The 43,377-nt window shown below is 75.7% G+C and carries 40 protein-coding genes; 21 read left to right on the top strand and 19 right to left on the bottom strand.

Features of this window, described 5'->3' with window-relative positions:
• The first annotated feature begins 105 nt into the window (after positions 1-105).
• Together ACRYM0_RS09110 and ACRYM0_RS09105 are read left to right on the top strand one after the other, a co-directional pair.
• The gene (locus ACRYM0_RS09110; protein WP_432504262.1) at positions 106-495 is read left to right on the top strand and encodes a PadR family transcriptional regulator; all 390 of its coding nucleotides are present in this window, start codon (positions 106-108) and stop codon (positions 493-495) included.
• On the top strand, positions 492-1,532 hold the full coding sequence (locus ACRYM0_RS09105) for a hypothetical protein (protein WP_432504259.1): 1,041 nt from the start codon (positions 492-494) through the stop codon (positions 1,530-1,532). The genes ACRYM0_RS09110 and ACRYM0_RS09105 overlap by 4 nt, the downstream gene beginning before the upstream one ends.
• Positions 1,533-1,555: 23 nt before the next feature.
• On the opposite strand, the gene ACRYM0_RS09100 is transcribed toward ACRYM0_RS09105, so the two are convergent.
• The 4 genes from ACRYM0_RS09100 to ACRYM0_RS09085 form a co-directional block, all read right to left on the bottom strand.
• Positions 1,556-1,945, bottom strand: a complete 390-nt coding sequence (locus tag ACRYM0_RS09100; RefSeq protein ID WP_432504257.1) for an ArsR/SmtB family transcription factor — start codon at positions 1,943-1,945, stop codon at positions 1,556-1,558.
• Complete coding sequence (locus ACRYM0_RS09095) at positions 1,942-2,610, bottom strand: SRPBCC family protein (protein WP_432504255.1); 669 nt, start codon at positions 2,608-2,610, stop codon at positions 1,942-1,944. Before ACRYM0_RS09095 ends, ACRYM0_RS09100 begins: the two co-directional genes overlap by 4 nt.
• A 64-nt stretch (positions 2,611-2,674) precedes the next feature.
• Entirely contained in the window at positions 2,675-3,688 is a 1,014-nt protein-coding gene (locus ACRYM0_RS09090) for a zinc-binding dehydrogenase (protein ID WP_432504253.1), read from the bottom strand.
• Positions 3,689-3,701: 13 nt separating this feature from the next.
• A complete protein-coding gene (locus ACRYM0_RS09085; RefSeq protein WP_432504251.1) occupies positions 3,702-4,469 on the bottom strand; it encodes a glucose 1-dehydrogenase in 768 nt (255 codons plus the stop codon).
• A 70-nt stretch (positions 4,470-4,539) separates the two neighbouring features.
• Between ACRYM0_RS09085 and ACRYM0_RS09080 the strand changes: the two genes are divergently transcribed.
• Positions 4,540-5,481 carry a DUF368 domain-containing protein gene (locus ACRYM0_RS09080; protein WP_432504248.1) on the top strand — a complete coding sequence of 314 codons (942 nt, stop codon included), beginning with the start codon at positions 4,540-4,542 and terminating at the stop codon, positions 5,479-5,481.
• Between the two features lie 42 nt (positions 5,482-5,523).
• Here ACRYM0_RS09080 and ACRYM0_RS09075 read toward each other — a convergent pair whose 3' ends face one another.
• The 4 genes from ACRYM0_RS09075 to ACRYM0_RS09060 all read right to left on the bottom strand — a co-directional run bounded on the left by ACRYM0_RS09075 (position 5,524) and on the right by ACRYM0_RS09060 (position 10,783).
• Positions 5,524-6,705, bottom strand: a complete 1,182-nt coding sequence (locus tag ACRYM0_RS09075) for an MBL fold metallo-hydrolase (protein WP_432504246.1) — start codon at positions 6,703-6,705, stop codon at positions 5,524-5,526.
• A 50-nt stretch (positions 6,706-6,755) separates the two neighbouring features.
• Positions 6,756-8,042, bottom strand: a complete 1,287-nt coding sequence (locus ACRYM0_RS09070) for an MFS transporter (protein WP_432504244.1) — start codon at positions 8,040-8,042, stop codon at positions 6,756-6,758.
• Between the two features lie 199 nt (positions 8,043-8,241).
• Complete coding sequence (gene glpK / locus ACRYM0_RS09065) at positions 8,242-9,810, bottom strand: glycerol kinase GlpK (RefSeq protein WP_432504242.1); 1,569 nt, start codon at positions 9,808-9,810, stop codon at positions 8,242-8,244.
• Between the two features lie 31 nt (positions 9,811-9,841).
• The gene (locus ACRYM0_RS09060; RefSeq protein ID WP_432504240.1) at positions 9,842-10,783 is read right to left on the bottom strand and encodes a DUF808 domain-containing protein; all 942 of its coding nucleotides are present in this window, start codon (positions 10,781-10,783) and stop codon (positions 9,842-9,844) included.
• 177 nt (positions 10,784-10,960) lie between these two features.
• On the opposite strand from ACRYM0_RS09060, the gene ACRYM0_RS09055 reads away from it, so the two are divergent.
• Positions 10,961-12,553, top strand: a complete 1,593-nt coding sequence (locus tag ACRYM0_RS09055; protein WP_432504237.1) for a HAMP domain-containing methyl-accepting chemotaxis protein — start codon at positions 10,961-10,963, stop codon at positions 12,551-12,553.
• Positions 12,554-12,615: 62 nt separating this feature from the next.
• Here ACRYM0_RS09055 and ACRYM0_RS09050 read toward each other — a convergent pair whose 3' ends face one another.
• The gene (locus ACRYM0_RS09050) at positions 12,616-13,371 is read right to left on the bottom strand and encodes an IclR family transcriptional regulator (protein ID WP_432504234.1); all 756 of its coding nucleotides are present in this window, start codon (positions 13,369-13,371) and stop codon (positions 12,616-12,618) included.
• 34 nt (positions 13,372-13,405) lie between these two features.
• On the bottom strand, positions 13,406-13,981 hold the full coding sequence (locus ACRYM0_RS09045) for a beta-class carbonic anhydrase (RefSeq protein ID WP_432504232.1): 576 nt from the start codon (positions 13,979-13,981) through the stop codon (positions 13,406-13,408).
• 54 nt (positions 13,982-14,035) lie between these two features.
• Here ACRYM0_RS09045 and ACRYM0_RS09040 point away from each other — a divergent pair, with 54 nt between their 5' ends.
• The 5 genes from ACRYM0_RS09040 to ACRYM0_RS09020 all read left to right on the top strand — a co-directional run bounded on the left by ACRYM0_RS09040 (position 14,036) and on the right by ACRYM0_RS09020 (position 19,293).
• Positions 14,036-14,650, top strand: coding sequence for a histidine phosphatase family protein (locus ACRYM0_RS09040; RefSeq protein ID WP_432504230.1), 615 nt, complete (start codon positions 14,036-14,038; stop codon positions 14,648-14,650).
• 95 nt (positions 14,651-14,745) lie between these two features.
• Positions 14,746-16,182 carry a putative bifunctional diguanylate cyclase/phosphodiesterase gene (locus ACRYM0_RS09035; protein WP_432504228.1) on the top strand — a complete coding sequence of 479 codons (1,437 nt, stop codon included), beginning with the start codon at positions 14,746-14,748 and terminating at the stop codon, positions 16,180-16,182.
• A gap of 67 nt (positions 16,183-16,249) precedes the next feature.
• Positions 16,250-17,209: a YihY/virulence factor BrkB family protein gene (locus ACRYM0_RS09030; protein WP_432504226.1), complete on the top strand. Its 960-nt coding sequence runs from the start codon at positions 16,250-16,252 to the stop codon at positions 17,207-17,209.
• 88 nt (positions 17,210-17,297) lie between these two features.
• Positions 17,298-18,572 carry an FAD-dependent oxidoreductase gene (locus tag ACRYM0_RS09025; protein ID WP_432504224.1) on the top strand — a complete coding sequence of 425 codons (1,275 nt, stop codon included), beginning with the start codon at positions 17,298-17,300 and terminating at the stop codon, positions 18,570-18,572.
• Positions 18,573-18,618: 46 nt separating this feature from the next.
• Complete coding sequence (locus ACRYM0_RS09020) at positions 18,619-19,293, top strand: PadR family transcriptional regulator (protein WP_432504222.1); 675 nt, start codon at positions 18,619-18,621, stop codon at positions 19,291-19,293.
• On the opposite strand, the gene ACRYM0_RS09015 is transcribed toward ACRYM0_RS09020, so the two are convergent.
• Positions 19,275-19,868 carry a hypothetical protein gene (locus ACRYM0_RS09015; protein ID WP_432504220.1) on the bottom strand — a complete coding sequence of 198 codons (594 nt, stop codon included), beginning with the start codon at positions 19,866-19,868 and terminating at the stop codon, positions 19,275-19,277. The genes ACRYM0_RS09020 and ACRYM0_RS09015 overlap by 19 nt on opposite strands.
• 209 nt (positions 19,869-20,077) lie before the next feature.
• On the opposite strand from ACRYM0_RS09015, the gene ACRYM0_RS09010 reads away from it, so the two are divergent.
• Positions 20,078-20,821, top strand: coding sequence for a MerR family transcriptional regulator (locus ACRYM0_RS09010; RefSeq protein WP_432504218.1), 744 nt, complete (start codon positions 20,078-20,080; stop codon positions 20,819-20,821).
• 113 nt (positions 20,822-20,934) lie between these two features.
• Here the strand turns inward: ACRYM0_RS09010 and ACRYM0_RS09005 are convergent, their stop codons facing one another.
• Positions 20,935-22,317 (bottom strand): M14 family zinc carboxypeptidase, encoded by a 1,383-nt coding sequence (locus tag ACRYM0_RS09005; protein ID WP_432504216.1) that lies wholly within the window; start codon positions 22,315-22,317, stop codon positions 20,935-20,937.
• A gap of 181 nt (positions 22,318-22,498) precedes the next feature.
• Here ACRYM0_RS09005 and ACRYM0_RS09000 point away from each other — a divergent pair, with 181 nt between their 5' ends.
• Positions 22,499-23,392: a DNA/RNA non-specific endonuclease gene (locus ACRYM0_RS09000; protein WP_432504214.1), complete on the top strand. Its 894-nt coding sequence runs from the start codon at positions 22,499-22,501 to the stop codon at positions 23,390-23,392.
• 28 nt (positions 23,393-23,420) lie between these two features.
• Here ACRYM0_RS09000 and ACRYM0_RS08995 read toward each other — a convergent pair whose 3' ends face one another.
• From ACRYM0_RS08995 to ACRYM0_RS08975, 5 genes are all read right to left on the bottom strand, one after another.
• Positions 23,421-24,224: an SGNH/GDSL hydrolase family protein gene (locus ACRYM0_RS08995; protein WP_432504212.1), complete on the bottom strand. Its 804-nt coding sequence runs from the start codon at positions 24,222-24,224 to the stop codon at positions 23,421-23,423.
• A gap of 92 nt (positions 24,225-24,316) precedes the next feature.
• Positions 24,317-25,834: an arabinosylfuranosidase ArfA gene (gene arfA, locus ACRYM0_RS08990; RefSeq protein ID WP_432504209.1), complete on the bottom strand. Its 1,518-nt coding sequence runs from the start codon at positions 25,832-25,834 to the stop codon at positions 24,317-24,319.
• A 32-nt stretch (positions 25,835-25,866) separates the two neighbouring features.
• Positions 25,867-26,763, bottom strand: a complete 897-nt coding sequence (locus tag ACRYM0_RS08985) for a carbohydrate ABC transporter permease (protein WP_432504207.1) — start codon at positions 26,761-26,763, stop codon at positions 25,867-25,869.
• On the bottom strand, positions 26,760-27,710 hold the full coding sequence (locus ACRYM0_RS08980; protein ID WP_432504205.1) for a carbohydrate ABC transporter permease: 951 nt from the start codon (positions 27,708-27,710) through the stop codon (positions 26,760-26,762). Before ACRYM0_RS08980 ends, ACRYM0_RS08985 begins: the two co-directional genes overlap by 4 nt.
• Positions 27,711-27,737: 27 nt before the next feature.
• A complete protein-coding gene (locus ACRYM0_RS08975; RefSeq protein WP_432504203.1) occupies positions 27,738-28,991 on the bottom strand; it encodes an extracellular solute-binding protein in 1,254 nt (417 codons plus the stop codon).
• Between the two features lie 184 nt (positions 28,992-29,175).
• Between ACRYM0_RS08975 and ACRYM0_RS08970 the strand changes: the two genes are divergently transcribed.
• Entirely contained in the window at positions 29,176-30,192 is a 1,017-nt protein-coding gene (locus tag ACRYM0_RS08970) for a LacI family DNA-binding transcriptional regulator (RefSeq protein WP_432504200.1), read from the top strand.
• A 31-nt stretch (positions 30,193-30,223) separates the two neighbouring features.
• On the top strand, positions 30,224-31,186 hold the full coding sequence (locus ACRYM0_RS08965; RefSeq protein WP_432504198.1) for a quinone oxidoreductase family protein: 963 nt from the start codon (positions 30,224-30,226) through the stop codon (positions 31,184-31,186).
• A 24-nt stretch (positions 31,187-31,210) separates the two neighbouring features.
• Here the strand turns inward: ACRYM0_RS08965 and ACRYM0_RS08960 are convergent, their stop codons facing one another.
• Complete coding sequence (locus ACRYM0_RS08960; protein ID WP_432504196.1) at positions 31,211-31,921, bottom strand: VOC family protein; 711 nt, start codon at positions 31,919-31,921, stop codon at positions 31,211-31,213.
• Between the two features lie 55 nt (positions 31,922-31,976).
• On the bottom strand, positions 31,977-32,201 hold the full coding sequence (locus ACRYM0_RS08955) for a DUF3072 domain-containing protein (RefSeq protein ID WP_432504194.1): 225 nt from the start codon (positions 32,199-32,201) through the stop codon (positions 31,977-31,979).
• A 199-nt stretch (positions 32,202-32,400) separates the two neighbouring features.
• On the opposite strand from ACRYM0_RS08955, the gene ACRYM0_RS08950 reads away from it, so the two are divergent.
• From ACRYM0_RS08950 to ACRYM0_RS08915, 8 genes are all read left to right on the top strand, one after another.
• A complete protein-coding gene (locus tag ACRYM0_RS08950) occupies positions 32,401-33,603 on the top strand; it encodes an acyltransferase family protein (RefSeq protein WP_432504192.1) in 1,203 nt (400 codons plus the stop codon).
• 53 nt (positions 33,604-33,656) lie between these two features.
• Positions 33,657-35,480, top strand: coding sequence for a methionine--tRNA ligase (gene metG / locus ACRYM0_RS08945; RefSeq protein WP_432504190.1), 1,824 nt, complete (start codon positions 33,657-33,659; stop codon positions 35,478-35,480).
• A complete protein-coding gene (locus ACRYM0_RS08940) occupies positions 35,477-36,310 on the top strand; it encodes a TatD family hydrolase (RefSeq protein WP_432504188.1) in 834 nt (277 codons plus the stop codon). Before metG ends, ACRYM0_RS08940 begins: the two co-directional genes overlap by 4 nt.
• A 309-nt stretch (positions 36,311-36,619) precedes the next feature.
• Positions 36,620-37,777: a ubiquitin-like domain-containing protein gene (locus ACRYM0_RS08935; RefSeq protein ID WP_432504185.1), complete on the top strand. Its 1,158-nt coding sequence runs from the start codon at positions 36,620-36,622 to the stop codon at positions 37,775-37,777.
• A gap of 82 nt (positions 37,778-37,859) precedes the next feature.
• Positions 37,860-38,711 carry a 16S rRNA (adenine(1518)-N(6)/adenine(1519)-N(6))-dimethyltransferase RsmA gene (gene rsmA, locus ACRYM0_RS08930; protein WP_432504183.1) on the top strand — a complete coding sequence of 284 codons (852 nt, stop codon included), beginning with the start codon at positions 37,860-37,862 and terminating at the stop codon, positions 38,709-38,711.
• Positions 38,712-38,722: 11 nt separating this feature from the next.
• Positions 38,723-39,676, top strand: coding sequence for a 4-(cytidine 5'-diphospho)-2-C-methyl-D-erythritol kinase (locus tag ACRYM0_RS08925; protein WP_432504182.1), 954 nt, complete (start codon positions 38,723-38,725; stop codon positions 39,674-39,676).
• Between the two features lie 67 nt (positions 39,677-39,743).
• Positions 39,744-41,561, top strand: a complete 1,818-nt coding sequence (locus ACRYM0_RS08920) for an ABC-F family ATP-binding cassette domain-containing protein (protein WP_432504180.1) — start codon at positions 39,744-39,746, stop codon at positions 41,559-41,561.
• A gap of 185 nt (positions 41,562-41,746) precedes the next feature.
• Entirely contained in the window at positions 41,747-43,330 is a 1,584-nt protein-coding gene (locus ACRYM0_RS08915; protein WP_432504178.1) for a sugar transferase, read from the top strand.
• Positions 43,331-43,377 lie beyond the last annotated feature (47 nt).

Below are 43,377 nucleotides of genomic sequence, written 5' to 3'. Positions count from 1 at the left end.
TGATCTTGCACGGTTGAGCGCTCACTCGTGCAAGATCACCGCCACAGGGGGTTGTCGTGATGGGAACTAGTCGACATCTCGACTAGTCCGTGCCACGATCAGCGGGTGGACGTGGACGGCGGGAACCCCGACTGGCAGCGCGGCGTGCTCACCACGTGCGCGCTGGCGGTCCTGGCGCGCGGCAGCGCCCACGGGTACGCCGTGGCCCAGCAGCTGCAGGCCGCCGGCATCGGCCCCGTCAAGGGCGGGGCGCTGTACCCGGTGCTGAACCGCCTGGAGCAGGACGGGGCGCTGACCTCCGCCTGGCAGGAGGGGTCCGGCGGTCCCGGCCGCAAGGTCTTCACCCTCACCGACGCCGGACGCGCCCGCCTGGAGGCGCTGCGCCGCGGCTGGCAGCCCTTCGCGGCGGCCGTCGCGGACCTGCTGGACCCGCACGACACCTCTCCGCCGGCCACCGCGGCCGCAGGACGACGAGCAGGAGGGCGCACCCCGTGAACGCATCGGTGCAGCAGCGCTGGCCCCGCCCCGAGGACGAGCGGTGGGGCGACCGCCTGCGCGGCCGCCTCCTGCTGGAGCACGGCGTGCCCGCCCCCGTCGCCGAGGAGGCCGCCGAGGAGGCCCGGCTGGCCTGCTGGGAGTCCGGCCGCGGTGCCGAGGAGCTGTTCGGCCCCGCCGACGAGCACGCCGCCGAGGTCGCCCGCGAGCGCGTGCCCGTGGAGCGGCGTGCCGCCGTCGACCTGGACGGCGGCTCCCCGCGCGACCGCTGGACCCTGTGCCTGCTGGGAGCGGGCTGGGGCGGTTGCCTGGGCGGCGTCCTGCTGCTCGTGACGCAGGGGTGGACGACCCCGCTCACCCCCGCCGCGCTGGCCGTGCTCGCCGCGACCGCCGCCGGGTGGACCGGCGCCGCGTGGGGTGTGCTCGAGCGCCGCGACGGCCGGCTGGGTCGCGGGTGGGCGTGGGTCGCGGCGGGTGCCGCCGGCGTGGTCGCCGGAGCCGCCGCGGCCGACGCGCTGCGGGGCCGACCGGCGCTGGGGGAGCTGCCGGTGCCGCTCGTGCTGCTCGCCTCCGCCGCGCTGGTCGTGGCCGGGCTGAAGCTCCCGCAGCGCCCCGCGGCCCTGGACGCGCGCGCCGCCACCGGCGACCCGGAGGAGTGGTTCGAGCGCCTGGCCGGCGTCCTGCGCGGGCGCTTCCACCTGACCCGCGGCGACGTGCGCGAGCGCGTGGAGGAGGCCCGCGGCTACTGGCGCGACAGCGGCAGCGCCCACCCCCGGGACGAGTTCGGTGCGCCCGAGGTGCACGCCCTGCGGCTCGTGGAGGGCTCCGACGAGCCCCGGCGGCGCCGCTCGCGCCTGAAGGCGTGGCTCTACGGCGCGCTGACCCTCTACTGGGGCGCCACGGTCGTCGACACCGTCCTCGGCGAGGGGTTCGGTGGGGAGCTGCTGTGGCGGGCGGCCGCCGTCGCGCTGACCGCCTCCCTCCTGGTGGGCGCCTGGCGGGGTTCTCGCGCGGGCGCTCCGGCCGCCGGGTCGTAGCCGTCGCCGAGCGCCGGCCCCGGTCAGGCCGAGCGCTCGTCCGGCTCGTCGCCCGCGACGGTGGACCGGCGCGCGCGGCGGCCCCGCGCCACCTCGGTCGCCAGCGCGTCCAGCGGTTGCGCGAACGGCGCCAGGGGGTCGGCGGCCCGCGCGAGCCGGTCCAGCCACTCCCGGGCCGCGCACACGCCGGACGCGTCGAGGCCGTACAGGCGCCGGGTGCCCTCGGAGCGCACGGCGACCAGACCGGCGGTGCGCAGCACCCCCAGGTGCTGCGACACCGCCGGCTGGGAGATCGACCCGTGCTCCCGCAGCGCCGCGACGACCTCGCCGACGCTGCGCTCACCCCCGGTGAGCAGTTCCAGGACCCGCCGGCGGGTGGGGTCGCCGAGCGCGGTGAAGACGTCCCCGCTCACGCGCCGGTGTCCTCCTCGGCGGCGCCGTCGGGGGCGGTCGTGTAGAAGGCCGTCGTGCGCTCGGCGGCAGCGCGCGCCGCGCCGGGCTCGTCGCCGTCGGCCACGGCGGCCGCGGCCCACCCCGCGGCGGCCCGCTCGACGAACGCGACCCCCTCGGGGGAGGTGCTGAAGGCCGCGGCGGCGGCCGGGTCCACCGCCGTCCCGCTCGCCAGGTGCAGCCCCAGCCCCATCAGGGCGAGGTCCCAGCCGACGCCCACGGCGCCGGGGCCGAACTCCTCCCAGAAGCCGGGGTCCACGGGAGCCTCGTGCGTCAGCTCCAGGCGGGTGCCGGCGCCGTCGGGGACGAGCCGCACCTGCAGCCAGGACACCGCCGGGCCCATCTCCCAGGTCAGGGCGAAGGACCGCGGCCGTTCGCAGCGTTCGACGACGCCCCCGGCGTTGCCCTCCAGCTGGTAGCGGCCGCCCACGTGCAGGTCGCCGCTGACCGGCAGGAACCAGCGGGGGATGCGCTCGGCGTCGGTCAGGGCGCTCCACAGGTCCTCGGCGCCGGTGGGGTAGGTGCGGTGGGCGACGGCGACCTTCGTCGGTGCGCCGTCCCGGGTGGAGCTGCGCACCGCGCGGGTCACCAGGCCCGCCACGGCCAGGGGATCGGGGATCACGGCCACTCCCTCTATAAGTTTCAGCTTATGAAAGGAGGTTAGGCCCGGTGTTCCCGCACCGCAAGGGCCTTCAGCTCCCCAGCGACACCAGGACCTTCCCGGACACCTCCGAGTCCGCCGCCACCGCGAACGCCTCCGCGGCGCGCGCCAGCGGGAACTCGTGGGTGACGACCCTCCCCAGCGCCGGGTTCGCCGCGAGCACCCGCACCGCCTCGTCGATCTCCCCGGCGAAGCGGAACGTGCCGCGCAGCTGCAGCTCCTTGGACACCAGCGGTGCCAGGTTCACCGGGCGCGGCTCGTTCGGCACCATGCCGACCTGCACGACGACGGCCGCCCGGCGCGCCGCCACCAGCGCCGCGCTCACCGCCACGGGTACGCCGGAGCACTCCAGCACCACGTCGAACCCCTCGGGCCGCACCTCCTGCTCGCCGATGCGCACCGTGCCGTGCACGCCCAGGGCGCGGGCGCGCTCCAGCGGGCCGGGCAGCACGTCCGTGGCGACGACCTCGCCGGCGCCGCGCTCCAGCGCCGCGGCCGCCACCAGCAGCCCGATCGGCCCGGAACCGGACACCAGCACCCGCCGGCCCGTGACGTCCCCGGCGACCGTCACCGCGTGCAGCGCCACCGCCAGCGGCTCGGCCAGCGCCGCCGCCCGCAGCGACAGCCCCTGCGGCAGGACGCGGACCATCGATCGGTCCACCACCAGGAACTCGCTCATCCCGCCCTGGGTGTGCGGCCACGTCGAGGCGCTGCCCAGGTAGGACCCGCCCGGGCGCAGGTGCGGCAGGTTCTCCAGGCCGTCGTCCGCGGGCGGCCCGAACGTGGCGGGGTGCACCGTGACCGGGGTGCCCGGGGCCAGTTCCCCGGACGGGTCGGCGTCGACGGTGCCGGAGACCTCGTGCCCCGGCACGAGGGGCTCGCGCACCACGTACTCGCCGTTCGCGCCGTGCGCGAAGTAGTGCAGGTCCGAGCCGCAGATGCCCGCGTACGCCATCCGCAGCCGCACCCGCCCCGGCGACGGCTCGGGAGCGGGCAGCTCCTCCTCGCGCAGGTCCCCCGCCCCGTGGATCCGGATCGTCCTCACCGCGGCCGCCCCCTCACAGCACCGACGTCATGCCGCCGTCGACGACGACGTTCTGCCCGGACACGTAGCTGGAGGCGTCCGAGCACAGGTACAGCAGCGTCCCCAGCAGCTCCTCCACGCGGCCCCAGCGGCCCGCGGGGGTGCGCTGCTCCACCCACGCGTTGAACTGCTCGTCCGCGACCAGCGCGGCGTTCATCTCGGTGGCGAAGTAGCCGGGGGAGATGGCGTTCACCTGGATCCCGTGCTGCGCCAGGTCCGCGGCCATGCCCTTGGTGAGCGAGGCGACCGCGCCCTTGGTGGCGGTGTAGGGGGCGATGGTGCGCCGGGCCAGCACCGACTGCACCGAGGCGATGTTCACGACCTTGCCGGAACCGCGCGCCACCATGTGCGGCACCACCGCGCGCGAGACGTGGAACACGCTGGACAGGTTCGCGGCCACCAGGTCGTCCCAGTCGGCCGTGGCGAACTCCTGGAACGGTGCGCGCCGCTGGATGCCGGCGTTGTTCACCAGGACGTCCGGGGCGCCGTGCTCGTCCACCAGCGCCGCCACCGCCTCCGCCACGGCCTGCGCGTCGGTGACGTCGAAGCTGACCACCGCCGGCGCCGTGCCGGTGTCCGCCGCGATCTCCCCGCGCGCCCGCTCCAGCTGCGCGGCGTCGCGCCCGTGCAGCACGACGCGTGCCCCGGCCGCGGCCAGGCCGCCCGCCATGGCGCGGCCCAGACCGCGCGAGGACCCCGTGACCAGCGCCAGCCGGCCGGTGACGTCGAACAGTGTGCTCACCCGGTGAACACTGGCACACCGGCCGCCGCGGCCGCCCGGGACCCGGCCTCCCGTCGCCTACCGTGTCCGGGTGACCGCCACCTCCCGGCCCCCGTCCCCGCCGTCCTCCCCGTCCTCCCCGTCGTCGTCCAGCGCGCGCCGGCTGCCCGCCGACGTCGTGCGCGGCGCCCTCATCGGCAGCGCCGAGGTCGTCCCCGGCGTCAGCGGCGGCACCCTCGCCCTGGTCACCGGCGTGTACGAGACGCTCATCGGCGGCGCCGGGCACGTCGTCACCGCCGCCCGGTACGCCGTGACCGGCCCGCGCTCGCAGGTGCGCGCGGAGCTGGCCCGGGTGCGCTGGTCGGTGGTGGTCCCCGTCATGGTGGGCATGGCCGCGGCGGTCGTCGTCGGCTCGTCGGTGCTCGAGCCGCTGGTCACCGAGCACCCGGTGGGCTCGCGCGCGGTGTTCTTCGGCCTGGTGCTGGCCTCGCTCGCCGTGCCGGCCCGCATGGTGGGGCGCTGGTCGGCGCCCCTGGTGCTCGTGGCGGCGGTCGCGGCCGTCGCCGCCTTCCTGCTCACCGGCCTGCCGGCGGCGTCGGAGCGCGAGCCGTCCCTGCTGGTGGTGGCCGTCGCGGCGGCCGTCGCGATCTGCGCGCTCGTGCTGCCGGGCGTCTCCGGCTCCTTCCTGCTGCTGACGGTGGGGCTGTACGAGCCGACGCTGCGCGCGGTGGCGGACCGCGACCTCGCCTACGTCGGCGCCTTCGCCCTGGGCGCGGTGGTCGGCCTGGCCTCCTTCGTGCGCGTGCTGCAGCACCTGCTGGACCACCACCGCGCCCTCACCCTGGCCGTGATGACCGGGCTCATGGCCGGGTCGCTGCGGGCGCTGTGGCCGTGGCAGGGCGAGGGCCGCGAGCTGGCCGGCCCCTCCGGCGACGTGCTGCCCGTGGTGCTGCTCGCCCTGGCCGGCGCCGCGCTGGTCGTGGTGCTGCTGCTGGTCGAGGAGCGCCTGCAGCGCCGCGCCGCGGTGCGCTGACGGCGCGCCGCGGCGGAGCGGGACGTCCGCCGCGGCCCGGCGTCAGCCGCCGACCGGGATCTCCATCAGGTCGGCGCCGACGACGAGCCGGCCGGAGCACCCCCGCCGTGCCCGGCGCCAGGTCGCGTCGGACGTGCCCGCGGACAGGTGGGTGAGCACCAGGTTCCGGGCGCCGGCGCGCTCGGCGACGTCGCGGCCGACCTGCTCGATCGTGGTGTGCGAGGCGAACAGGTGCTCCCGCAGCGGGGTGGCGACCTCGGCCGGCAGGGGGGCGACGATGCGCTCGACCGCTTCCGGGTCGATGCACTCGTGGACGAGGTGGTCGGCGTCCTTCGCGAGGTCGACGAGGTTCTCGCTGACGGTCGTGTCGCCCGAGATCACGATCGACCCGTCGGGGGTGTCGAACCGGTACGCGAACGCCGGGGCGGTGGGCCGGTGGTCGACGAGCGTCGCCGTCACCCGCACCTGCCCGTCGTCCCAGACGGGGATGGGCCGGGTCAACCGGGGCGGGATGCCGTCCGCACCGAACTCGGCGGTGCCGGTGAGGTCGATGTCGTTCACGGAGAACAGCGTGGACAGGTCCGGCTGCCCCTGGTCCCTGGTGCGGTCGTTCAGGTCGCTGGCGAACGCCCGGCGCAGCAGGTCCGTCATGGCCGCGGTCCCCGCACCCGGGGCGTCCGGGCCGACGAGCTCCGGCTCCGGCCGCTCCGGCGGGAACACCCGCGGCGGCACCGCGCGGTCGCCCGGCCCGAAGACCTCGACCGGGGGCAGCGTCCGGCCCGCGGCGTTGGTGTACCCCGTCAGGTACAGCGCCGGCCACTCGGCGACGTGGTCGCTGTGCAGGTGGGTGAAGAACACGCCGGCGAGGTCGGCCAGCGGCCCCCGGGCGGCGTCGGAACCGCCGATCCCGGACTGCACCAGCCGGTGGCTCGCACCCCAGCCGAGGTCGACGAGGTAGTACCGCCCGTCGTGGACCACGGCGGTGCAGATCCCGGTGCGGTCGGGGGAGCCCCACTGGGGGCCGCCGCTGGTGCCGAGCAGCACGATCTTCGTGCGCGCCGTGCACCGGCGGGAGGAGGTGGCGGGGGCGGCCGCCGCGGGGACGGCCGCCGCGGTGGCGGCGGTGCCCGCGGCCGCACCCGCGCCCAGCGCCTGCAGGAAGCGGCGGCGGCTGGCCGCGGGGAGCGCGGGGTCGTTCGCGATCCGGGTCGAGGTGTCGCACACGGTGTCGGTCTCCTGTCGGTGGGTCGGTGGGTGTTCGGGGAGGCCGGTCCTCAGTGGACGTGGCGCACGCGCAGCACCGCGGCGGCGGCGCACAGCGCCACGACGGCGAGGACGGCGAAGTACGGCGGGTACGCGCCGCCGGTCACCGACAGCACCCCGACGGCCAGCACCGGGGCGGCGACGTTCGGCAGCAGGGTGGCGACCTGGTAGACGCTCATCGCCTTGCCGGCCCGGGCGGCGTCGGGCACGACCGCCGCGGCGATCGCGATGTCCACGGTCAGGTACACCGCCTGCCCCACCGTCAGCACCAGCCAGGCGACCAGGAAACCCCCCGAGCTCGGCGCGACGGCCGCCACGACCAGCGCGGCCGCCACGACGCAGGCCCCGACGGCGGCGAAGGAGCGCCGCCGGCCGACGCGGTCCGAGAGGTAGCCGGTCAGCACGAAGCACGCGATCCCCACGGGGGCCGAGGCGGCGTTGACCTGCGCCAGGCGCCCGGCGGCCGCGGCGACGTCCATGCCGACGGTGTCGGTGAGGTGGAACACGGCGTAGGTCTGGATCCCCACGTAGGCCAGCCCGAGCAGCAGCCGGCTGACCCAGTTCCACGCGAAGTCGTGGTCCCCGGTGCGCAGCCAGTAGCTGCCGGCGAACTCCCGCACGCCGAAGCGGGAGCGCTCGGCCCCGCTCGGGCCGTCCACCCGGCGGACCACGGCGGTCAGGACCAGCACCCCCAGCAGCGCGACGACGCCCGGCAGCGCCAGCATCGCCACGGGGGCGGCGACCAGCCTGCTGCCCAGCACGACGCCGACGAGCACGGCGATCGAGACGACGAACCCGATCAGGCCGGACAGCCTGGCGCGCAGGTGCTCCGGCACGAACTCCGGGATCAGGGGGAGGAAACCGGCGAAGGCCGCGCCGTAGCCGAGCGAGGCGGTGGACCAGCCGACCACCACCCACGCCACCGAGGGCGCGGCGCCCGCGACGGCGAGCCCCAGCAGGCCGACGAGCGCGCCGCCGAGCAGCCAGGGCCGGCGACGGCCGAACCTGCCGCGGGTGCGGTCGCTCAGCGCACCGAACAGCGGCAGGGTCGCGATGGTCGCCACGGCCCCGGCCAGGACCACCGTGGACAGCGCGACGGTCTTGCCGTCGGCGTCCAGGGCGGCCGTGCGCACGGCCAGGGTGGCGATGGGGGGCGTCAGGCTCGCCAGGTACAGCCCGAACGCGGCCAGGACCAGCGCGCCGACGAGGACGCCGGCCCGCGGCGCCGCGCGCACCGCGCCCCGCGCCGCGGGCGCCTCCAGCCGGGGATCCGGTCCGGTGTCCAGCCGTGGTGTCATCGTCGACTCCAGGTTCTCCGAGGGGGCGACCGCGACCGGGGCACGTCGGTGTGCCCCGGGGCCGGGTCCCGGGCCGGGCCGGCGTCGGCCCGTCGCCGAGGAGCGTGCCCGGTGGGTGCGGCCCGCGTCAGCAGCCGTCCCGTTGAACGGGACGCCGATCGCGGCCCCCGCCGGCGCGCGCGGTCAGGGCGCCTCCCTGTCAGGGCGTCTCGTGCCGCACCCACCCGAACGTGCGCCGCACCGCCTCCTGCCAGTCCTCCCAGCCCCGCTCGCGCTGCTCCGGCGCCATCGCCGGCGGCCACTGCGCCGCGCGGTGCCAGCGGCGGCGCAGCGCCCCGGTGTCCGGCCAGAAGCCCACCGCCAGGCCCGCCGCGTACGCAGCACCCAGCGAGACCGTCTCGGACACCATGGGCCGCACCACCGGCACGTCCAGGACGTCCGCGATCGTCTGCATCAGCAGGTTGTTCGAGGTCATGCCGCCGTCCACCCGCAGCGAGGACAGCCGCAGCCCGGAGTCGGCCTCCACGGCCTCCACGACCTCCCGGGTCTGCCAGGCGGTGGCCTCCAGCACCGCGCGCGCCACGTGCCCCTTGGTGACGAACGAGGTCAGGCCGATGAGCAGCCCGCGGGCCTCCGCCCGCCAGTGCGGGGCGAACAGCCCGCTGAACGCGGGCACGAAGTAGCAGCCGCCGTTGTCGTCGACGGTGCGGGCCAGCGACTCCACCTCCGGCGCGGTGGAGATCAGGCCCAGGTTGTCGCGCAGCCACTGCACCAGCGCCCCGGTCACGGCGATGGAGCCCTCCAGCGCGTACACCGGGGGCTCGTCGCCGATGCGGTGCGCCACCGTCGTCAGCAGCCCGTGCGAGGAGCGCGGCACCTCGGTGCCGGTGTTCATCAGCAGGAACCCGCCGGTGCCGTAGGTGCACTTGGCCTCGCCGGGGGAGAAGCACGTCTGCCCGAACAGCGCCGCCTGCTGGTCGCCCAGCGCGGCGGCGATGCGGGCGCCCGGCACGACGGTGCGGGCGGTGCCGTACACCTGCGAACTGGGCACGATCCGCGGCAGCGCCGCCCGGGGGACGCCGAACTCCGCCAGCAGCTCGGGCGACCAGTCCAGCGTGCGCAGGTCCATGAGCATGGTGCGGCTGGCGTTGGTGACGTCGGTGACGTGCTCGCCGCCGTCGGGGCCGCCGGTGAGCTTCCACACCAGCCAGGACTCCACCGTGCCGAAGAGCACATCGCCGGTGCGCGCCCGGCGGCGCAGCGACTCGTCGTGGCGCAGCAGCCACGTCATGCGCGGGCCGGCGAAGTAGGTGGCCAGCGGGAGCCCGCACACCTCGGCGAAGCGGTCCACGCCGCCGTCGGCGGCCATCTCCTCCACGATCCCGGCGGTGCGGGTGTCCTGCCACACCACGGCCGGGCGGACGGGGTCGCCGGTGCGCCTGTCCCAGGCCACGACGGTCTCGCGCTGGTTGGCGATGCCCACGGCGACGACGTCGGCGGGCGTGGCGTCCACCTGCGCCATCGCCCGCGGCACCAGCCGGGTCACGTCCCGCCAGATCTGCGCGGCGTCGTGCTCCACCCACCCCGGGCGCGGGTAGTGCGGGCGGTGCTCGCGCTGGGCGACGGCCACCAGGCGGCCGGCGTGGTCGAACAGGATGCACCGCGTCGACGTGGTGCCCTGGTCGATCGCGACGACGTACCCGCGGTGCTCGGGACGCTGGTCCGCACCGTCCAGCGCCGTGGCCGCCCGCGTCGTCACGCGCGCCATCCTGCCCGACGCGCGCCGCCCGGGACCGGTCCTAGTGCGCGCCGTCCTTGCGCCGGTGCAGGGTGAGGCCGACCACGACCGCGACGACCGCGCCGACGACGAGCCCGAGGACCGCGCTGGCCAGCGTGTTGACCAGCCAGCCCACGACGCCGCCGACGGCCCCGGCGGCCTCGTGGGCCGCCTCCTCCACGTGGTGCACCGCCTCGTAGGGGGCGCTCAGCCCCAGCTCCTCGGCGCCCACCAGCAGGATGTGGCCACCGACCCACAGCATCGCGGCCGTGCCCACCACGGTCAGCACGGTGAGCAGGCGCGGCATCCCCTTGACCAGCCCGCGGCCCAGGGCGGCCACGGCGCCGCGGGGCACCTGGGCCAGGCGCAGCCCGATGTCGTCCATCTTCACGATCAGCCCGACGACCCCGTACACCAGGGCCGTGATGGCGATCGCGACGAGCACGAGGACCACCGCCCGGGTCACGAACGGCTCGTCGGCCACCTCGTTGAGCGAGATGACCATGATCTCCGCCGACAGGATGAAGTCGGTGCGCACGGCTCCCGAGACGACGGCGTCCTCGTCCGGCAGGGCGCCGTCCTCGGCGCCGTCGTGGGCGTTCCCGTGACCGCGCAGCTTGTGCCAGATCTTCTCCGCGCCCTCGAAGCAGAGGTACGCGCCGCCGACCATGAGGATCGGGGTGAGCAGGAACGGCAGGAACTGGCTCAGCAGCAGCACCGCCGGCAGGATGATCAGCAGCTTGTTGCGCACCGAGCCGACGGCGATGCGCCGGATGATCGGCAGCTCGCGCGCGGCGGCCAGGCCGCGCACGTACTGCGGCGTGACGGCCGTGTCGTCGACGACCACCCCGGCGGCCTTCGCGCTGGCGCGTGCGGCGGCGACGCCGACGTCGTCGATGGAGGCGGCGGCCGCGCGGGCCAGCACCGCCACGTCGTCCAGCAGGGCCACGAGCCCACCGCTCACGGGAGGTCCTTCCGTCCTGTCGTCGCCGGGGCTCCCCGGACCCCAGCAGTGAACTACACCCGGGTGCGATCCGCAGGGTCTGCCCGGGTTCCGCCCCGCGGGCCGTGGCGGGACGTCGCCCCACCTGCGCAGGTGCCCCGGGCGAAGGTCCGGGCCGCAGCTGCCGATGTCCAGGACATGGCCCTGGTGAAGTTCTTCTGCGACATGCGCGTCGTCCCCCGCATCCTCAGCGGCTTCGCCGTCGTCTGCGCGCTGCTGGTCTGCCTCGGCGCCATCGGCGCCGTCGAGCTCCGCATCGCCCAGTCGCGCCTGCACGACATGTACAGCTCCACGGTGGCCTCGGCCAGCGCTCTGGGCGAGGTCGGTACCGCCTTCAAGCAGTCCAACAAGGACCTGCCCGACCTCGCCCTGGCCGCCGACGCCGGCGCCCGGGCCGAGGTGCAGGCCCAGACCGCCGCCGACGACGCCGCCCTCGACGACGCCTGGGAGGCCTACCTGGCCACCTCCCCGTCCGCCACCACCGCGGAGCGGGCCGCGTTCGAGACCGACCTCGCCGCCTGGCGCACGGCCCGGGAGACCCTCACCGCACTGGCCCTGGCCGGCGACACCGCGGGCTTCGTGGCAGCCCGCTCCACCACGACCACCCCCCACAGCGAGGAGGTCTCCGCCGACCTCGCCGCCCTCGTCGACGGGGAGCACACCGCAGCAGCCGCCAGCGCCGCGGCCGGTGAGGCCACCTACCGCCGCTCGCTGGCGCTGATCGTCGGCATCACCGGGCTGGCCCTCCTCCTGGCCGCCGCCATCAGCGTGCTCCTGGGCAAGAGCATCTCCCTGCCCCTGTCCCTCGTCGTCCCGGTGATCGAGGGCCTGGCCGAGGGCCGCCTGGACCAGCGTGCCCGGGTGCTCTCCACCTGCGAGCTGGGGCAGATGGCGGAGGCCACCAACACCTCGATCGAGCGCCTGGCCCACCTCGTGCGCGACGTCAGCGACAACGCCGCCACGCTCTCCTCCTCCTCGGAGGAGCTGACCACCGTCGCCACCCAGCTGTCCTCCGGCGCCCAGCAGTCCTCCGGGCAGTCGCAGCAGGTGGCGGACGCCGCCGAGGAGATCTCGACCAGCATCAGCACCGTCGCCGCCGCCGGTGAGCAGATGACCGCCGCGATCCGGGAGATCGCCTCCTCCACCGCCGACGCCTCCGCCGTGGCCGCCGCGGCCGTCACGAGCGCCGAGACGGCCCGGAGCACCCTGGAGCGGCTCTCCGCCTCCAGCCGGGAGATCGGCCAGGTCGTCGACCTCATCACCACCATCGCCGGGCAGACGAACCTGCTGGCGCTGAACGCCACCATCGAGGCCGCCCGCGCCGGGGAGATGGGCAAGGGCTTCGCCGTCGTCGCCGGCGAGGTCAAGGAGCTCGCCCAGCAGACCGCTCGCGCCACCGAGGACATCACCACGCGGGTGGCCGCGACCCAGTCGGACGCGCACGCCGCCGCTACCGCCATCGCCGACATCACCGACGTCATCGCCCGCATCGACGACCTGCAGGCCACCATCGCCGCCGCCGTCGAGCAGCAGTCGGCGACCACGGCGGAGATGGTGCGCAACGTCACCGAGGTCTCCTCGGGGAGCCAGCAGATCGCCGCCAACGTCAGCGGCATCGCCGCCGCGGCCGAGCAGACGACGGCAGGGGCCGGCCACACCGCGACCACCGCCGGCGAGGTCTCCCACGTGGCCGCCGGCCTCAACCGCCTCGTGTCCACGTTCACCGTGTGACCCCTCGGCACCCGCCTGGCCGGCCCCGGTCGCACCCCGCTCCGCCGGCTGACGGGCGGGGGTCACTGCTCGACCCGGGCACCCAGCTCCCGGGAGATGGACCGCGCGGCCTGCCGCACGGCCGGCACCACGCCCGCCCGCGGCCGCCCGCGGGTGTCGACCAGGCGCCCGGCGGCACCGTCCACGCCGATGGCCCCCACCACCAGCCCACCGCGGTCGCGCACCGGGGCGGCGACCCCCGCCACCCCGGTGGTCAGCTCCTCCACCTCCAGGGCCCAGCCCTGCTCGCGCACCGCGGTCAGCGCCCGCCGCAGCGCCGCCGCGTCGGTGAGGGTGCGCGCGGTCATCGCCGGCAGCCGCCCGCGCAGGCGCACCGGCGCCGAGGCCAGCAGCACCTTGCCCAGGGCGCAGGCGTGCGCGGGCAGGCTGGCCCCGGTGGTCAGCTCCTGGGCGCTGTCGTCGGGGCGGAAGACGTGGTGCACCACCAGGGCGCGCCCCTCCTGCAGCACCGCCAGCCGCACCGACTCGCCCGTGCGCGCCGCCAGGGAGTCCGCCCAGTTCACCGCGTGCGCGCGCAGGTCGTCGGCGCCGGTGCGGGGGCGGCCCAGGTCCGCCAGGGCCGGCGAGGCGCGGTAGTCGCCGTCCTCGTCCTGCACGACGAACCCCACGTCCACGAGGGTGCGCAGGATGCCGTGCGCGGTGGTCTTCGCCAGGCCCAGGGCGTTGCCGACCTCCACCACGCCCAGCCCCCGCCCGGCGCCCGACAGCAGCCGCAGCACCGCCGCGGCCCGCTCGACGGACTGGATCGGCCCGGGCACGCCCGGCTCCGCCCCGCTCGCCGGCCGCCCGCGCTCAGCTGGTGCGGGCCGCCGGGACCGCCGGCTCCTCGGCGGGGCTGTCGGCGTCCACGACCACCCGGATGCGCCCCGAGCGCACGTCGTACACGCCGCCGGCCACGGGCATCCGCGGCGGCAGGAACGGCCAGGAGCGGATGCGCTGCACGTCGTGCACGAGGGTGGCCTCCTGGTCGGCGATCGTGCGGAAGTCGATGCTGCGCGTGTCCACGCCCTGCGCCAGGACCTTCGCGTGCACGTCGGCGTCGGTGTTCTTCGTCATGCCGCAGTCGGTGTGGGCCAGCACGAGCACGCGCTCCACGCCCAGCAGGTACGTCGCCAGCACCAGGGTGCGCAGCACGTCGTCGGTGACGCGGGCGCCCGCGTTGCGCAGGATCTTCGCGTCGCCGGGCACCAGGCCCAGCATCTCCAGCGGGGAGATGCGCGAGTCCATGCACGTCAGCACGGCCAGGCCGGAGCCGGCCACGCCGGGGCGCCCGGGGTCCACGAAGGTCTGCGCGTACACGGCGTTGGCGCTGAGCACGTCGCCGAAGGGGTCACCGGGCCGGGGATCGGGAGTCTGCGTCACGGGCACATTCTCACCACCGCGAGCGGCGCCGCAGCACCGGGCGGCGTACCGTCCCTGGACGTGTCCATCCTCGTCGTCCGTCACGGCCAGACCGCCTGGAGCCTGTCCGGCCAGCACACCGGCGCCACCGACGTGCCGCTGACCGCGGAGGGGGAGGCCCAGGCCCGGGCCCTCGCGCCGGTCCTGGCCGCGCGGCGCACCTGCCTGGTCCTGAGCAGCCCCCGAGCCCGCGCCCGCCGCACCGCCGAGCTCGCCGGCCTGGCCGACGCCGCGCCCCTGCGGCTCGACGACGACCTCGTCGAGTGGGACTACGGCGGCTACGAGGGCCGCACCACCGCGCAGATCTCCGAGGACCTGGGCCGCCCGTGGTCGGTGTGGCACGACGGCGTGGTGCCCGGCGAGACCCCGGGCGAGACGGTCCACCAGGTGGCCGTGCGCGCCCGCGCCGTGCTGGACCGCGCCGCCGCCGCGGTGCGCGAGGCGGGCGGTGACGGGGAGGCGGACGTCGTGCTCGTCGCGCACGGCCACCTCCTGCGGGTCCTGGCGGCCTGCTGGCTGGGCCTGTCGCCGACCGCCGGTGCGCTGCTCGCCCTGGACGCCGGCACGTGGGGCGAGCTCGGCCACGAGCACGGCCGGCCGGTGCTGAAGCGCTGGAACGTGCCCGTCGGGGGCTGACCCGCGCCGGGCGGGGCCCGGCGGGGGAGCGCCGTGCCGCGGCCCCACCCGATCGGCCCGCTCAGGCCGGGTGCCCCGGCTGCCGATGGGACCCCGTGGACACCGCCTGGATCGCGTGGACGACCGTCGTCCTGGTGACCGCGGCCGCCGCGATCGCCCTGGCCGTCGTGGTGCGCCGCCGCGACCGCAGCAGCGCGCGGGCGGCGCGCACCGACGCCCTGACGGGTCTGGGCAACCGCGACGCCCTCGCCGAGCGCGTCGGGCGGCTGCTGGCCGAGGGCGGCGAACCGGGCCTGCTGCTGCTGGACCTGGACGGCTTCCGCGAGATCAACGACACCCTGGGGCACAGCGCCGGCGACGCCCTGCTGCGCCAGGTCGCCGGCGTCCTGGACCGCACCGTCGGGGAGACCGCGCAGGTCACCCGCCTCGGCGGCGACGAGTTCGCCGTCCTGGTGCCCGGCCCCGTGCGCGGGGAGGAGCTGGAGGTGCTCGCCAAACGGGTCCTGGCGGGCCTGTCCATGGGCCGGTTCACCTCCGGGCCGGTCCCGCTGGACGTGCAGGGCAGCATCGGCATCGCGCTGGCCGGTCCCGACGGCTCCTCCGGCGAGGAGCTGCTGCAGCACGCGGACGTCGCCATGTACGCGGCCAAGCGCGCCCGCGCGGGCGTGCTGCGCTACGACCCCGCCCACGACCCGCACTCCACGAACGCGCTGGAGGTGCTCGGCCAGCTGCGCCAGGCGATGGAGGAGGACCAGCTCGTCGTCCACTACCAGCCGAAGGTCTCCGGCGGCGGTGGCGGGCAGCTGCTGGGCTTCGAGGCGCTGGTGCGCTGGCAGCACCCCACCCGCGGGCTGCTGCCCCCGGCGGCGTTCCTGCCGCTGGTGGAGCGCACCCGCCTCATCCACCCCCTGACCCGCTGGGTGCTGCTGACCGCGGTGCGGCAGGCGGCGACGTGGCGCGCGCAGGGCCTGGACACGACGATCTCGGTGAACATCAGCGCCGCGACCCTCGACGAGGGCCTGCTGGGCATGGTGGAGGAGGCCCTGGCGCTGACCCGCTGGCCCGCGCCGCAGCTGGTCCTGGAGATCACCGAGACGGCGATCGTGGTCGACCCCGACGGCGCCCGCCGCGCCGTGCAGCGCCTGCGCGAGCGGGGCGTGCGGGTGTCCGTGGACGACTTCGGCGCCGGCGCGACGAGCCTGGTGCACCTGCGGGGTCTGGCGGTGCACGAGCTGAAGGTGGACCGCCAGTTCGTCACCGAGCTGATGGCGCACCCGGAGGACGAGGTCATCGTCTCCTCGGTCATCGCGCTGGCGCACCGGCTGGGGCTCGTCGTCGTCGCCGAGGGCGTGGAGGACCCGGGAACGGCCGAGCGCCTGCGCGCCATGGGCTGCGACGAGCTGCAGGGCTACCTGTTCGCCCGGCCGCTGCCGGCGGCCGAGGCGCTGCGCTGGGCGCGCGAGGAGTTCGGTGCGCGCACCGGCGGCGACGCGGCCGCGACCGCGGAGCACCCCGCCGGCGAACCCGTCTGACCCGCCCGGGGGGCCCGCGCGCCCACCTTCCCGCCATCCTGGGGGGCGGTCGCGGGAACGGGGGTGCGTGGTGATCGACGGCGACGAGGTCTGGCGGCGCCTGGAGGACGGCGCGGCGGCGCGCAGGGCCCGCGTGCGGGGGCGCAACCCCGCCCTGGTCCTCGTGCGCGCCGCCCACCGCGCCCTGGAGGTGCGGGTGCCGGGGCTGGCGGCCGAGATCGCCTACTACCTGCTGGTGTCCCTGGTGCCGCTGGTGACGATCCTCGGGGCGAACCTGGGCCTGCTGCGCCACCTGCTGGGGCCGGGGACGGTCGAGCAGATGGAGGAACGCGTCGTCGACGCGGTGGAGGCCACCCTGAGCCCGGAGCTGGCGGGGGACGTCGCGGTCCCCTTCGTCCAGCAGCTCCTGCGCGAGGAGCAGGTGGGCGTCGCCCTCACCAGCGTCGCGGTGGCGCTGTGGCTGGGCAGCAGGGTGTTCCGCGCCGCGGTGCGCACGCTCGGCGACGCCTACCGGGTGCGGGAGCGCCGGGGGTTCCTGCAGCTGTGGGGCCTGTCCCTCGTCTTCACGGCCGTGGCGGTCGTCGTCACGACCGCGTTCCTCGCGCTCGCCGTCGTGGGCCCCCTGCTGGGCGGCGGGCAGCAGCTGGCCGACGCCCTCGGTGCCGGTGCGGCGTTCCGCACCGCCTGGTCGCTGGCGCGCTGGCCGGTGCTGGCCGTCGTCGTCACCGCCTTCCTGGCCTGGCTGTACCAGGTGGGGCAGAACGCGGACACCCGCTGGCGGGACGCGCTGCCGGGCGCGGTCCTGGCCACGCTCGGCCTGGTGGTGCTGGCGCTGGGGTTCCGGGCGTACGTGGAGGTGGCCGGGCCGGGCACGCCCGACGTGGACGGCGGGGACGCGGCGGTGCGGGCCGTCGGGCAGTTCCTCGGCACCGCCCTGGCGGCTGCGCTGCTGGGCTGGCTGGCCAGCGTCGTCGTCCTGCTCGGCGGGGTGTTCAACGCCGAGTGGCACGCCGCGCGCCGCTCCTGAACGCGCCGCGCGGGGTTCCGCCGGCCGGTCCCGCGCGCCACGATGGGCCGCGCGGATGCGGCGCCGGACCGCCCGCGAGGAGGTTCCCGTGGCGGGGTCGGGCGAGGGGACGGGCCGGGCGGAGCAGGTGCGGTGCGTCGTCGCCGGCGGTGGCCCGGCCGGCGTGGTGCTCGGTCTGCTCCTGGCGCGCGCCGGGGTGCCGGTGCTGGTCCTGGAGAAGCACGGCGACTTCCTGCGCGACTTCCGCGGCGACACCGTGCACCCCTCGACGCTGCGGCTGCTCGACGAGATCGGGCTGGCGGAGGAGTTCCTGCGCCTGCCGCACGCGCGGGTGCGGCGCGCGACGGCCACCACCGACGACGGCACGTTCGCCGTGGCGGACTTCTCCCGCCTGCCCGGCAGGTTCCCGTTCCTGGCGCTGGTGCCGCAGTGGGATTTCCTGGACCTGCTCGCCTCCCGCGCGCGCCGGTACCCGGGTTTCGAGCTGCGCACGGGCGCGCAGGTCGTGGGGTTGCTGCGCGAGGGGGAGCGGGTGGCCGGCGTTCGGTACCGCTCGAGCGCCGACGGGGCCGAGCACGAGGTGCGGGCGGCGCTGACGGTGGCGGCGGACGGGCGCGGGTCGGTGCTGCGCGAGGCCGCCGGGCTGCCGCTGCGGTCGTTCGGGGTGGGGGTGGACGTGCTGTGGTTCCGGTTGCCGAACCCGCCGGGGGGAGCCGGGCCCTCGACCGGCGTGCGGCTGTCCGCCGGCAGGTTCCTCGTGGTGCTGGACCGCGGTGACTACCTGCAGTGCGCGTACGTCGTGCCCTCCGGCGGGCTGGGCGCGCTGCGGGAGCGGGGGATCGGGGAGTTCCGCGCCGAGCTGGCGCGGCTGGTGCCGCAGCTGGCTCCGGTGGTCGGGGGACTGGCCGGTTTCGGGGACGTCCACGTGCTGCGCGTGCGCATCGACCGGCTGCGGCGCTGGTACCGCGACGGGCTGCTGGTGATCGGCGACGCCGCGCACGCGATGTCACCGGTCGGCGGGGTGGGGGTCAACCTCGCCGTGCAGGACGCGGTGGCCGCGGCCCGCCTGCTGGTGGCGCCGCTGCGGCGCGGGGCGCCCGCGCCCCGGGACCTGGCGCGGGTGCAGCGGCGGCGGTGGGTGCCGGTCGCGGTCACCCAGCTGGCCCAGCGGGTCGCGCACCGGCGGGTGCTGGAGGCGTCGCTGGCGAGGGAGCGCCCGGTGCGCGCACCGCTGGCGCTGCGGCTGCTGCAGCGGGTGCCGGCGCTGCAGGTGCTGCCGGCCGCGGCGATCGGGCTGGGGGTGCTGGCCGAGCACCCGCCCGCGGAAGAGGTGGCACTCGATACGTCAACGATGTATCGTTGACGTATCGAGTGCGGCACCGTGCCGCACCACGACGGAGGTGTCACCCGTGAAGCCCTTCTCCTTCCCCTTCCCCGACGGTCCGCGCCGCGGCGAGCACCGGGGCCACCACCCCGGCCGCGGTCGCGGGCCCTTCGCCCCCGGCCCCGACGGCCGCGCCGCGTTCGGCGGCTTCGGCCCCGGCGGGCCGGGCGGCCCCGGCTGGCCCTTCGGCGGCCCCGGCCCCCGCGGGCGCAGCGGGCCCCGCCGCCCCAAGGGCGACGTGCGCGCCGCCGTCCTCGTGCTGCTGGCCGAGGGGCCCAGCAACGGCTACCGCATCATCGGCGAGGTCGAGCGCCGCAGCGACGGCGCCTGGAAGCCCAGCCCCGGCTCGGTGTACCCGACCCTGCAGCAGCTCCAGGACGAGGGCCTGATCACCGCCGACCCCGCCGACCCCAAGCAGTTCACCCTCACCGAGGCCGGCCGCGCGCTCGTGCAGGACGAGCTGGCCGACGCGCCGCCGCCGTGGGAGAGCGTCGCGGAGCGCCCGTCGCGCGGGGAGTTCCACGACCTCGGCCGGCAGGTGCAGCAGGTCGCCGGGCTCCTGCAGCAGGTGGCGTTCACCGGGCGCCCCGGTGACCTCCGGCGCGCCGGCGACGCGCTGGAGCGCTGCCGCCAGGAGCTGCTGTCGCTGCTCGCCCAGGACCCCCGCCAGGGGCGCGAGGCTCAGGAGGACGCCGGCTGACCCGCCGTCAGCAGCCCCACCGACGGGGTCAGCGCGTGCACCAGCGGGCGGTCGCCCGCGCCGTGCAGGGCCGCCGGCCCGCAGCGGCGCAGCAGGTCCGCGCGCAGCGCCAGGTTCAGCCGCACCGGGTGCGGACCGCTCGCCCCCCGCACCGGCCCGGTGCTCGCCTCCGCGCCCGCGGCGTGGTGGTGCACGTGCTCGGTGATCCACCGGCTGCCCACGGCCACCGCCGGCGCCGTCGTCAGCAGCACCGTCGCGGCCGGGCGCTCCAGCCGCGAGGCCACCGCCCCGGCGGCGGCGGCGAGCAGGCGCTCCGGGTCGCCGCCGTGCGCGGCGGGGACGCGCTCCGGTTCCAGGCCCACCCCGTCGACCAGCGCCACCAGCGGCCGCCAGGACTCCACCAGCTCCAGCAGCGCCCGCGGGGCCCCGGTCGTCCACGCCGGCGCCAGGACGGTGGGCACGCCCGCCGCCGACGCCTCGTCGGCGGCGGCCACCAGCTGCTCCAGGCAGGCGTCCAGCAGGGGCAGGTCGCAGGCCGGCACGGGCAGCACCACGACCGCGCGTTCGATGCGCACGAGCCTCCCGTCCCCGGCGGTGGGGCCCGGCCGGCACCCGTGCCCTTCTCCGCGACCCCTCCCGGCGTGTCTACGGCGTGCCGGCGAGGGCGGTCAAGCCGGGGCGTGGCGCGAGCCCGGGGCGGGCGCCCGGCCACGCGCCCGTCCCGCTCTTGCCGTTGCCGCTGCGTCAACCCCTAGCGTCGGACCGGGAGTTCGGGGAGGCCGCCGTGGAGTGGACGATCCACCAGGTCGCGAGGGCGACGGGCACGACCAGCAGGACGCTGCGGCACTACGCCCACATCGGCCTGCTCGCGCCCAGCCGCGTCGGGGCCGGCGGGTACCGCTACTACGACGACGCGGCGCTGCGCCGCTACCAGCGGATCCTGCTGCTGCGGGACCTGGGGCTGGGGCTGGCCGCGATCGCCGGGGTGCTCGAGGAGCGCACCGACGAGGTGGCCGCGCTGCGCGCCCACGCCGACTCCCTGGAGGAGGAGTCCGCCCGCCTGGCCCGCCTGGCCCGGGCGGTGCGCGAGACGGTGCGCAGGACCGAGCAGGGGGAGGAGCTGGACGTGACGACGAGCTTCGAGGGCTTCGACGCGAGCCGCTACGAGGACGAGGTGGTGCAGCGCTGGGGCCGCGACGCGCACGAGCGCGCGCAGCGGACCTGGCGGGAGCTGGGGGAGGAGGGCCGGGCCGCGCACGGCGCCGAGGCCGACGCGATCGGGCGCGGCCTGGCCGCGGCCGCCGCGCGCGGCGCGGACCCGGGCGAGCGGGAGGTGCAGGACCTCCTGCGCCGGCACCACGCGTGGGTGTCGGAGTTCTGGACCCCCGGCGCCGAGGCGTACCGGGGGTTGACGGCGATGTACGTCGACGACGAGCGCTTCCGCGCCACGTACGAGGCGTACGGGCCCGGCACCGCGGTGCTGCTGCGCGACGCGGCGGAGGTGTTCGCGCAGCGCGAGCTCGGTTGACGGGACCCGCCGCGCAGGGCTCGACCGGGGGGGCCAGCAGGTGGGACCCGCTCGGGGGTTCCGGTCAGGGGCTCCCCGGCCGCACCGGCGGTGCGGCCGGGGAAACCCGGCCGTCACTCGCAGGCGACCGCCTCGCCGACCGTGAGGCCGTGCTGCGCCCGCTCGTCCAACAGCAGGTGCACCAGGTCGCGCGACTCCTGCGCGGCCGGCACGAACACCGTCCCGTCGGGCTGGGCTTCCGTGCGGATCCCCTGCAGCGCCAGCGTCTGCGCCGCGTCCGCGGCCTGCTGCGCGCTCAGGCGGTACCCGCACGGCGGGGCCAGGTCCACCTCGTCGGGGTCGGGCAGCACGTTGTCGGCACCGGCGAACGACAGGGTCGCCCGCTCCAGCGCGCTGCGGGCCGCCGAGGCCGCGGTGGCGTCGGCGATCTCCGCCCGGTGTTCGGCGACCATGCCGAGCGTCGCCCGGGCCGCGGTGACCTGCGTGTCCACGCGCCGCAGGTTCAGCAGCGCGGGGTTCGCCTCCTCCAGCGGGTTCGCCGGCGCGTTGCTGGCCTCCACCAGGATCCCCAGGCTGTGCCGCAGCCCCGCGGTGTTGCGCAGGATGCGTTCCTGGCCGTCACCGGCGCGCTGCGCCACGACGTTCCCGGCCGCGTCGTAGCGGTAGCCGTAGATCCCGGTGGAGTTCCCGCCGGCCGCCACCGCCGGCAGCACGTGCTCCTCGGTGAGCTGCTGCGACAGGTCGTGCACCCGCGCGTCGACGTTCCGGTTGCGCGGCCACAGCGCGATCAGGTCGCGGTCGTAGGTTCCCGGCGTGGGGCCGTACTCGTGCAGGTCGTGCAGGACGTCGGGGCGCAGGTCGCGCTGCAGCTGCGCGAGGACCTGCGCCTCCGCGGTCTCCAGCCGCAGGTGGTCGCGGTTGACGTCCAGGCCCTGGGAGTTCTCCCGCGTACCCGCCGCCACCCCGTCGGGGTTGACGGTCGGCACGAACAGCACCGTCGTGCTCCGCAGGAACTCCGCCGTGGCCGGGTCCGTGGTGGCTGCCAGGTCGCGAGCCAGGGACAGGCAGGCCTCGCGGCCGCTGGGCTCGTCGCCGTGCTGGGTGCAGCTGAACAGCACCGAGCTGCCGAAGGCGATCGCCTCGGCGGACGCCGGTGCGGGGTCGCCCACGGCGACCAGCTGCAGCGGCCGGTCCTGAGCGGTGCGGCCGACCTCGGTGACGCTCAGGCGCTCGCTGGCGGCGTCCAGCGCCTGCAGGAACTGCTGCTCCTGCTCCAGCGTCGTCCAGGTCGCGCCGCCGGAGAGCTCGAAACCGGTGCGCAGGCCGCCGGCCACCGGTGGGCCCGGGAGCTGGCCGGTGCCGGCGTCCGGTGCGGCCACGGCGCCGGCGCCGGAGGCCAGCCCGGCGAAGCCGGTGAGGGCGAGGGTCCCGGCGAGCGCGAGGCCGAGGACGCGCGGGCGGCGCTGAGCGCGCGGGGGGCGGGTCGAGGTGAGCAAGGCGACTCCAGAGGTCGTTCCCTGTGGGAATGCTGTGGCTGGGACATGCGACCACCTGGTGGTGCACCGGCACAAGAGCTGGAGGCGGGGAACTGTCGATCCACCGGCGCGACATCCGCCCGTCACCCACCCGCCCCCCGGCGTCGCCCCCCGTGTCGATGGCCGGGTGCAGGGTGGGTCCATGACCTGGACGCCCGTCGCGGAGGCCGTCGCCGAGGAACTGTCCGGCAGGGCCGGGTACGACCCCGGTTTCCTGGCGCCCGGGCCCCTGGTGCCGGTGCCGCTGCCCGTGGACGGCACCGAGGTGGTCGTGCTGCCCTACACGCACTTCTCGGTGGTGCTGCGCCCGGACCGGCGCCTGGCGGCGGCCACCGTCGTCGCCGTCGACGGGGCGGCGCTGCGCGACGTGGACCGCGACGGCGAGGACTGGTTCCTCGACCCCCGCGTCGGCCCCGACGCGCAGGCCGGCGCGCAGCTCTACGCCCGCAACGACTTCGACCGCGGGCACCTCGTGCGCCGCCGCGACCCCGTGTGGGGTTCGCCGGCCGAGGCGCGGCGGGCGAACTCCGACACCTTCAGCTACGCCAACGCCGCCCCGCAGGCGTCCGGTTTCAACCAGTCGCTGGAGCTGTGGCTGGGCCTGGAGGACCACGTCCTGGCCCACGCCCGCGAGCACGACGCCCGTCTCGTCGTCGTCACCGGTCCGGTGTTCGCCGACGACGACCCCGAGTACCGCGGCGTGCGGGTGCCGCGGCGCTTCTTCAAGGTCGCCGGCCACCTGCTGGACGACGGCCCGGGCGGCCCGGCCCTGGCCTCGGCGGGTTTCGTCCTGGACCAGACGCCCCTCGTGGAGGAGGTGCTGCGCTCGGAGGCGCGCGCGCAGGACGCCCCGGAGCTGGGCGCCTTCCGCACCTTCCAGGTGCCCGTGGCCGACGTCGCCGAGCTGACCGCCCTGGACCTGGGGCCGCTCGTGGCCGCCGACCGCATGCCCGCCCTCGTGCCCGCCGCCGCGGCCGAGGGCGACGGCGTGCCGATGTGGCGGCCCGTCACCGCGCCGGGGGAGCTGCTGCTCTGAGCCCGCCGCCGCGGCGCACGTGCGGGCCTCAGCGGGGCACGGGCACCGGTTCGGGGAGCTTGCCGGTGCGCTCGGCCCCCGAGGAGGTGCCCCGCAGTCGGCGCCGCACCCACGGCAGCAGGTGCACCCTGCCCCAGCGCAGGTCCGCGGCCAGCGCCTCGCGCCGCGGCACCGGCACGGCGACCGGCAGCGGGGTGCGGTAGTCGCGCTCCGCGGCGCTCAGGCCGGCCGGCACCGGCCGGCCCAGCGCGTCCAGGGCCGCCAGCGCCGCGCGCCGGTGGCCCTCGGCGGTCATGTGGATGCGGTCCTCGCCCCAGCACCGGCGGTCCGCCACCGCCCGCAGGCCCCACAGGTCCAGCACCGCGCAGCCGTGCCGCTGCGCGATCGACCACACGTGCGCGTTGAGGACCCCCACGGCGCCGCGGGTGCGCCGCAGCAGCGGAGCGGCCGCCGGGTCGGTGCCGGTGGCGAGCAGGACGGCGGCGCCGCCGGCGCGCAACCGCCGCACCGCGTCCTCCAGCACATCCGCCAGCGCGTCCGGGTCCGCCCGCGGGCGCAGCAGGTCGTTGCCGCCGCCCACGACGCTGACCAGGTCCGGGACCAGCTCCAGCGCCCGCGGCACCTGCTCGGCCACGATGCGCGGCAGCAGCCGCCCGCGCACCGCGAGGTTCGCGTACTCCACGACCGTCCCGTCGGCCTCGCCCGCCGCGGCCAGGTGCTCGGCCAGGCGGTCCGCCCAGCCCCGGTACCCGCCACCGGGGCGCACGTCGACCATGCCCTCGGTGAAGGAGTCCCCGAGAGCCACGTACCGGTAGGTGCCCACGGGCACCATGCTGCCCCGCCGGGCGCTGGACGCACCACGGCCTCCCCGCGGGTGCGCGGGGAGGCCGTGGTGGGTGGGCTGCGGGTGCGCAGCCGGGTGGTTCAGGCCTTCGCGACCTGCACGACCGCCCACGACAGCGGCGGCAGCACCACGGTGGCCAGGCCGTCGACGACCGAGACGTCCTGCAGGGGGCGCAGGCCGACCTGGTCGTGCGAACCGGTCGCGTTGGTGGTGTGCCGGTCCTGGCCCTCCGTGGCGGCCAGCACCTTGGCGTTGACGACCTTCGAGACGTCGAAGCCGCGCAGGGAGACCTCCACGGACGCGCTCTCGGACTGGTCGCGGTTGGCCAGGAACAGCGACACGGTGGAGGTGTCGTCGTTCCAGGTCGCGCTGGCGTCCACGACGTCGACGTCGCCGAACTTGTCGGTCTCGTACTTGTCGGACGTCGTCGCGACCCGCAGCACGTCGCCGGTGGCCAGGTGGCGCATCTGCTCGAACGGGTGGGCGATGGTCTGCTTCCACGCCTCCCCGCCCGCCTCGCTGCGCAGCAGGCCGATGACGTTGACCAGCTGCGCCTGCGCGCCGATGGTGACCCGGTCGGCGTGGCGCAGCAGCGAATTCAGCAGCGTGCCGACGACGACGGCGTCGGTGATGGAGTACTCGTCCTCGATGACGCGCGGGGCGACGTCCCAGGGCTGCACGCCGGGGGCGTGGTGGGGGCGCGACTGGTACCAGACGTTCCACTCGTCGAAGGAGATGTTGATGCGCTTGTTGTGCTTGCCCTTGGCGCGCACCGCGTCGGCGGTGGCGACGACCTGGTCGATGAACAGGTCCATGTCGACCGCGGAGGCGAGGAAGCTGGCGGCGTCGCCGTCCTTCTCCTCGTAGTAGGCGTGGCAGGAGATGTAGTCGACCGCGTGGTACGAGAGGTCCAGGACGGTGGACTCCCACTCGCCGAACGTCGGCATCGAGCGGCTGGAGGAGCCGACGGCCACCAGTTCGATGTCCGGGTCGATGGAGCGCATCGCCATGCCGGTCTCGGCGGCCAGGCGGCCGTACTCGTGCGCCGTCTTGTGGCCGGTCTGCCAGGGCCCGTCCAGCTCGTTGCCCAGGCACCACAGCTTGATGTCCAGCGGGTCCTTGGTGCCGTGCGCGACGCGCAGGTCGGAGTACTTCGTGCCGGAGTTCAGGTTCGTGTACTCCAGCAGGTTGCAGGCGTCCTGCAGCCCGCGGGTGCCGAGGTTGACGGCCATCATCGTCTCGGTGCCGACCTTGCGGGCCCAGGAGTCGAACTCGGCCAGGCCGAACTGGTTCGTCTCGACCGAGCGCCACGCGCGGTCGATGCGCCGGGGGCGCTCCTCGCGCGGGCCGACGGAGTCCTCCCACTCGAAGCCGGAGACGAAGTTGCCGCCGGGGTAGCGCACGACGGTCGGGGCGAGCTGCTTCGTCAGCTCCAGGACGTCGCCGCGCAGGCCGTCCTCGTCGGCGGTGGGGTGGTCCGGCTCGAAGATGCCGGTGTACACGCAGCGGCCCATGTGTTCCACGAAGGAGCCGAACAGGCGGTGCGGGACGGGGCCGACCGTGAAAGCGGGGTCGAGGGTGAGGCGGGCGTTGCGCACGGGGGTCCTTCCTGAGGGGGCTGGGGGAGGGGTCAGCGGCCGCCGAGGCCGGTGGTGGCGACCCCGCGGATGATCTGGCGCTGGAACAGCATGAACACGATGATCAGCGGCAGGCCGGCCAGCAGCGCCGAGGCCATGACCTGCGCGTAGCGCACGCCGAAGCTGGACTGCACCTGCACCAGCCCGACGGGCAGCGTCATGAGGTCAGGGTTCGACGTGATGATGAACGGCCACAGGAAGTTGTTCCAGGCGCTGATGAAGATGAAGATGCCCACGGCGGCGAGGATGGACCGCGACAGCGGCAGGACGACCTGCCAGAAGATGCGGAACGAGCCGGCGCCGTCGACCCGAGCGGCCTCCTCCAGCTCCTTCGGGATCCCGTCGAAGAAGCTCTTCAGGATGAAGACCATCGTCGGCACGGCCAGCTGCGGCAGGATGATGCCCCAGTAGGTGTCGGCCAGGCCCATCGCGAGGACCTCGCGGTACAGCGGGACGATGAGGATCTGCGGGGGGATCATGATCCCGGCGATCGTCAGGGCGAACAGCAGCCCCTTGCCGCGGAAGTTGCACCGAGAGAACCCGTAGGCGGCCAGCGCCGAGATGACCAGCGTCAGCGCCGTGACGACGATGGCGACGAGGGTCGAGTTGACGAACCACCGGATGAGGTTGTCGTTGCTCAGCACGGACTCGTAGGCGGTCCCGGTGTACCCGGCGTCGGGCACGAGCTGCAGCGGGACGTCCGTCGTCTCACCCTCCGGCTTCAGGGACGTGATGAGCGCCCACGCCAGCGGCGCCAGCCACAGCACCGCCACGACGACCAGCGCGGTGACGACGAGGGCGCGGCCCATCGGCGAGTACTGGCGCACCTTGGCTCCGCTGCGCGAGGTGGCCGTTGCCGCTTCGGCCCGGGGGATGGTCGGGGTGCTCATGCTGCGGTCCTTCCCCGGCGGCGGCTCAGGGCGAACTGCCCGAGCGAGACGACGATGATGAGGGCGAAGAAGACGTAGGAGATCGCCGAGGCGTAGCCGAGGCGGTAGTTCACGAACCCGGTGTCGTACACGTACTGCAGGATCGGCGCAGCCGCGCCGCCCGGTCCGCCGGAGCCGTTGAACAGGATGTACGCCTGGTCGAAGACCTTCAGCGAGGCGAGGATCTGCAGGACGATCACCAGGCCGGTCGTCCCCTTCAGCAGGGGCAGGGTGATCGACAGCGTCCGCCGCCAGCCGCCCGCACCGTCCAGGGCGGCGGCCTCGTACACGGACTCGGGGATGGCCTGCAGGGCCGCCAGGTACAGCAGGAAGTTGAAGCCGACGGTCCACCACACGGTGATGAGGACGACCGAGGTCAGCGCGACGCTCTCGTCGCTCAGCCAGCCGACCTTGGGCAGCCCGACGAAGTCCAGGATCCCGTTGATGAAGCCGAAGTCGCCCTGCATCAGCCAGTTCCAGATCAGGACGACCGTGGACACGGGCAGCAGGTAGGGGGCGAAGAAGGAGAAGCGCCAGAACCACTGGCCCTTGACACCGGTGTGCACCAGCAGCGCCATCACCAGCGACACCAGGATCAGCGGGACCGTGGAGAGCACGGTGAACAGCAGGGTGTGCCCGAGGGTGCGCCACACCTGGGCGTCACCGAAGAGCTCGGCGTAGTTGTCGAGGCCCACGAACGTGGTCGGGGCGCCGGCGAGGCTGACGTTGAAGAAGCTCATCCCCAGCCCGTACAGGACCGGGAAGATGGTGAAGGCCGCGTACACGACCAGGAAGGGCAGGACGAACCAGAACCCACCGGGGTTCGTCGTCAGGGACGGGGTCTTGCGCCGGGGCTGCGTCGCCCCGGGCGGCGGCACGACGGTGGCGCCGCTCGCGGTGGTGGCCATGGAGTACCTCTGTCGTCGAGGGCCGGCTCAGACCGGGCTGGGGATGGCGAGCTGCTGGTCGAGCCAGGTCACCAGGTTCTCGGTGGCCTGCTCGGGCGTCTGGGCGCGGGTGGAGACGCCGAGGATCTGCTGCCCGCCGTAGGACATGAGCTGCGAGCCGGACCCGGAGAAGTACGCGGCCGGGTCGTACTCGACGAACTCGGCGGCCTCGGCGTAGTTCGACTGCGGTTCCAGCTCCAGGAACGCCGGGCTCTCCGAGACGGCCGACAGTGCGGGGATGTGCCCGCCGCCGGCCCACGAGAGGCTGTTGCGCAGCATGGAGGCGGCCATGTCGTAGGCAGCCGCGCGACGCTCCGGGTCGACCGAGAGCTGTCGGGGCAGGACGAAGCTGTGGCTGTCCGCGCGGATCAGGGGAGCGTCCCCGAACAGCGCTGGGAAGGGGACCATCGTGAACGGGATCCCCGCGGTCTCGGCGGTGATGAGCTCCCAGGGGCCCAGGACGAACAGCCCCGCCTGCTGGCTGGCGAACACCGCCGGGGCGGCCGGGCCGTCCAGCGTCTGCGAGCAGATCGTCCCGTCCGTCATGTCCCGGATGAAGGAGAACGCCGCGGTCATCGCGTCGCGGTCCACCTGCGCGGGGCCGCCGTCGGGCAGCTCCATCACCCCGCCGAGCTGGCGGAACACGGACCAGAACATCATCCAGCTGGCGAGGCCGTCGGCCGCGGCCCAGGAGATCCCCGTGGAGCCGGTCACCTCGGCGAGGCGGCGGCCGGCGTCGAAGAACTGCTCGGCGGAGGTGATCGGGGCGAGCCGGCCGTCGGTGCCCATCAGGCCCGCCTGCTCGCACAGGTCGGTGTTCACGTAGAGCACCATCGGGTGCGTGTCCAGGGGCAGCGCGTACAGCTGCCCGTCGAACTGCGCGTTCTCCCACACCCGGCTCGGGAACTGGTCCGGCGTGATCCCGCGGGCCGCGAGCTCGTCGAGGTCGAACGGGTCTAGCAGGTGGGCCGCGAAGGGGCCCAGGCGCGAGACGTGCATCGTCGCCAGGTCCGGGGCGCGGCCGCCGGCGCAGGCCATCGCGAGCTTGGTGTAGTACGGGGAGCCCCACATGAGGGTGGTGTCCGTGACGGTCACCTCCGGCGCTTCCTCGCGGTAGCTGTTGACGAGCTCGACCATCCGCTCACCGTCGCCGCCGGTGAAGAAGTTCCAGTAGGCCACCTGCGTGCCCGAGCCGCTGCCCGTGACGGGTGTGGCGCACGAGGCGAGCCCCGTGGCGCCCACCCCTGCTGCGGCCGCACCCGCTGCGCGCAGGACTGTCCTGCGTGAGGGGGTAGTGCGGGTCATCGTCGACCTCCCATGCTTCCTTGCAACGTTGGAAGAACCAAACACCTTCGAACCGCGGTGCGTCAAGCGGGTCCGGCGGAGCGGTGCCGCGGTCGGAGGGATCGGTGCCATGATGCGGTCCATGCCAGCGACCCGAGCGACGACGCTCAAGGACGTCGCCGCAGCGGCCGGCGTCTCGATCAAGACGGTCTCCAACGTCGTCAACGACCACCCGCACGTGCGCCCGGAGATGCGCGAGCGGGTCCGCGCCTTCATCGAGCAGCTGGACTACCGCCCCAACGGGATGGGACGGCAGCTGCGCCAGGGCCGCAGCGGCCTGATCGCGCTGGCCATCCCGCACGTCACCAGCCCCTACTACGGCGAGCTCACCAGCGCCCTCGTCGACGCCGCCCGCAGGCGCGGGCTGACCCTGCTGGTCGAGCAGACCGACGCCGACCCCGACCGCGAGCGCCGGGCCGCCGAGGGGTCCGGGGTGCGCATGGTCGACGGGCTGGTCTTCGTGCCCCTGAACATCCCCACCGGGGTGCTCGCCGGGCGGCGCGACCGCACCCCCGCGGTGCTCATCGGGGAGAACGGCGAGGGGGCCGGCGCTGACCGCGTCACCATCGACTCCACCGCCATCGGGGACCTGGCCACCACCCACCTGCTCCAGCGCGGCCGGCGGCGCGTCGCGTTCCTCGGCGACAAGGACGCGGAGCGCTCACCGGTGCTCGCTCAGCGCGTCGCCGGCTACCGCAGGGCGCTGCAGCGGGCCGGGATCGAGGTCGACCCGCAGCTGCTGCGGCCGACCCCCGAGTGGGAGCGCGGGCACGGCCACGACGCCGCGGTGGAGCTGCTGACCGCCCGCCCGGACGTCGACGCGATCTTCGCCGCCAACGACCTGCTCGCCTTCGGCGCCCTGCACGCCCTGCGCCGCCTGGGACGCCGCGTGCCCGAGGACGTCATGGTCGTCGGCGTCGACGACGTCGAGGAGTCGCGCTTCTGCGCGCCCACCCTCACCACCGTCGCCATCGACCGCACCTCCGTGGCCGAGCAGGCCCTGGCGCTGCTGGCCGAGCGGCTCGACGGCCTGGACGTCCCGCCGCGGGTCCTCACCGCCGAGCACCGCCTCGTGGTGCGGGAGAGCACCGGAGGGTGACGCCCCGCCCGGCGTCGGGCAGGATCGCGGCGTGCGAGCCGTGCAGATCACCGCCACCGGCGGCCCGGAGGTCCTCACCCTCGTCGAGGTGCCGGAGCCGGAGCCGGGCCCCGGTCAGGTGCTCGTGGCCGTGGAGGCCGCGGGCGTGAACTTCATCGACACCTACCGCCGCGGCGGGGTGTACCCGCTCGACCTGCCCGCCGTGCTGGGCAGCGAGGGCGCCGGCCGCGTCGTGCGCGCCGGCGAGGGCGTCGAGGGGTTCGCCCCCGGCGACCTCGTGGCGTGGAAGGAGGGGACCGGCAGCTACGCCGAGCGGGTCCTGGTCGCCGCCGACGAGCTGGTCCCCGTGCCCGCCGGCGTCGACGCGCGCACCGCGGCGGCCGTCCTGCTGCAGGGGCTGACCGCGCACTACCTGGTCACCGACACCTTCCGCGTCACCGCCGGCACGTGGGCGCTCGTGCACGCCGCCGCCGGCGGGGTGGGGCTGCTGCTGACGCAGCTGGTGCGGCTGCGCGGCGGGCGGGTGCTCGCCACCACCTCCACCGAGGAGAAGGCCGAGCTGGCCCGCGCCGCAGGCGCCGAGGAGGTCGTGCGCTACGCCGACGCCGCCCGGCGCGCCCGCGAGCTGACCGGCGGCCGCGGCGTCGACGTCGTCTACGACGGCGTCGGGAAGGACACCTTCGACGCGTCGCTGAGCGCGCTGCGCCCGCGCGGCCTGCTCGCCGTCTACGGCGGCTCGTCCGGGCAGGTGCCACCGTTCGACGTGCAGCGCCTCAACGCCGCCGGCTCGCTGTTCCTGACCCGGCCCACGCTGGCCTCGTACACGCAGGACCGCACCGAGCTGCTGGCGCGCACCGACGAGCTGTTCGGCTGGGTCGCGGACGGGCTCCTGGACGTGCGGATCGGCGGCACCCACCCGCTGGAGCAGGCCCGCCGAGCCCACGAGGACCTCCAGGCCAGGCGCACCACGGGCAAGCTCCTGCTGGTGCCCTGAGCGGGACGTGCCCGCCCGGGGCCCTCAGCCGCGGCCGGAGAGCACGCAGAACTCGTTGCCCTCCGGGTCCGCCAGCACGACCCAGCTCACCCGGCGGTGCTGACCGACGTCCACCGGGCGCGCCCCGGCCTCCCGCGCCGCCAGCACCACGCGGTCCTGACCCGGCGGCGGGGAGGTCGGGCGCACGTCCAGGTGCCAGCGGTTCTTCACCGCGTGCGGGGAGGTGGTGCGCACGAACTCCAGGTAGGGACCGGTGCGGCCGTCGCGCAGCGCCGCGGCCGCCGGGTCCGAGCGCACGACGTCCCAGCCGCTCAGCGGGGCCCAGAACGCCGCCAGCGCCTGCGGGCGCAGCGCCTGCACGACGATCGCCGCGACCCGTCCGCACCCCTCGTACTGCGGGCGCGGGTCCAGCACGCAGAACTCGTTGCCCTCGGGGTCGGCGAGCACCACCCACGGCGCGTCGCCCTGCCCGACGTCGGCGCGCCGGGCGCCGGCGTCCAGCAGGAACTGCACCGTCTGGCGCTGGTCGGCCGGGGAGGAGGTGTCCAGGTCCAGGTGGACGCGGTTGGGCCCCCGCTTGGGCTCGCGCACCGGCACGAAGACCAGCGGCACCCCCGGCTCGCCCTCCGGGGGGTCCACGTCCACCTCCTCGGCGTCGGCGTAGCCCGGGCGCCAGTCCAGCGCCCGCGCCCACCAGCGCGCCAGGGAACCGGGGTCGGCCGCGTCGACCGTCACCGAGGCCAGCCGCGACCCCGCCCCCGGTGCGACCGGCCGACCGGGGACCACGGGGCTACTGCCCGCGGCCGGTCTGCTGCTGCAGCTCGTCGATGAGCTCGGACGCCCGCGCCTTCGTCAGGTCCTCGGGCAGGTCGCGGCCGGCCTCGCGGGCGAGGGTCTGCAGGTAGCTCTTCTGCGGGCCGGTCATCGGCTCGTCGCCGGTGACCCAGGTCTCCGGGTCCTTCTCGGCGCTCTGCGCGGGGTCGGGGGTCTGCTGCTCACCGGTGTTCTCGCTCACGGGGCCGACGCTACGACCCGGGTGCGACACGCGCCCGGCGAGCGGCGCGGGCCGGTCCGCGGGGGTGGAGCCACCCGATCGGATCAGCGGATCCCCTGGTCCGGCACCCTTCCGGGTGACTACCCTCACCCCTCGGCGACGAATCCTCACCATCGGGTGACGGGCCGTCGGGGGGAACCGCACCACCGGGGGAAGCACCGTGAACGAGCGCACAGCCACGCCCACCGTCAGCACGCCCACCGTCAGCAGGCAGGAGTGGGCCGACGCCGCCAAGGGGGTCAGCGTCGCCCTCGTCGTGCTGGGGCACGTCACCTGGTTCCACTTCCTGCCCGTCGCCGAGGACGCCTGGCCGGGCGCCTCCGGGGCCCAGTGGCTGTGGTCCATGTTCAACGAGGTGCTGCGGCCCGTACGGATGCCGCTCTTCTTCGTCGTGGCCGGCTACTTCGCCGCGCGCGCCCTGCAGCGGCCGTGGCGGCTCGTGCTGCGCCCGCGCGTGGCGACCTTCGCCCACCTGCACGTGCTGTGGCTGGTCCTCTGGGTGCTGGCGGGGCTGGCCGCCGGCGCGCTGGCCGGGGGCGGTCTGGCGTCCGGCGGGCTCGGGCTCGTGGCGCCCACCGACCCCGGCGGCCTGCTCGCGGCCGGCGCTGCGGGCGGGGTGGGTCCGTGGTTCCTGTACGCCCTCGCGCTGTACTTCACGATCGGCAAGCTGACCGCCCGGCTGCCGCGCCCCCTCGTCGTCGGGGCGGCGGCGGCCGTGGCGCTGGCCTCGTTCGCGCAGTGGCTGCCGGCCCCCTGGGAGACGGAGTCGGTGCAGCAGAACGCGGTGTGGTACTTCCTCGGCGCCTCCTGCGCCGGCCCGCTGCGCGTGCTGGCCGCCCGCCCGCGGCCGCTGTGGGCCGCCGCCGCCGCCGCCGGCCTCCTCGGCGCGGGCGTCGCGCTGTGGCGGCTGGACCTCGGCCTCGTGGCCACGGCCGTCGCCGAGCTGCCGCTGCGGCTGCTGGCCGTCACCGCGGGCGTCCTCCTGGCCGTGCAGCTGGTCCGCTCCGTGCCGTGGCTGGCCGCCCCGTGGGTGCGCCTGGGGCGTCGCACCCTGCCGGTGTACGTGCTGCACCCGGTGCTCCTGTTCGCGCTGCACCCGCTCCTGCTCGCCCTGGACGAGCGGCTGCTGGCCGCCCTGCCGGGGCCGCTGTCGCAGGCGGCCGCCCTGCTGTACCCGCCGCTGCTCAGCGCGGTCCTCGTCCTGGCGGCGGTGGGGGTGCACGCGCTGCTGCAGCGCGCCGGCGCGTCGTGGCTGTTCGCCCTGCCGGGCTCGCCCGTGCGCACCGCACCGCTGCCCCCCGGTCCCGCGCCCGCGACGCTCCCCGCGCCCTCGACGTCCTCGGCGACCGAACCCACCCGCTAGCCCGCCCGGTGGTCCCACCCGGTGGGACCCGCACCGCGCCCTAGGATCGGGTCATGACCCACGTCCTGTCCGCGGTGGCCTGGCCCTACGCCAACGGCCCCCGCCACATCGGCCACGTCGCCGGCTTCGGCGTCCCCTCCGACGTGTTCAGCCGGTACATGCGGATGGCGGGTCACGACGTCCTCATGGTCTCCGGCACCGACGAGCACGGCACGCCGATCCTCGTGCAGGCCGAGCAGGAGGGCGTGAGCCCGCAGGAGCTGGCGGACCGCTACAACCGCGTCATCGCCGAGGACCTGCACGGCCTGGGCCTGTCCTACGACCTGTTCACCCGCACCACCACGCGCAACCACTACGCGGTCGTGCAGGAGATGTTCCGCACCGTGCACCGCAACGGGTACATGGTCGCGAAGAAGGGCATGGGGGCCATCTCCCCGTCCACGGGACGCACCCTGCCGGACCGCTACGTGGAGGGCACCTGCCCGATCTGCGGCTTCGACGGCGCCCGCGGCGACCAGTGCGACAACTGCGGCAACCAGCTCGACGCCATCGAGCTGAAGAACCCCCGCAGCCGCATCAACGGCGAGACGCCCGTCTTCACCGAGACGGAGCACTTCTACCTGGACCTGCCGGCGCTGGCCGACGCGCTGGGCTCCTGGCTGCAGACGCGCGCGGAGGCGGGGCGCTGGCGGCCCAACGTGCTGAAGTTCTCGCAGAACCTGCTGGAGGACCTCAAGCCGCGGGCGATGACCCGCGACATCGACTGGGGCATCCCGGTGCCGCTGGCCGGGTGGGAGGACAACCCCGCCAAGCGGCTGTACGTGTGGTTCGACGCCGTCATCGGCTACCTGTCGGCGTCGGTGGAGTGGGCCCGCCGCTCCGGCGACCCCGACGCCTGGCGCGCCTGGTGGACCGACCCGTCCGCCGAGTCGTACTACTTCATGGGCAAGGACAACATCACCTTCCACTCCCAGATCTGGCCGGCCGAGCTGCTCGCCTACGACGGGAAGGGCGCGAAGGGCGGCGAGCCCGGCCCGTTCGGCGCGCTGAACCTGCCCAGCGAGGTGGTGGCCAGCGAGTTCCTCACCATGGAGGGCAAGCAGTTCTCCTCCAGCCGCGGCGTCGTCATCTACGTGCGCGACGTCCTGGCCCGCTACCAGCCGGACGCGTTGCGCTACTTCATCTCCGCGGCCGGGCCGGAGAACAACGACTCGGACTTCACCTGGCAGGAGTTCGCCACCCGGACCAACTCCGAACTGGTCGCCGGGTGGGGCAACCTCGTCAACCGCACGGCCAGCCTGATCGCCAAGAACGTCGGCTCGATCCCGGAGGCGGGCGAGCGCACCGACGCCGACCGGCGCGTGCTGGAGACGACCGGCAGGGCGTTCACCACGGTCGGCGGTCTCATCGAGGCCCACCGCCAGCGCGCCGCCATCGGCGAGGCGATGCGCGCGGTCGGCGAGGTGAACAAGTACCTCACCGAGCAGGAGCCCTGGAAGATCAAGAACTCCGACCCGGAGCGGATGCGCTCGGTGCTGCACGTGACGGCGCAGGCGGTCTCGGACTGCCGCACGCTGCTCTCGCCGTTCCTGCCGCACTCGGCGCAGGCGGTGCACGAGGCCCTCGGCGGCACCGGCACCGTCTCGCCGATGCCGGAGCTGCGCGAGGTCACCGACCTCGACGACGCCTCGCGCTCGTACCCGGTCCTGACCGGCGACTACCGCCGCGGCGAGACGCTGCCGGGCTGGGGTTCGGTGCGCGTGGTGCCCGGCACGCCCGTGGCGCCGCCGAAGCCGGTCTTCACCAAGCTCGACGTCGACGCGGTGGTCGAGGAGGAGCACCGTCGGCTGCGGGGCGAGGACCCCGAGGCCGGGTGAGCCCGCGCGAGGGCTCGCGGCCGCCGGCGCCGGAACCGCTGCCGGTGCCGGTGGCCGACAACCACACCCACCTGGACCTCGAGGCGTCCGAGGCGGAGGTCGCCGCGCTGCTGGCGGCCGCCGCCGAGGCGGGCGTGCCGCGCTCGGTGCAGATCGGCTGCGACCTGCCCGCGGCCCGCTGGACCGTCGAGGCCGTCGAGCGGCACCCGCAACTGCTGGGCGGGGTGGCGATCCACCCCAACGAGGTGCCGGGCCTGGTCGAGCGCGGTGAGCTGGAGGCGGCGCTGGCCGAGGTCCGGTCGCTGGCCCACCACCCGCGCGTGCGGGTGGTGGGCGAGACGGGGCTGGACTTCTTCCGCACGCCGCCGGAGCAGTGGCACCTGCAGGAGGAGTCCTTCCGCGCCCACATCGCCCTGGCCAAGGAGCTGGGCCTGGCGCTGCAGATCCACGACCGCGACGCCCACGACGCGGTCCTGCGCGTGCTGGCCGAGGAGGGCGCGCCGGAGCGCACGGTCTTCCACTGCTTCTCCGGGGACGCGGCGATGGCGCGCGCGTGCGCCGAGGCCGGCTACTACCTCTCCTTCGCCGGGACGGTGACCTTCAAGAACGCCGGGGGGCTGCGCGAGGCGCTGCGCGCAGCCCCCCGCGAGCGGATCATGGTGGAGACCGACGCCCCGTACCTGACGCCGGTGCCGCACCGGGGCCGGCCCAACGCCGGCTACCTCGTCCCGCTCACCGTGCGGGCGATGGCCGAGGTGCTGGGTGCGGACCTGGAGCAGCTGTGCGCGCAGCTCGCCGCCACCACGGAGGACGTCTACGGCCCCTGGTGAGCTGCGTCACCCCCCGGCGCGCCGGGGGGTGCAGCACCCGCCCGGCGGATCCGCTCCGGAAGTGGTGCCGCGCAGCGGTTCCGCTCAGTGATCACGCTCCGTCCACCACCCGGCCCAACGTGATCACTCATCGTGACCGCGCTCCAGGGATCACGGGAACTTGTCGAAACGATGTCGGCGCGGTTACGGTCCCGCGCAGTCGGCCGGATCGAGCAGGCCGGGCGCCACGACCGACGTGGGGGACGGGGGTCCCCCTCACACCGGCCCGCGCCCGCGCTCGTGCCCGGGAAGCACGTCGAAGGATCCCTCGTGCAGTTGCGCAACCTCCTCCCCGCCTCGTCCCGCACGCTCCGCCTCGCCGCCGGGGGCACCGCCCTCGTCGCGGTCCTGGGCGGCACGGTGGCCTTCACCGCCCTCGACAAGGACGTCACCCTCGACGCCGACGGCGCCCGCACCGAGCTGAGCGTCTTCGGCGGCACCGTCGCCGACGTGCTGGAGTCCGAGGGCGTGGAGATCGGCCCCCACGACATCGTCGCCCCCGCCGTCGGCACCGAGGTGAGCGACGGCACCGACATCGTCGTGCGCTACGGCCGGCAGCTGACCCTCACGGTGGACGGCGAGCAGCAGACCTACTGGACCACCGCCCGCACCGTCGACGAGGCGCTCGCCGACCTCGACGTGCGCGCCGAGGGAGCCAAGCTGTCCGCCTCCCGCTCGCAGGCCCTGGGCCGCGACGGCCTGTCCCTGGACGTGGTCACCCCCAAGGCCGCCGTCGTCGTCGCCGACGGGCAGGAGCGCCCGGTGACCACCACCGCCACCGACGTCGCCGCCCTGCTCGCCGAGACCGGCGTGCAGGTGCGCGAGGGCGACGAGGTCTCCGTGGACACCGCGGCGCGCGTCACCCCCGACCTGCGCGTGCAGGTCGTGCGGGTGGACCGCTCGCAGAGCACCGAGCAGGTCGCGATCGCCCACGGCAGCCGCACCGAGCGCACCGACGCCCTGTACGAGGGCGAGCGGGAGGTCGTCACGGGGGGCGTCGACGGCTCCAAGACCGTCACCTTCGACGACGTCTTCCGCGACGGCGTGCGCGTCGCGCACGACGCGGTGGCCGAGACCGTCGACGTGCAGCCCGTCGAGGAGGTCGTGCGGGTCGGCACGAAGGCCAAGCCCGCCCCCGCGCCCGCCGCGGCGAGCAGCTCCTCCTCCTCCGGCGGCTCCGTCGGCGGCGGCGTGGACTCGCTGAACTGGTCCGCGCTGGCGCAGTGCGAGTCCGGCGGGAACCCGAGCATCGTCTCCGCCAGCGGCAAGTACCACGGCCTGTACCAGTTCAGCGTCGCCACCTGGAACGCGGTCGGCGGCACCGGCCTGCCCAGCCAGGCCTCGGCCTCGGAGCAGACCTACCGGGCCAAGCTGCTCTACCAGCGCGCCGGTGCCGGACAATGGCCCGTGTGCGGCAAGCGCCTCTGACCACGACCACCCGGACCAACCGGACCACCGGCCCGGCCCGGCGCCCGGCGGGCTCCGCGACGACCCGCGCGACGGGGGACCCGTGTCCCTGCTGAGCGCCGGCGACGTCCGCGAGCTCGCCGGGCGCCTGGGCGTGCGGCCCACCAAGACCCTCGGGCAGAACTTCGTCGTCGACGCCAACACGGTGCGCCGCATCGTGCGCGTCGCCGACCTGGACCCCGGCGACGTCGTCGTGGAGGTCGGCCCCGGGCTGGGCTCGCTGACCCTGGCCCTGCTGGAGGTCGTCGACCGGGTCGTCGCCGTCGAGATCGACCCCGTGCTGGCCGCGGAGCTGCCGGCCACCGTCGCCGCCCGCGCCCGGCCCGGCACCGAGCTGGACGTCGTGCTGGCCGACGCCGTGTCCGTCGACGAGCTGCCCGGCCCCGAGCCCACCGCGCTGGTGGCGAACCTGCCCTACAACGTGGCCGTGCCCGTGCTGCTGTCCATGCTGGCGCGCTTCCCGTCCTTGCGGCACGGCCTGGTCATGGTGCAGTCCGAGGTGGCCGACCGCCTCGTGGCGCCACCGGGCAGCCGCACCTACGGCATCCCCAGCGTCAAGACCGCCTGGTACGCGCGGGCCCGCCGCGCCGGTGCGGTGCCGCCGCCCGTCTTCTGGCCCGTGCCGCGCGTGGACTCGGGCCTGGTCGCCTTCACCCGCCAGCCCCCGCCGGAGACCACCGCCACGCGCGAGGAGGTCTTCGCCGTCGTGGACGCCGCCTTCGCCCAGCGCCGCAAGACGCTGCGCGCGGCGCTGGCCGGCTGGGCCGGCTCGGCGCCCGGTGCCGAGCGGGCCCTGCGCGCCGCCGGCGTCGACCCGGCCGCCCGCGGCGAGCAGCTCGACGTCGCCGCCTTCGCGCGGATCGCGGCGCACCGTCCCGCCGGTGGCACGCCGTAGGGTCTGGTGCCGTGCTCAGCGCTCCCGCGCAGGCGGCCGTCACCGCCCGCGCCCCGGCCAAGGTCAACCTCCTGCTGGAGGTCGGCCCGCTGCGCGACGACGGGTACCACGACCTGCTCACCGTCTTCCAGGCCCTGGACCTGGCCGAGGACGTCACCGCCACCGCCGCCGACGGCTTCTCCGTCGAGGTGGAGGGGGCCGGGGGCGTCGACGTCACCGGGGTGCCGCTGGACGAGCGCAACCTCGCCCTGCGCGCCGCCCTGCTGCTGGCCGAGCGCGCCGGGGTGCGCGGCGGGGTCCACCTGAGCGTGCGCAAGGGGGTGCCCGTGGCCGGCGGGATGGCCGGCGGGTCCGCCGACGCCGCCGCCGCCCTGGTCGCCTGCGACGCGCTGTGGCAGCTGCACCTGGGGCTGGATGCGCTGGGGGAGCTGGGCGCCGAGCTCGGCGCCGACGTGCCCTTCTGCCTGCACGGGCGCACCGCCGTGGGCACCGGCCGCGGCGACCGCCTGGTGCCGGTGCTGACCGCCGCCCCCTTCCACTGGGTGCTCGTCCTCGCCGGCCGCGGGCTGTCCACCCCCGCGGTGTTCGCCGAGTGCGACCGGCTGCGGGAGGTCTCGGGCGCGCCCGTGCCCGAGGCCGACGCCGGGGAGCGGCTGCGCGCGGTGGAGGCCGCGCTGCGCGCCGGGGACCCCGCCGCCCTGGGCGCCGCCCTGGCCAACGACCTGCAGGAGGCCGCCTGCTCGCTGGCCCCCGAGCTGTCCGGCACCCTCGCCGCCGGGGCCGCCGCCGGCGCCCTGGCCGGCCTCGTCTCCGGCTCCGGGCCCACCGTCGCCCTGCTGGCGGCCTCCGCGCCGCACGCCCGGCGCGTGGCCGCCGCCCTGCGCCCCGCCCTCGGCGAGCGGGTGCGCACCGCCACCGGCCCCGTGCCCGGCGCGCGCGTGCTCGAAGCCGTCCGCGCGCGCTGACGCACCGCCGCACCACCCGCACCACCCGCACCACCCGCAACCGCACCCCACCCCCAGGAGGAGCACCGTGCCCGCAGCCAACCTGGTCAGCGCCGAGGCCCTGACCGTCGTGCACGGCTCGCGCACGCTGCTCGACCGCGTGTCGCTCGGCGTGTCCGAGGGCGACCGCATCGGCGTCGTCGGCCGCAACGGCGACGGCAAGTCCACCCTGCTGCGCCTGCTGACCAAGCAGCAGGAACCCGACGGCGGCCGCGTCACCCACACCGGCGGGCTGCGGCTGGGGATGCTCTCGCAGTCCGACCCGCTGCCGCCCGGGGCCACCGTGCGCGAAGCGGTCCTCGGCGACGCCGCGGAGCACGCCTGGGCCTCGCAGTCGCGCGTGCGCGACGTCGTCGCCGGCCTGCTGGGCGACCTGGACGCCTCCGACGTCGGCGGCCTCGACACGGTCGTGTCGACCCTGTCCGGCGGGCAGCGCCGCCGCGTCGCCCTGGCCGGTCTGCTGGCCGCCGACCCCACGGGGGAGGGCGACCTCCTCGTGCTCGACGAGCCCACCAACCACCTCGACGTCGAGGGCGTGGACTGGCTGGCCCGGCACCTGCGCACCCGCTGGGCGCAGGGCTCCGGGGCGCTGCTCGTCGTCACCCACGACCGGTGGTTCCTCGACGCGGTGTGCGAGCGCGTCTGGGAGGTCCACGACGGGGTCGTCGACCCCTACGACGGCGGCTACGCCGCCTACGTGCTCACCCGCGCCGAGCGCGCCCGCGTGGCCGCCGTCACGGAGGAGCGCCGGCAGAACCTGCTGCGCAAGGAGCTGGCCTGGCTGCGCCGCGGCGCCCCGGCCCGCACGAGCAAGCCGCGCTTCCGCATCGACGCCGCCAACGCCCTCATCGAGGACGTGCCGCCGCTGCGCGACTCCGTGGAGCTGGCCAGGATGGCCACGACCCGGCTGGGCAAGGACGTCGTCGACCTCGAGGACGTCTCGCTGTCCTACGGCCCCCGGCGGCTGCTCGACCACGTGACCTGGCGGCTGGGCCCCGGCGACCGCGTCGGGGTGGTCGGGGTCAACGGCGCCGGCAAGTCCACCGTCCTGGGGCTGGTGAACGGCACCGTGCAGCCGGACGCGGGACGCGTCAAGCGGGGCAGCACCGTCGTCGTCGCCACGCTCTCGCAGGAGGTGCGCGAGCTGGACGAGGTCGGCGAGCTGCGCGCGCTGGAAGCCGTGGACAAGGTCGCCAGCCACGTGCGCCTGGGGGACCGCGACGTGCCCGCCGGTCAGCTGCTGGAGCGCCTGGGCTTCACCGCCCAGCGCGCCTGGACGCGCGTGGACGACCTGTCCGGCGGTGAGCGCCGCCGCCTGCAGCTGCTGCGGCTGCTGATGGCCGAGCCGAACGTGCTGCTGCTGGACGAGCCCACCAACGACCTGGACACCGACACCCTCGCCGCCGTGGAGGACCTGCTGGACGGCTGGCCGGGGACCCTGGTCGTCGTCAGCCACGACCGCTACCTGCTGGAGCGCATCACCGACCGGCAGGTGGCCCTGCTGGGCGACGGCACGGTGCGCGACCTGCCCGGCGGCGTCGAGGAGTACCTGCAGCGCCGGGCGGCGGCCAAGTCGGCGCAGGTCGCGGCCCCGGCCGGCGGCGCGACCCGCGAGCGCCCCGCCGCCGACGGGGCGGCGGTGCGCGCGGCCCGCAAGGAGATGGCGCGGGTGGAGCGGCAGCTGGACAAGCTCGCCCGCACCGAGGAGCGGCTGCACGCCGAGCTCGCCGAGCGCGCCACCGACCTGAGCGCGGTCACCGAGCTGGACGGCAGGCTGCGCGCGCTCGCCGCCGAGCGCGAGGAGCTGGAGCAGGTGTGGATGGAGGTGTCCGAACTCGTCGAGTGAGCCGTTGCGGCGAACGGGTGAACCCGGACGGGCACCCAGCGGCACCTCCTCGTGCACGGGGCGTCATCCCTTGCGCCCTCCAGGTGGCGTTCCCCTACGCTGTGCCGGGCCGCGACGTGCCATGGGGGTGGACCGCGCGGTCAGGCCGGTGAACCGGCGTTCCGTTCGAGAGTCCAGGGGGGACTTTGAGCATCAGCGACGCGACCGGACCCAAGACCGATCCCGGGGAGCTGGAGGACGCGCTCCTGGGGACCTCGCCAGCGGAGGAGCACGTCGACGCGGAGCGCCGCGAGCGCCTCCTGGTGCCGCGACAGCGCTCCTCGATGGGCGCCGCCGAGCGCACGCCCGCGTGGCAGCGCGCGTACGTGCAGCAGATCATCGTGCAGGACGCCGCCGTGGCCGCCCTGGCCGCCTGCCTCGGCTTCTTCGCCAGGTTCAACGGCCAGCCGGTGGACCTCGGCGCCACCTCCGGCCGCGCCGTCGTGGCCTGCGCGGTCCTGCTGCCCGTCATCTGGGTGGTGGCCATGGGCGCCTTCCGCACCTACGAGCCGCGCTTCCTGGGCGTCGGCTCCGAGGAGTTCCACCGCGTGCTGTCGGCGGCGCTGGCCGTCGTCGCCCTGGTCGGCACCTCCTCGTGGGCGTTCGGCCTCGACGTGGCCCGCGGGTACGTCGTCGTCGCCCTGCCGCTGGCCACGCTGCTGACCCTCGTGGCCCGCTACGCCACCCGGCGCAAGCTGCACGAGCGCCGCTCGCGCGGCGAGGCGGGGCAGAGCGTCGTGGCCGTGGGGCACCGCGCCGCCGTGGCCGGCATGGCCCGGTCGCTGCACCGCGCCTCCTACCACGGCATGCGCATCGTGGGGGCCTGCGTGCCCGGCGGGAAGGGCAGCGCCCTGGACGACGCCGAGCTGACCGAGCTGGGCATCCCGGTCATCGGCAGCCTGGAGGAGGTGCGCCACGCCGTCACCAGCGTCGACGCCGACGTCGTGGCCGTCACCGCCTGCCCGGAGCTGGACGGTGCCGCGCTGCGCCGGCTGGGCTGGGAGCTGGAGGCCACCCGCGCCGACATGGTCGTCGCCCCGGCGCTGACCGAGGTCATCGGCCCGCGCGTGGCGATCCGACCCGTGTGCGGGCTGCCGCTGCTGCACGTGGAGCGCCCGGAGCTGAACGGCGTGCGCCGCCTGGCCAAGACCACGGTCGACCGCACCGCGGCGGCCGCGGCGCTGGTGCTGCTCAGCCCGGTGCTGCTGGCCGTCGCGCTGCTGATCAAGCTCGACAGCAAGGGGCCCGTCTTCTTCAAGCAGCAGCGCGTCGGCAAGGACGGCAGGCTCTTCCCGATGTTCAAGTTCCGCTCGATGGTCACCGACGCGGAGAAGCTGCTCATCGACCTGCGCGAGTCCACCGACGGCAACGGCGTGCTGTTCAAGATGAAGGTCGACCCGCGCATCACCCGGGTGGGGCGCGTCATGCGCCGCTACTCCGTGGACGAGCTGCCGCAGCTGATCAACGTGCTGCGCGGGGAGATGTCGCTGGTCGGGCCCCGCCCCCCGCTGCAGGCCGAGGTCGACAAGTACGGCCACGACATGCGCCGGCGCCTGCTGGTCAAGCCGGGCCTGACCGGCCTGTGGCAGATCAACGGCCGCTCGGACCTGGACTGGGCCGAGTCGGTGCGCCTGGACGTGCGCTACGTGGAGAACTGGTCGTTCACGTTCGACTTCATGATCCTGTGGAAGACCGCCGGCGCGGTCCTGCGGGGCCGCGGCGCCTACTGACGCCCGCGCTCCCGCGCCGGCCCCCGCACCGACCCGGTGCGGGGGCC

Origin of the sequence: Kineococcus arenarius subsp. arenarius, assembly GCF_050871845.1 — a bacterium.
In the GTDB taxonomy this organism is placed as follows: Bacteria; Actinomycetota; Actinomycetes; order Actinomycetales; family Kineococcaceae; genus Kineococcus.
The sequence above is the reverse complement of the archived record's forward strand: the minus strand, read 5'-3'. Positions and strand labels throughout refer to the sequence as shown.

Excerpts from the sequence above, each read along its gene's own strand:
- ACRYM0_RS09070 (WP_432504244.1), bottom strand. The coding sequence starts at position 8,042 with ATGACACCACGGCTGGACACCGGACCGGATCCCCGGCTGGAGGCGCCC.
- glpK (WP_432504242.1), bottom strand. The coding sequence starts at position 9,810 with ATGGCGCGCGTGACGACGCGGGCGGCCACGGCGCTGGACGGTGCGGAC.
- ACRYM0_RS09055 (WP_432504237.1), top strand. The coding sequence starts at position 10,961 with ATGGCCCTGGTGAAGTTCTTCTGCGACATGCGCGTCGTCCCCCGCATC.
- ACRYM0_RS09000 (WP_432504214.1), top strand. The coding sequence starts at position 22,499 with ATGACCTGGACGCCCGTCGCGGAGGCCGTCGCCGAGGAACTGTCCGGC.
- ACRYM0_RS08995 (WP_432504212.1), bottom strand. The coding sequence starts at position 24,224 with ATGGTGCCCGTGGGCACCTACCGGTACGTGGCTCTCGGGGACTCCTTC.
- ACRYM0_RS08985 (WP_432504207.1), bottom strand. The coding sequence starts at position 26,763 with ATGAGCACCCCGACCATCCCCCGGGCCGAAGCGGCAACGGCCACCTCG.
- ACRYM0_RS08980 (WP_432504205.1), bottom strand. The coding sequence starts at position 27,710 with ATGGCCACCACCGCGAGCGGCGCCACCGTCGTGCCGCCGCCCGGGGCG.
- ACRYM0_RS08970 (WP_432504200.1), top strand. The coding sequence starts at position 29,176 with ATGCCAGCGACCCGAGCGACGACGCTCAAGGACGTCGCCGCAGCGGCC.
- metG (WP_432504190.1), top strand. The coding sequence starts at position 33,657 with ATGACCCACGTCCTGTCCGCGGTGGCCTGGCCCTACGCCAACGGCCCC.